This is a genomic window from Flavobacterium sp. P1_E4 (assembly GCF_056405915.1).
The window spans coordinates 1-50193 of sequence record NZ_JBFUBE010000022.1; the positions used below are offsets into that span (position 1 = coordinate 1).

32 protein-coding genes are annotated in these 50193 nt (G+C 33.8%); 14 read left to right on the forward strand and 18 right to left on the reverse strand.

What is annotated here, in order from left to right:
- Positions 1-191: 191 nt before the first annotated feature.
- Positions 192-1709, reverse strand: a complete 1518-nt coding sequence (locus AC1DY0_RS16320) for an amidohydrolase family protein (protein ID WP_477189649.1) — start codon at positions 1707-1709, stop codon at positions 192-194.
- Positions 1710-1814: 105 nt separating this feature from the next.
- Positions 1815-2555 (reverse strand): LytTR family transcriptional regulator DNA-binding domain-containing protein, encoded by a 741-nt coding sequence (locus tag AC1DY0_RS16325; RefSeq protein ID WP_477189650.1) that lies wholly within the window; start codon positions 2553-2555, stop codon positions 1815-1817.
- A 299-nt stretch (positions 2556-2854) separates the two neighbouring features.
- Here AC1DY0_RS16325 and AC1DY0_RS16330 point away from each other — a divergent pair, with 299 nt between their 5' ends.
- On the forward strand, positions 2855-4219 hold the full coding sequence (locus tag AC1DY0_RS16330; protein WP_477189651.1) for a hypothetical protein: 1365 nt from the start codon (positions 2855-2857) through the stop codon (positions 4217-4219).
- A 22-nt stretch (positions 4220-4241) separates the two neighbouring features.
- On the opposite strand, the gene AC1DY0_RS16335 is transcribed toward AC1DY0_RS16330, so the two are convergent.
- Both AC1DY0_RS16335 and AC1DY0_RS16340 read right to left on the reverse strand, forming a co-directional pair.
- Positions 4242-4829, reverse strand: coding sequence for a DUF7010 family protein (locus AC1DY0_RS16335; protein WP_477189652.1), 588 nt, complete (start codon positions 4827-4829; stop codon positions 4242-4244).
- 388 nt (positions 4830-5217) lie between these two features.
- Positions 5218-5973 (reverse strand): NUDIX hydrolase, encoded by a 756-nt coding sequence (locus AC1DY0_RS16340; protein WP_477189653.1) that lies wholly within the window; start codon positions 5971-5973, stop codon positions 5218-5220.
- 310 nt (positions 5974-6283) lie between these two features.
- Here AC1DY0_RS16340 and AC1DY0_RS16345 point away from each other — a divergent pair, with 310 nt between their 5' ends.
- The 6 genes from AC1DY0_RS16345 (at position 6284) to AC1DY0_RS16370 (ending at position 13875) form a co-directional block, all read left to right on the forward strand.
- Complete coding sequence (locus tag AC1DY0_RS16345; RefSeq protein WP_477189654.1) at positions 6284-8614, forward strand: glycoside hydrolase family 3 C-terminal domain-containing protein; 2331 nt, start codon at positions 6284-6286, stop codon at positions 8612-8614.
- A 94-nt stretch (positions 8615-8708) separates the two neighbouring features.
- The gene (locus tag AC1DY0_RS16350; protein WP_477189655.1) at positions 8709-9851 is read left to right on the forward strand and encodes an acyltransferase family protein; all 1143 of its coding nucleotides are present in this window, start codon (positions 8709-8711) and stop codon (positions 9849-9851) included.
- Positions 9852-10106: 255 nt separating this feature from the next.
- The gene (locus AC1DY0_RS16355; RefSeq protein WP_477189656.1) at positions 10107-10967 is read left to right on the forward strand and encodes a helix-turn-helix domain-containing protein; all 861 of its coding nucleotides are present in this window, start codon (positions 10107-10109) and stop codon (positions 10965-10967) included.
- Between the two features lie 127 nt (positions 10968-11094).
- A complete protein-coding gene (locus AC1DY0_RS16360; protein ID WP_477189657.1) occupies positions 11095-12237 on the forward strand; it encodes an aldo/keto reductase in 1143 nt (380 codons plus the stop codon).
- 42 nt (positions 12238-12279) lie between these two features.
- Entirely contained in the window at positions 12280-13119 is an 840-nt protein-coding gene (locus AC1DY0_RS16365) for an SDR family NAD(P)-dependent oxidoreductase (RefSeq protein ID WP_477189658.1), read from the forward strand.
- Positions 13120-13266: 147 nt separating this feature from the next.
- Entirely contained in the window at positions 13267-13875 is a 609-nt protein-coding gene (locus AC1DY0_RS16370) for an NAD(P)H-dependent oxidoreductase (RefSeq protein ID WP_477189659.1), read from the forward strand.
- Between the two features lie 218 nt (positions 13876-14093).
- On the opposite strand, the gene AC1DY0_RS16375 is transcribed toward AC1DY0_RS16370, so the two are convergent.
- The 11 genes from AC1DY0_RS16375 to AC1DY0_RS16425 form a co-directional block, all read right to left on the reverse strand.
- Positions 14094-15029, reverse strand: coding sequence for a sialate O-acetylesterase (locus AC1DY0_RS16375; protein ID WP_477189660.1), 936 nt, complete (start codon positions 15027-15029; stop codon positions 14094-14096).
- Positions 15030-15045: 16 nt separating this feature from the next.
- Complete coding sequence (gene bglX / locus AC1DY0_RS16380; RefSeq protein WP_477189661.1) at positions 15046-17262, reverse strand: beta-glucosidase BglX; 2217 nt, start codon at positions 17260-17262, stop codon at positions 15046-15048.
- A gap of 10 nt (positions 17263-17272) precedes the next feature.
- A complete protein-coding gene (locus AC1DY0_RS16385) occupies positions 17273-19012 on the reverse strand; it encodes a cellulase family glycosylhydrolase (protein WP_477189662.1) in 1740 nt (579 codons plus the stop codon).
- Positions 19013-19187: 175 nt separating this feature from the next.
- Positions 19188-21110, reverse strand: a complete 1923-nt coding sequence (locus AC1DY0_RS16390) for a cellulase family glycosylhydrolase (protein ID WP_477189663.1) — start codon at positions 21108-21110, stop codon at positions 19188-19190.
- A gap of 218 nt (positions 21111-21328) precedes the next feature.
- Positions 21329-22786 carry a glycoside hydrolase family 30 protein gene (locus AC1DY0_RS16395; RefSeq protein ID WP_477189664.1) on the reverse strand — a complete coding sequence of 486 codons (1458 nt, stop codon included), beginning with the start codon at positions 22784-22786 and terminating at the stop codon, positions 21329-21331.
- 41 nt (positions 22787-22827) lie between these two features.
- Positions 22828-24291: a glycoside hydrolase family 30 protein gene (locus tag AC1DY0_RS16400; protein ID WP_477189665.1), complete on the reverse strand. Its 1464-nt coding sequence runs from the start codon at positions 24289-24291 to the stop codon at positions 22828-22830.
- 3 nt (positions 24292-24294) lie between these two features.
- Entirely contained in the window at positions 24295-25140 is an 846-nt protein-coding gene (locus AC1DY0_RS16405) for an endonuclease/exonuclease/phosphatase family protein (RefSeq protein ID WP_477189666.1), read from the reverse strand.
- Positions 25141-25271: 131 nt separating this feature from the next.
- The gene (locus tag AC1DY0_RS16410) at positions 25272-26336 is read right to left on the reverse strand and encodes a glycoside hydrolase family 16 protein (RefSeq protein ID WP_477189667.1); all 1065 of its coding nucleotides are present in this window, start codon (positions 26334-26336) and stop codon (positions 25272-25274) included.
- 128 nt (positions 26337-26464) lie between these two features.
- Positions 26465-27334: a hypothetical protein gene (locus AC1DY0_RS16415; protein WP_477189668.1), complete on the reverse strand. Its 870-nt coding sequence runs from the start codon at positions 27332-27334 to the stop codon at positions 26465-26467.
- A 20-nt stretch (positions 27335-27354) separates the two neighbouring features.
- Positions 27355-28878: a RagB/SusD family nutrient uptake outer membrane protein gene (locus AC1DY0_RS16420; protein WP_477189669.1), complete on the reverse strand. Its 1524-nt coding sequence runs from the start codon at positions 28876-28878 to the stop codon at positions 27355-27357.
- Positions 28879-28892: 14 nt separating this feature from the next.
- Positions 28893-32012, reverse strand: coding sequence for a SusC/RagA family TonB-linked outer membrane protein (locus AC1DY0_RS16425; protein ID WP_477189670.1), 3120 nt, complete (start codon positions 32010-32012; stop codon positions 28893-28895).
- 379 nt (positions 32013-32391) lie between these two features.
- Between AC1DY0_RS16425 and AC1DY0_RS16430 the strand changes: the two genes are divergently transcribed.
- On the forward strand, positions 32392-35262 hold the full coding sequence (locus AC1DY0_RS16430) for a triple tyrosine motif-containing protein (RefSeq protein ID WP_477189671.1): 2871 nt from the start codon (positions 32392-32394) through the stop codon (positions 35260-35262).
- 48 nt (positions 35263-35310) lie between these two features.
- Here AC1DY0_RS16430 and AC1DY0_RS16435 read toward each other — a convergent pair whose 3' ends face one another.
- Positions 35311-36597, reverse strand: coding sequence for a UDP-N-acetylmuramoyl-tripeptide--D-alanyl-D-alanine ligase (locus AC1DY0_RS16435; protein ID WP_477189672.1), 1287 nt, complete (start codon positions 36595-36597; stop codon positions 35311-35313).
- Positions 36598-36662: 65 nt separating this feature from the next.
- Positions 36663-38363 (reverse strand): gliding motility lipoprotein GldJ, encoded by a 1701-nt coding sequence (gldJ, locus tag AC1DY0_RS16440; RefSeq protein WP_477189673.1) that lies wholly within the window; start codon positions 38361-38363, stop codon positions 36663-36665.
- A gap of 218 nt (positions 38364-38581) precedes the next feature.
- Here gldJ and porU point away from each other — a divergent pair, with 218 nt between their 5' ends.
- The 6 genes from porU (at position 38582) to AC1DY0_RS16470 (ending at position 48955) form a co-directional block, all read left to right on the forward strand.
- Positions 38582-42409: a type IX secretion system sortase PorU gene (gene porU / locus AC1DY0_RS16445; protein ID WP_477189674.1), complete on the forward strand. Its 3828-nt coding sequence runs from the start codon at positions 38582-38584 to the stop codon at positions 42407-42409.
- A 42-nt stretch (positions 42410-42451) separates the two neighbouring features.
- Complete coding sequence (porV, locus tag AC1DY0_RS16450; RefSeq protein WP_477189675.1) at positions 42452-43615, forward strand: type IX secretion system outer membrane channel protein PorV; 1164 nt, start codon at positions 42452-42454, stop codon at positions 43613-43615.
- 121 nt (positions 43616-43736) lie between these two features.
- A complete protein-coding gene (gene cdd, locus AC1DY0_RS16455; protein WP_477189676.1) occupies positions 43737-44219 on the forward strand; it encodes a cytidine deaminase in 483 nt (160 codons plus the stop codon).
- A gap of 162 nt (positions 44220-44381) precedes the next feature.
- A complete protein-coding gene (pdhA, locus tag AC1DY0_RS16460) occupies positions 44382-45380 on the forward strand; it encodes a pyruvate dehydrogenase (acetyl-transferring) E1 component subunit alpha (protein ID WP_100433208.1) in 999 nt (332 codons plus the stop codon).
- A gap of 6 nt (positions 45381-45386) precedes the next feature.
- Positions 45387-47021 (forward strand): dihydrolipoamide acetyltransferase family protein, encoded by a 1635-nt coding sequence (locus AC1DY0_RS16465; protein ID WP_477189677.1) that lies wholly within the window; start codon positions 45387-45389, stop codon positions 47019-47021.
- Positions 47022-47107: 86 nt separating this feature from the next.
- Positions 47108-48955, forward strand: coding sequence for a hydrolase/aminopeptidase (locus AC1DY0_RS16470; protein WP_477189678.1), 1848 nt, complete (start codon positions 47108-47110; stop codon positions 48953-48955).
- Between the two features lie 414 nt (positions 48956-49369).
- Here AC1DY0_RS16470 and AC1DY0_RS16475 read toward each other — a convergent pair whose 3' ends face one another.
- A complete protein-coding gene (locus AC1DY0_RS16475; protein ID WP_477189679.1) occupies positions 49370-49774 on the reverse strand; it encodes a secretion protein in 405 nt (134 codons plus the stop codon).
- Positions 49775-50193: the final 419 nt, after the last annotated feature.

The window sequence follows — 50193 nt, forward strand, 5'->3', positions numbered from 1 at the left end:
TCTGTGTGTGTTAGTAGCGGAAATCACTTCAAAGTGATCTACTAAAAAATCAGGTAGCATAAATTTTAAAAGGTCTATAGGAGTCATCTCTAATTCTTAGATTACAAAGCTCTTATTTTATTTTGACATTTCCTCCCCAGGTTTTGTTCTTGATCCGATTCAAGCTCTTAAAAGCTTCATTTTTTTTAAAATTATAAATATTCATCAATTTTTATATTTCTGTTTTCATTATTTGCATCTTCTATGGCTTTTAAAATAGCTTTAATTTGAATTTTATCAATCATATGCTTATCAAAAAATACATATTCAATAGTCTTTGTGTTTTTAATATCTTCCAACGGATTTTTTGTCAGTAGTACTAAATCTGAAGTATATCCTATTTTTATTTTTCCAGTATACTTTTTCATCCAATTACTAGGCGCAACAGTTGCTGAATACAGTGCTTGGGAATTAGTCATTCCAGATATAGATAATGATTCTAATTCATTATGAAGTGAAAATCCAGGAACAACAGTTGCTACATTAGCATCTGTTCCAGCCATAATTACAACTTTATTATCAACCAATGCTTTTGTCATAATATGAATAGCTTTTGTATAAGTATTCCAATAGGTTAATGATAATTTTCTTGCTTCAGGTTCATCTTCTCCTTCATATTCATATCCATTTTTACCGGGCAGCCAGCCCAGTTTGTAAAGTGGAGTTCCTTCAATAATTTTTGGGTTGGCATATTTTAGTGGTATTTTTTTAAGCTTAGTCCTTAAGTCAAATCTTTGGTCCAAAAAACTTTCACATAGCCAAATAGTTGAAGTAACGCTAATGTTATTCTCTTTCAATTTTTTTGCGATTAGGTCTGAACGTGCTTTTAAAAATTCGAGATATTCTTCAGGGTTTTTAGAAATTGACTTTCCGAAATCATCCATGGTTTTTATAGTAATCTCTTCAATGTGAGCAATCTCTTTTTGACCGGATTTATAAAAAGTTTCTAAATTGACTAAAGGAATATGTCCAATAACAGGAATATTGTTCTCTTTCGCAACCTCTATTGTTGTTTTAAATATTTCCGGATTAACAAAACCGTACATTTTAACTGCATCATAGCCTTGTTCTTTTATCCATTTTATCTCTTTTTGAGCATCATTTTTATTTGAATAATTAATTGACTGCCTTGTCCAACTATAATAATAGCCAGTTAACCCACTTTCACTATATATTGGTGGAGATGCAACAAACATTCTTGGACCAATGCCTTTTTTCTGTATTGATTTTCTCCATTCTAAAGTGACAGGTTTTCCAGCCATTTCTCTGATATAAGTAACACCATTAACTAAATATAAAAACAAATCATTTTTACTTTCCTTTAAATGAACGTGACTGTCTACAAGTCCTGGAATCAGGAATTTGTTTGTACCATTAATGATAACCACTGTGCTATCCAGTAGTAGATTTTTGCCTAATTGAATTATCACGCCATCTTTAATAATTACATCTTGATTTTTTATAAAATAACTACAATCTTCTGAAAGTATGTTGATGTTTTTTATTTGAATTGTTTTTGGTGGTTTAATAATTGAGGAAATATTTATAACCTTAGTAGATTTACCTAAAACGATATTTAATTCATTATCTGCCCATATAAAAACACTTACAAGAACCACTAAAAACGTCACGACTACATATAGCAATCTCCTAAACCATACTTTTTTCATAAATTATTTAATTTTGATTTAAGAGCCAAAAATAAACTCAAAAACACCCTGATTTAGCATGTAATGAGAGTATAGGTATGAAATATGTCGTTTTAGGTACGAAAATTATAAAGACAATAAATACTCCTTGTAATTTTTAGAAACAGGTAGTTCAATTTGAGTAAGAGAAATGGTATCCTGATTTTTCCAAGCCTTAAAATGTGATGGATTTATTAAATGGGAACGATGAATTTGAACTAAAAAGTCAAAATCATTCTGAACTTTTTTAAGTGTACTTCGTATTAATTTTGTTTTTAGCTGGCTCCCATCTATAAAGAAAATCTCGACATAATTTTGTGAATTTGAAACACACACCAAATCACATTTCCTTATTTTTAAAATATCTAATTTATTTTCTCCTCTAATAGCTATGTAATCTTCTTTTACAGGAATTAATGTAATCGAATATTCTCTGGCCAACATTATTATCGGAGTAGAAATCAAAGCCGATTTAAGAATTATTATTCGTGAAAAATCAAAAAAGGTATACCCTCCATTCAGAATAGGGCATTTGTAATAAATATATGTACTTACCAAAAAAAGCAAGTGAAAGAACATAAGGCTAACTATTTCAAAACCAATATTCCATTTTGCTATTTTTTTATAAATACTTTTTTGAATTATAGCAAGTAATCCATAGCATAAAAATGCAATTAGACTAAATCCTATGCTTATAAGAAGCCACTTTTTAAAGGTTATTGTTCCGTCGTCAAATGGTCTTATAAAAAAGGCAAAAATGAAAAGCCAAATACTGATGAAGATTCCAATCAGTAAATGATGTTTAATCGAAGGGTTTAATTTTTTCATTTAATAAAAAATGACTAGTATATTGAGATACTCCTTTTTTAAATTCGTCTAAACTTACAATATATACTTGGTCTTTGCTAGTCTGTATTTGAATTTGGTGCCTTCTATGTAAAATAAATTAATCGTGAAGTGAGCAAAGTTTTACACAAGATTCATAAAGTTTAATAATTAATTGACAAACATTACGTTTTTTCATTACGCTTTGCGGTTAACACTTGCTCCTAATTTATTTTTAATCTAATTTTATTTTTTTAGTTGCTTATATAAACGTGTCATTTATTACCGAAAACAAAAACACAATGAAAATCAAAATCTTAACACTCCTTCTTTGTGGAATAACCAGTTTGTCTTTTGCCCAAAAGACAATGTTTAATATAAAATATTCTGAGCAGTTAGCGGTTTTCGTTTTTATTCAAAATTTGTCTGAAAACTATCCTGACAATGTTTTCAAAACTGAATTTCAGAAATCAAAATATAACATTGATGAGTTTCAAAAAATAATCACAGAATTTGACAAACTATCATTGGAGTACAGCTATAAATTTGATGAGTTTCCTGAAGGCTCCAAAAAACCAATGCAGTCCATCGATTTTTTGAAGAAAAATCTAATCGAAACTGAAAATTTAAGAGATTTTAAACTACGCTCCATTGGAATTGTCACGAACGAAACTTTGAATAATCTTACCAGAATCATTTCCATTTTTACTCCAATATATAAGGAACTGATATATGATCCTAACAAAGAAAAGTTTGAAAAACAAATTGTAGAAATCAACAAATATTCAAATGAAAATAATATCGAAAATTATTTTGAAACAGGGTTAGTTTTTTACAACTCAAGTTGGGATACCTCAATTCCTTTTGAGATTGCATTTTATCCATTACCAAATTCTAAAGGCTTTACAGCCCAATCTTTTTATAATAATTTTATCAGTGCCATTCAAACGGATCTAAAAAGTTATAAAGACCTCTTTAGTGTAATGTTACATGAAACATTTCATATCATTTATTATGAGCAATCACTAGAGATTAAAACAGAAATTGATAAGGACTTCAAAGAAAACAAGTCAAAATATAGCAATTATGCTTACCTATTGTTGAATGAAGTTCTGGCCACTTCATTAGCTAATGGTTATGTGTTTGAAAAATTAGATGGGAAAATTGACACTCGCGATTGGTACAGCCAAAAATATATTAATCTTATGGCAAAAGAAATCTATCCAATGCTTAACGAATACATTTCTCAAAAAAAAACAATAGATAAAGATTTTATTGATCGCTATATTAATATTTATGAAGTAAAATTCCCAAATTGGATCAATGAACCAGACAACTTAATGGCTTACAGATATGTTATTTCTGAAAACAAGAACGATTTTGATGTCATTAAAAAAAAATACCGTTATCGTTCCAGAACAGAATATGAAACTGAAATTACAAAAAGTACGATTGAAAAAATGCAAAAAACAAACTTAACAAAAGTTATAATTGTATCAAAAAACAACAACGAGAACCTTAAATTGATAAAAAACAGTTTCAAAGAACTAAAAAACTGGAAATTTAATGCTGATAAAGAATTTGATCATAAATTTTTATTAGAAGACAAAAGTCAATTACTTATAATAAATCAAAAAAAATCGACATTAGAATCATTACTCAATTAGATAGAAAAATAGTTGTTTTTAATTACTTATTTTTATTATTGCGAGCATTGAGATACACAAAGAATCCAAATAGAATTTCAATTCCTCCCCCTGTCAAAGCGGATATATAACATTTTGCTTTTAATGAAAATAATATATAACCTGCAATCCCCAAAACTCCACCTAAAACCCAAAATAATCGGTTTCCAAATATTGTGTTGAAAGTTAAATATCTACCTCCAATTATCATTAGCATACCTGGAAAAAACCATTCTATCCGTTGAAGGGAAAGTCCGTAAGCAAGAGGTATACACATAAGCATATAGAATGTTCCTTCCATAGCAAGACTCGCCAATGGATTATTTTTACTATGAGCTCCACTAACTCCAATCATTTTATTAAAAATTGTGCTTATGGGATGAATAAGAACTCCACCTATCAGAAGCGCCCAAACAGCTTGTCTAGATGAATAATTAAAAGCAACAAGACTTGAAGTTAACCATATAAGTCCGGAAACCACTATACCAGTAACACCATACATATGATTATCTCTCATTTCTGTTTGTGCTAGTTTTACGGTATCAATATTTCCTATCTGCGTAGTATCCGTTTGTGCATCTTGAGTTTTCATTACTTTGTAAAATTTAATTAATGTTCTTTTTGCATGATTTGTTATGCTTGCCGTTAACTTATTTACAGCAACCCTAAAACAACTCCAATCTACCTGATTTTGGTTAACTTTAAATCATAAACCGCTATGTATCAACTAGGCTAATATAACATTATTTTTATTACAATTAATAAACTTCTATTGTTTAATCTTAAAGTTGTTATAAAAACAGGATTGCATGAGGGATGGAAATGGCATCTCCCGATTTAGAAAAACAAGGCTTTTTTGCCGTAGTTTTTCTAAATCGGGAATATAATGGACAGCCCGACCTTGTTGCCCAAAATTGATGTTATGAAATCAAAATGTGGTGCAACGAGGTCATGCCCAAATTAAAATTATGGAGTTTTTTTTACCAACCCTGAGTCAGACCATTCTTTAAGACTTCTTCGTATTTGTCTTTGTCAAAACTGTAGAGATTCGGGGCTTTGTGTGCTACGTTGCTTTTCTTCTCGTCCAGTTTGGTGAGTATACCAATAGAGGTTATTTTTCGAAGAAAATTTCGGCGGTCAAGTGTTCTTCCCAATATGGTTTCGTATAATTTTTGAAGCTCGGGTATGGTGAATTTCTCTGGAAGAAGATTGAAACCTACGGGCATTAAATTTAATTCTGTTCTTAGCGTTTCTAGGGCTTTATCTAAAATTTCCCTATGATCCAAAATCAATTTCGGAACTTCATGATGATCTACCCATTCTACTATTTCACCAGGATTATCGGCTTGTGGAATTGCTTTTGAAAAATTGACCAACGCATAATAGCCTATGGTCACGAACCTACTCTTATACCATTTTTCCTCCTCGAGCGGAATTCCAAAATAAGATAAAGAATCACTGCTAAAATGGTCCTGATTTCTCTTGACTCTACCAAAAGTTGAAAATTGTCTAAGAAAAATACCTTTAAGACCTGTCCTTGACTGCAAAATACTGACAGCCGCTGTGTCTATATCTTCATCAATCGAAACGAATCCACCGGGCAAAGACCAACTGTCATCATAACCTGTTTTAATCAACAAAACCTTGAGTTGATTGTCATCAAAACCAAAGATTACACAATCAATGGACAATCCGGGCTGATACTCTTTACTGTTTTTAAGATGTGTTTTTAACATGACTTTGTAGTATCGTTATTCTTCTAAATTATTGTGACGCAATTTAGTTCATTTTTGACACAGCAAATAAACTAAATAAATCTTTACGACTGAAACTTATTTTGGTAACAAAATATTATCTCAAAATTGATGATGGATTTCAAAAATGGATTTCAAAAAAAATAAAAATTATCAAAAAACACTGATGATTTAATACAAATTAATATTCAAATTCATTTTTTTTTATAAAAATGTTTTTTGTATTAAAATTAAATGTACATTGCGTCATATTAACACATAGCATTTTATTAAAAACCAACTACTTATAATTATGAAAAATACATTTTTGCTTATTATGGGAATTTTTATTTCTATGACAGCATACGCACAAACCACAGATTATAGAGAAAAAGCTAAAAAATTGGTTTCACAGATGACACTGGAAGAAAAAGCATCTTTATGTTCTGGTGAAACAGCATGGTCAACACAAGCAATTCCAAGATTGGGAATTCCTTCTATATTTATGACAGACGGCCCTCACGGTTTGCGTAAGGCTGTTGGTTTCGATTTTACCAATAGTGTTCCAGCAACTTGCTTTCCTACTGCCTCTGCTTTGGCTTCCTCATGGAATACAGCTTTGGCTCAAAAAATGGGTGAAGCATTAGCTATCGAATCGCAAGCTAATGATGTTCAGATATTGTTGGGTCCTGGGGTTAATATGAAAAGATCCCCATTGGGTGGTCGTAATTTTGAATACTTTTCGGAAGATCCGATTTTAGCAGGTAAAATTGCAACAGCATTTATAAACGGTGTGCAAAGTCAAGGTGTAGGGACTTCGATGAAACATTTTGCAGCCAACAATCAAGAGTCTGAAAGAATGTCCAACAGCTCTAATGTTGATGAACGTACCTTAAACGAAATCTACTTTCCTGCTTTTGAAATGGCAGTAAAAGAAGCGCAACCTTGGACAGTGATGTGCTCCTATAATAAATTAAATGGCGTTTATGCCTCTGAAAACAAATATTTATTGGATGATGTCTTAAAGAAAAAATGGGGTTTCAAAGGATTTGTAGTTTCCGATTGGGGAGCAGTAAATGACAGACCGTTAGGAGTTCAAGCGGGTCTAAATTTGGAAATGCCTTCAAGTGGTGGTTTTAATAACCAAAAAATTGTCGAAGCAGTAAAAAGTGGTTCTTTGGCGGAAGCCACATTAGACGAAATCGTAATTGAAACTCTTGCCGTAACGCTTAAAGCAAAAGACAGCCACAAGACTGGAATTGTTGTAGACAAACCAAAACACAATGCATTGGCCAGACAAGTAAGTGGAGAATGTATTGTTTTATTGAAAAATGACAACGTTATTTTACCGTTATCAGCTTCAACAAAGAAAATTGCAATTATTGGTGCCTTTGCAAAAACACCTCGTTACCAAGGTGCAGGAAGTTCTCAGGTTAAACCAACACAAGTAGAAAATGCTTTCGACGAATTGCAAAAACTGTCTAAAGGAACTTCGTTAACCTTTGCATCAGGATACACAACTGATGGAGCTACAAGTGATGCTCTGATTGCCGAAGCGGTGAAAAATGCAAAGGATGCCGAAACCGTTTTGGTTTTTGCAGGTTTACCAGATATTTATGAATCTGAAGGTTATGACAGAGCAAATATGGATATGCCGGAAGGTCATAATAAATTGATTGAAGCCGTGGCTAAAGCCAACAAAAATGTAGTGGTGATTTTAATGAATGGAGCGGCAGTTTCTATGCCTTGGAAAAAGAATGTTTCGGGAATTGTAGAAGCTTATTTGGGTGGTCAAGCCGGTGGTGGAGCTATAGCTGATGTGCTGACTGGAAAAGTAAACCCTTCTGGGAAATTATCTGAAACCTTCCCGATGCGTTTAGAAGATACCCCTACTGCAATTGATTTCCCTTCAAGAGATGGCAATGCCAATTATGGAGAAGGTATATACATTGGATACCGTTATTATGACAAAAAGAAAATTGAACCTAATTTCCCTTTCGGATACGGATTGAGCTATACTACTTTTAGCTATTCTGATATTCAAAGCAATACTGCCTCTGCAAAAGATACAGATGACATTATCATTTCATTGAAAGTTAAAAACACTGGTAAAGTCGCCGGTAAAGAAGTAGTAGAATTATATGTGCATGAACAAGCAACAGAAACTTCAAGACCTGAAAATGAATTGAAACATTTTGAAAAAATAGCACTGAATCCTGGTGAAGAGAAAACAGTTAGCTTTCACTTAACGTCTCGTGATTTTGCTTATTACAGTATAGCTTCACACGATTGGGCTATAAAATCAGGTAAATTTGACATTCGCGTGGGAGCTTCTTCAAGAGATTTGCCTTTGCAACAAACTATCGATATTCAATCTACTAAAACTAATAAGATAGTTTTCACCCGTAACTCTTTGTTCAAAGAATTTAAAAATGCTCCTAATAGTGAAGCGATATACGGGCAGCTTACCCAAAGTTTTACTGGTGGCAATAAAAAAGCAGTAACCGAAGAAGAGAAAAAAGCTGAAGCCTTTTTGCAAGCGATGCTAGGTGACATGCCAATCAGTAAATTTATATTGCTTTCTGGTGGAAAATTCACGGAAGAAAACCTACAGGCAGTTTTAAAAAGTGCCAATACATATTAAAAAAAAACACTTTATAATTGGTTATTAATAGTTGTTTATCTTTGAGGCTGTCTCTGTCGGACAGCCTCATTTTAAAAAAAATAATTGTATCCTTATGGAAAAAACTACTTCTTTAACTTCTAAAAAGCATTATCCAATACTTGACGGTTTACGCGGTGTTGCAGCAATCATGGTGGTTGCTTTTCATATTCTTGAGACCCATTCAACTAGTCATCTGGATCAGATTATAAACCACGGTTATCTTGCAGTTGACTTTTTTTTCTTGCTTTCAGGGTTTGTTATTAGCTATGCTTATGATGATCGCTGGAGCAAAATGAGTGTTACCGATTTTTTTAAAATTCGCCTTGTCAGACTACAACCGATGGTGGTTATGGGAATGATTATTGGAGCCAGTTGTTTTTATTTTCAGGATTCTGTAGTTTGGCCAACAATTCATGAAGTTCCGGTATGGAAAACATTGATTGTTATGCTTGTCGGATTTACATTGATTCCATTATTACCGTCTATGGACATAAGAGGTTGGCAAGAAATGCACCCGCTAAATGGTCCTGGCTGGTCTTTGTTCTTTGAGTATGTAGGTAATATTCTTTATGCATTATTCGTAAGAAAGTTTTCGAATACAGCACTTGCTATATTAGTATTTCTATCAGGTTGCCTTTTAATCCATCTTGGTCTAACAAGTCCAAACGGTGATGTGATTGGAGGTTGGTCGATAGATGCTACACAGCTTCACATTGGTTTTTCACGTTTACTTTTTCCTTTCTTTGGAGGATTATTATTGCACCGAATAGTAAAACTAACGGCAATCAATAATGGTTTCTTTTGGGCTAGTTTATTAACGATTGTTGTATTGGGAATGCCTAGAATTGGCGGAAGCGAACATTTATGGATGAATGGTTTATATGATTCTTTGAGCATTATTATCATTTTTCCATTAATTGTATTCATAGGAGCAAGTGGTGAAGTGACGGGTAAATATTCTACTAAAATCTGCAAATTTTTAGGTGACATATCTTATCCTATTTACATAACACACTATCCTCTTATCTATATTTATACGGCTTGGGTTGCTGGTAACAAACCTTCGTTTCAACAAGCATTACCTTTCGCTTTATTAACATTAATAGGAGCTATTCTTCTTGCTTATGCTTGTTTAAAATTATATGATGAACCAGTACGACTTTGGTTAAAACAAAAAATGCTAACGTATAAATCAGTATTAATTACTGCCAAATAATTATATACCATTGGCAAAAAAGTTCTTTATAAATACTATGTTATCTCCCCGATACTACCTTCGAAAGAAGAAAAAATATTGAACTTTTTAATCGCCAATGGTAATTTTTACAAAAAAAAGCGATACAATTCTTTCGAATTGTATCGCTTTTGTGTTTAACTCAAACTAGAGATAAAAAAAAACAATAAGTAATTTGTTTCCTTTTTTATAGTAGAATGTTTCATATATATATTCACTTGTTTATAACTTTGTAAAATGAAAATATTTAAAGATTTCAAAACGTTCAATGAATATATAGGTTTACCAAATCCTTTGGACAATGATATTGACGTTGGTTATTATGACCCACCCAATATGCTTTTGAAGTCAGAACCTGTAATGGTTGACTTTTACAGGGTTTCATTTAAAACCAATTTTGTTGACAAAACTACACCCAATGCAAAACCTGTGAATGCGGTTTTTTTCAACAGTCCTGAAATGATTGGTGGATGGGATATAGAACCTACTTACAAGGGAATGTATGTGCAATTGTCAAAAAAAATTATAGACGAAAATCGGTTTTTATTCAAAAATTATCTTGATTATGGTCTGCATGAACCTTTATTTCTAACAGACAACGAAATTGTAGAAATCACTACTCTTTTTGAACTGATGATTAAGTATTACGACAAAGAAAGACAAAACTTTGTGGTATTACTTTCCTATGTTAATGTATTGATTTCGTTGGTAGAATCGTTTTACAAAAGACAATTTTCTACTGACCCAAAAGAATATAATCGTATCGTAACCGATTTTCAGCAAAGTGTCAAAGATTATTACAATCAGCCTGTTTCCCAGCTTCCAAATGTTCAATATTTTGCAGATAAATTAGGGCTAACACCAAACTATTTAGGCGACATTGTAAAACACTTTACCAATAAATCTGCACTCGAAAACATTCACGATTTTGTAATTAAAAGAGCGAAAGAATTATTAGTAGATGACAAAAAACTAAATACCTCAGAAGTAGCTTATGAATTAGGTTTTGAGTATCCAAATTACTTTTCAAAATTCTTCAAAAAACAAGTTAATCTCACACCAAAAGAATACCGATTACAAGTAATCGGTAAAAATTAATACAATCGAAACGTCTTTTATCAAGGCGTTTTTTTGTAATCAGTAATTTGTTTCTTTTTTTGTAGTAGTCTGTTTCCGTGGGTCTATTTTTCAGAAAATACCTTTGTATAAATTTAAATATTACAAGATGGAAGACAATAAAAACACAAACAACGGCGAAAATTTCCGTAGAAAATTTCTTCAGCAAAGCGTAATCGCAGGAGCAGGATTGATGCTTACACCTAGTCTGATGTCTGCATCGACAAAAGATTTAGCAAGTAATGAAATCAACAACGATAAAGAAAATAAAATGACGACAAGGAATCTTGGAAAGTTAAAAGTTTCTGCATTGGGAGCGGGTTGTATGAGCATCAGTGCAAATTATGGTGCGCCTGCAAAAATTGAAGAAGGCATCAAAACTATCCGAAAAGCGTATGAAAGTGGCGTTACATTTTTTGATACTGCAGAAGTTTACGGTCCTTATACCAATGAGAAATTGGTGGGCGAAGCATTAAAACCATTCAGAGATAAAGTAGTGATTGCTACCAAATTTGGGTTTGAAATTGGCGCGCCCAATATCACTTTAAACAGCAGACCCGAACATATTAAAAAAGTGGTTGAAGAATCTTTGAAGCGTCTTCAAACCGACCACATTGACCTTTTGTACCAACACCGAGTTGACCCAAATGTTCCGATTGAAGATGTGGCAGGTGCAGTAAAAGATTTGATACAGCAAGGAAAAGTGTTGCATTTAGGTTTATCAGAAGCCAATACGACCACTATCCGCAAAGCACATTCCGTACAGCCCGTTTCCGCTATCCAGACAGAATATTCTTTTATGGAAAGAAGCGTAGAAAAAAATGGCGTTTTGGATTTATGCGAAGAATTGGGAATTGGTTTTGTGCCTTGGGGACCGCTCGGAATGGGATATTTGACAGGGAAACTAAATGCACAAACTCCTTTTGACAGTAAACTGGATTTACGCTCTGCCTTCGAAAGATTTACTCCGGAAAATTTAGCTGCCAATATGCCGATTGTAAATCTGCTGAACCGTTTTGCATCAAATAAAAATGCAACCGCATCACAAATTGCATTGGCTTGGTTAATGGCAAAAAAACCTTTCATCGTTTCTATCACTGGAACCAGAAATATTCCTCATTTGAATGAAAATTTAGGGGCTTATGATCTTCAATTATCTGCATCAGAATTTCAGGAATTGGAAACAGAATTTGCTAAATTAAAAGTATATGGTGGAAGAATGAACGCTATGCAAATGACTTTCTGCCAATAATTTGAGTACAATAGCTTTCTATTAATTTAATAAAATAAGACAATGACAAATAATAAAGTTTGGTTAATAACCGGAGCAAGCAGCGGAATAGGATTAGAAATTACGAAAGCTGTTCTTGCTGCAGGCAACAAAGTAATTGCAACGGGTAGAAATGCCGATAAGGTAGCAAAAGCACTTGGAGAGTCTACTGATAACTTATTGGTAGTACAAATGGATGTTACCAATCCGGAAGAAATAAACAAAGGTATTGTTGCTGCAATAGAAAAATTTGGAACCATCGATGTGTTGGTAAACAATGCAGGAAGTTTTTATGCAGGATATTTTGAAGAATTGAGCCAGACCCAAATGGAGCGTCAATTTGCAGTCAATGCATTTGGTCCGATGAATGTTACCAGAGCCGTTTTGCCTATTTTTAGAAAAAATAAGTCTGGACATATCATCACGATTTCATCTACTGCCGGACTGGTTGGTTACGAACTTTGCACAGCTTATGCAGGTTCTAAGTTTGCATTAGAAGGTTGGATGGAATCATTGCAATTGGAAGTTTCACAATTTGGAATCAATACCACCATTGTAAATCCTGGATTTTTCAGAACCAATTTATTAGAACCATCTTCAACCATTTGGAATGAACTACAAGTTGCAGATTATGCAGAGCGCATTGCTATACTTCGTCCAGGGTGGCAGGCTATGAGCGGTACTCAAGGTGGCGACCCTTCAAAATTAGCAGCGGGTTTGCTTACCATTGCAAATGAAACTATACCTCCAAAACGCTGGATTGCCGGAGCAGATGCCATAGCAGAAACAGAAAGAAAAATAAAAGAATTGCAGGATGAGGTAAATGCCTATAGGGAATTATCTTCTTCTTTAAATTTTGATTAAAATTAATATCCAGACAAACTATCAGAACGCCTTCAAAAGAGGCGTTTTTTTGTAATCAGTAATTTGTTTCTTTTTCTGTAGTTGTTTGTTTCCTGCCATCATTTCATCAAGGTTTAATTTTGTCCCATAATTTAAAATAAATTTAAAATGGCAGAATCAAAAAAAGTATTGCTAATCAATACACATTTAACTTATCCAAATTGGTCAGAAGGAACATTAAATAATTCATTCATACAAAAAGCTAAAGACTTTTTTGAATCTAAAAATTTTGAAGTTTTAGAAACAAAAGTTGAAGAAGGCTACAATCCAGAAGAAGAAGTAGAAAAGCACTTACAGGCAGATATTGTAATTTTACAAACACCTGTAAATTGGTTTGGCGCACCGTGGATTTACAAAAAATATGTAGACGAAGTGTTCAACAGTGCATTTGCTAGTAAATCGTTATTAACCGGAGACGGAAGAACGAATGAAAACCCAACAAAACAATACGGAACAGGTGGACTAATGCAAGGTAGAAAATTTATGATTTGTGCCACTTGGAACGCACCAGCCGAAGCATTTGATAATCCTAATCAAAAATTATTTGCAGGCAAAGGTTTAACAGATATTTTCTTGCACATTACTAGTAACTATCGCTTTTCTGGCTACGAAATTATAGATAGTTACAACTGCTTTGACATTTATAGATTTGGCGATATGGCTAAAGACCTTGAAAATTACCCAAATCATTTAGAAAACTACCTACTGCAAAAATAAGCATTGCCCTTAAAGAGAAAAAAATATCGAACTTTTTATAAACGCCAATCGTAATTTTACAAAAAAAGCGATACAATTCTTCCGAATCGTATCGCTTTTGTGTTTAAGAAAGTCGCGCTATTTTACTAATTCAAAACTGTCTCTCAAACGGATTTATAGGAAAGCAAATTCTAAATATATTATTGTAAAAAATAATTAATTATGTCTTTGACACTCTTTCAATTCAAAGATTCATCTTTTGTCCTATTTCTATTCTTATTATTCAGAAGAAAAACTGCTTTTGCAAATTCTTGTCCTAAATCAATATACCCATCGCTTTTATAATGGTATTTGTCTGTATATTTATAAGTGCTTGTAGTTCTTACAATGCTTACATTGGGTTCGGTTGCAGCAAATTTTTCTTGTCCATATTGTACTAATTCGCCAAAAGGCCAAATTTTTCCATCAACATCATCACCAGAATCAGATATTTTACCAATAGCAATAGGCAAATCATTATTTCTAAAAGTCGCTCGCATGAGTTCCATCAACCTTTTTAAATTCGCATAATATTGGTTGGCAACTTGTTCTGTTTTATCCGAATCGCTTTCTCCTTGCATCCAAATAATACCACTTGGAATCAAAACATCTTCAACTCCATCACCGTTTATGTCTTGCACAGCCATTGCATTATTGACTGTTTTTAGAAAATAATCGTATTGATTGATCCCTTTTCCTCCTTTGAAATCAGGTTCCCAAGCACCAAAATAAGCTGTTCCACTACTATCAATTGAAGATCCATTTCTGGCGTATTTTATAATGGCGAGTTTTTGTTTTGGATATAATTCTTCTAGTTTTTTGGCAAATGAAAGTTCAACACCAAATCGATCTGAAAGTGTATTGCTCTTTCCATCTGATGCAAAACCAGTTCCGTTTCCGGGCTGAAGCACATCCCACTTTCCTAATCCTCCGCTTTTATCATTATCCCCAACAGGGTTTCCTTGATAAATAAAAACCTTTTTACTTTTTTTATTTAACGAATCCGGAAGCTCCTTTACATACCCACAGCCTTGCATATTCGACTGACCGCCCAAATAAAATACTCTGATAGTATCTTTTTTTGCCTGCGCTAAAATCAGAAAGGGTATTAAAAGAAACACTATAATATATTTCATTTATTTTTTTTATTTTTTAATTCACCAATTCAAAACTGTCTCTCAAACGGATATCCGCTGATGACGAACCAATCATCAAATCAAAATCACCGGGCTCTGAACCAAATTCTAATGCATTGTTATAAAATGATATTTTTTGATTGTCGATCGTAAACTGAATTGTTTTGGTTTCCCCGCGATTCAATGTGATTTTTTGAAAATCTTTCAACTCAATTATAGGACGCACCACCGAACCCACTTTATCTCTCAAATACAATTGAACCACTTCTTCTCCTTTTACACTTCCCGTATTTTTTATGTTTACCGAAACCGTAATCGTCTCATTATTTTTCATTGCTTTTTGAGACAATTTCAAATCCGAGTATTCAAAAGTGGTATAACTTAATCCGTACCCAAATGGAAATTTTGGAGTTGTTGGCAAATCGATGTAAGCTGATTTATAATTTTTATCTTCATTGACAGAAGGTCTTCCGGTACTAAAATGATTGTAATAAATTGGAATTTGTCCTTCAGTTCTCGGGAATGACATTGGTAATTTTCCAGACGGATTGTAATCCCCAAAAAGCACATCGGCAATAGCATTTCCAGCTTCTGAACCCAACCACCAAGTATAGACAATAGTTGGCATATTATCAGCAATCCAGTCAATCACAAGAGGTCTTCCTGCATTAATCAAAATAACGATAGGCTTCCCAGTTTTTTGAAGTTCTTTGATTAATTCTTCTTGAACTCCAGGCAAGTGTAAGTTACTTTTACTCTTCGCCTCTCCGCTTTTATTGAAGTTTTCTCCAATACTCAAAATGATAACCTCAGCTTGGCTTGCAACCTTCAAAGCATCTGCAAAACCTTCCTTGCTTTTGTCTTCCACGCCACATCCTTTGGCATACAAAATTTTGGTTCTTTTCCCTACTTTATTTTCCAATCCTTCCCATTGGGAAACGATATAAGTTGAATCGACATCTTTTAAATCAATTGACCAAAATCCATGATTATCTCTTTTTGGTTTTACCATTGGTCCAATAAAAGCAATCGTTTTTAAGCCTTTAGAAAGTGGCAAAACATCTCTTTCATTTTTCAAAAGAACAATACTTTTCGCTGCCATTTCTCTTGCAGCTTTTGTATGTTCAGGATTGTTCATTTCTTTTTGTTCTCTTTCCGGGTTGCAAAATTTATAAGGATCATCAAAAAGTCCCAACTCAAATTTCTTGCGCAAAATTCTTTTTACTGCATCATCTATCAAGGCAACAGGAACTTTATTTTCTTTTACCAATTGCTCCAGATTATAACGATATGCATTGCTCTCCATATCCATATCACTCCCTGCAGTTATCGATGCAAGAGCGGCTTCTTTGTTGTCTTTTACATAACCGTGATTCACCATTTCTCCTATCGAACCCCAATCGGAAACTACAAAACCTTGAAAATTCCATTTTCCTTTCAAGATATCTCTTAGCAAATAATTATTGGCACTCGCCGGTATTCCGTTAAGATCGTTGAATGAATTCATGAAAGTGGCAGCACCTGCATCCAAAGCTGCTTTGAAAGGAGGCAAATAAGTCTCCCAAAGCATTCTGTTACTCATATCAACCGAGTTGTAATCGCGTCCTCCAACGGCAGCTCCATAAGCTGCAAAATGTTTAACACAAGCCATAACCGAATTCACATCTCCTAAGTTTCCTTGAAATCCTTTCACTCTGGCATAAGCAATTTTGGAACCCAAATAGGTATCTTCCCCAGCTCCTTCCATCACTCTACCCCAGCGCGGATCACGGGAAATATCAACCATCGGTGCAAATGTCCAGTGAATTCCTGAGGCAGCCGCTTCAGTCGCAGCTACTCTAGCCGCAAGTTCTATCGCCGTCAAATCCCAACTCGCAGCTTCAGCCAACGGAATCGGGAAAGTAGTTTTGTAGCCATGAATCACATCCAGTCCAAATAACAACGGAATTTTTAATCGGGATTGCATTGCCAAATCTTGGTACTGACGTGTGTATTTTGTACCCATAATATTCAGCATCGAACCAATTAACCCTTTCTTAATTTCGCTTTGTTTATTCGTATTAATGGTAATTGGTCCCGTAGCAGTATTGTCTCCTGTATATTGGTTGAGCTGCCCTATTTTCTCTTCGAGTGTCATTTGCTTTAACAAACCTTCCACTTTCTGGTCTACCGTTTGCTGCGAAAAGACAAAAAACGATGCGAATAGAAATGCCAGTGTTATTGATTTTTTCATTTTTTAAATTTTATTTAGCTATTTTAAACTCTAAAAAATTAAGGTTAAAATTTCCTTCTTCAAAATGAACACGAATTTTATTCATTCCTTGTTTAAAAGCTACATTTTTTAGCACAATTGTTTTCCAAACTGTTTCACCTCCAGTAACAGGAAGTTCCGTTATTTCCGAAATTTTCTTTCCATCTTGTTCCAGATACAATTTCCCTCCAGCTTTTTCGCTCGAATATCGAACTCCAACATCAAAAGCACTTTGTTTTTTTGCATCGATTGTAAATTGTAACCATTCTCCCTCTTCAATAAAGGAAACCTGAAAACCGTTGGTTATTTTATCCGTACAGGCCACAATATCAACACCATCATTTCTCATTTTGCCTCCTTTATTCCATTGGGTAAATTTAGTTCCATCATAATTTGCCACGTCCTTATCGGAGTAAGCAAAACCGTTTTGTCCCAAATCAAATTCGGTTGCAAACACTTTTCCTGGAGCCACATGATTTTTATACTTTTTGGTATCGTTGGTCTGCACTTGTCTGAACATTGCATCAATCACATCGTATCTGATGGTCAGGTGCTCCATTTTATAGTTCTCGGCTGTTTGCAACAATACTTTTTTGGCAAAATCAGAATTGGGTTTTTCCCCTCCATTTTTCCAATAATCCAATAATTTATCGTAGTTCGGTGCTTTTGTTACCGAAGTAACACCAGCTAAATTTTCAATTTTTTTCATTGGCCAAAAAGCCCAACCAATATTATTGGATTCCATCAATGAGATGGCTTCCTCAAACCACACATTAGAGTTCTCACCACTTTCACCTAACCAAATCGGCACATTATTTTGAGTTCTGTAATTCAACATCGTTTGGATGGATGCCGTGTCATTTTGATTCCAGTATTTATGAAAACTCATAGCCATATTCTCATCCCAAAGCGGGAACATCCCATTGTAATTATTACCCCAACAATTCCCTTCAATGATAATCATGTGATGAGAATCAATTGCTCGTATTGCTTTTGTAAGTCTGACCTGCAAGGCTTTTAAAGGAGCATTTAAAGTTTCATCGCAACCATTCTGATTCGTTCCCGCGAAATTCCAATTGGGTTCATTGATAATATCATACCCTCCAATCCATGGACTGTCTTTATAGCGTTGCGCTAATTTTTCCCAAAGCGCAACCATTTTGTCCTGATTTGCAGCACTCTCCCAAAGCGATGGTTTTGAATCATCATAGTCGGATATTGCAGCATCTTTCCCTTGGCCTCCGGGAGTAGCATGCAAGTCAAGAATTAAGTATATTTTATTGGCAGCACACCAGTTTAATAAATCATCTGTCATTTTAAAACCTTCCTCAAGCCAAGTAATTTGACCGTCTTTTTCGGTTTCAATCGCTGGTGTGTATAAATTATAATGCATCGGCAATCGAATGGAATTAAATCCCCATGCCGCCAGAGAGTCAATATCTCTCTTTGTGATTCCGTTTGCTTTGTATGCTTTATAGAATTCTTCGGTACCCTTTGCACCAATTAAATCTGTAATTTTTTGTTTGATTTTATATTGAGGTCCGGCAAAAGCACCCGTTTGAATCATGTAACCTTCCTGAACCATCCAGCCTCCAACACCCAAACCACGCAAAACGATATTTTTACCGTTTCCATCGACTATTTTTTGCCCATCTCTATGCAAAAAGCCTTGTGAATAGCAACTACAAACAGAAAGAAGCAAAGGAATAAGTAATGAAAATTTTTTTTTCATAATAAAAAGTTTATCATTTATATTATCTAATTTTAAATAAAAATCTATTGTCTCTACTTAGGATTTTACGCTTTATATGTTCATTATAGTCTTTATGATAAAATATTAATAAACCAAAAAACAGCAGCATCATATTGTTGAGAACGACTAAAAATTATTATTTAAAATCTTTTTATCAATTTTTCTTAATTACGATAGCAGATTTAACTTCGAGGTTATTGTCCAAGCGTAAAATATAAACTCCATCAGGCAAATTATTAGTATCTAATGAATTTGTTGCTTCATTTGAGTCGATTCTTGCCATTGAATATTGTTTTCCTGTAATATCAAAAATTTGAGCAGTGTATTTGGTAAAACCTCCTGGAACGCTAAAATTCAATTTATCAGAAACCGGATTTGGATAAACAGCAAACTCACTATCTTTTATTTGACTCTTTTCAATCGAAAATTTCGCAGTAGCTGAATTCCAATTAAAAGATTCCCAACCAGATACAATTTCTCTATTACAATTCATCCCTGAAACAGCTCCGCCTTCTGAACTAATAAATTTTCCATTGAATCCTTTTAAAGCTATTTGTTGTCCAATATTAATCCACTCGAATGATTCCCATCCATTCACAGCAGTACTGTTGGACGTAATAGGTGAAATTCCGTTTTGTGAATTAAAAAATTTTCCGTTGCTGTCTTTCAATGCAATTTTATTGTCTCCCGCATTAACAACAGTAAATTTCTCCCAACCTTGAGCTGTAGTTCTATCTGCAGTTACCACTCCTACACTATTGTTTGATGAAACATATTTACCACTATTCTGGAGTGATATAACGCTTCCAATAGGTGCAATAGGTCTGAGCCTGTCTTGTAACGAACTTACCAAACTACAATTGGATAATAAGGATGCGTTACAAATTTCATTAGTTGCCGTTACAGCATCAGCTATACTAGGTTTGGCACTTCCAAATTTTAAATAATTACAAAGTGCATCCCATTTTGGGGTACCTGGAAAGGAGTAAATAGATCGATCTGTGTATTGCCTTTTCCAAGCCCAAAATGCCCATCCAACGTTGGCTGCATCATAATCAATTCTAGCATCACGAATCCAATCCAATGTATTCTCTCCGAATTCTCCTGTCCATACTGGAATATTCAATGCTGCACCTTGTCCTTTTATTAAATTCAAATCAGGGTTAGGATCTGACTGACCTTGAGGTCCATAATAGTGATTTTCGAATACTAGATTAGAGTCCCATCGTTGCAACATGTCATAAAAATCACTACCATAATAATTTCCTTGTGCAAAAATGAGATGATTTGAATCGACCTCTCTAATTCTTGCAGTCATTACTTTATAAGAAGCCATTAAGTTACTTTTTTGACCATTTCCATTGTCCAAAAGAGGTTCGTTAAGCAAATCATAACCCGCAATCCATTCATTACCAACAAAATTTTTATAGTGATTAGCTACATGATTCCAAATACTCGCAGCTATGTTAACATTATTCCAGTTGTTCCAAAAATTAGGTGTTCCTCCGTTTGGATTGTCACAAGTGTAGCTCGTACTTTGATAGCCTGGGGCTGTATGCAAACAAAGTATTACGTGAATATTATTATTTTTGGCCCAAGTTACAGCTTTATCTAGCCAAATGAACCCATCATTTGTAAGAGTTCCTGTATTTTGATTCCAAAACATATTGTATGCAAAAGGGATTCTAATAACATTATAGCCTAGTGCTTTTGCTTGAGCAAAATCACTATTTGTAATATATGAATTTCTCCAATTATTTTCAAAACTTACCGTTTTCCCTTCATCATTTCCAAATAAATCTTTAAATAATCCTCTAATTTGAGTAGGTGATTTTTCTCTTACACTACCTCCAGGTTCAATATTCATCATATATCCCTCCCAAACAAGCCAATTCCCAAAATTTACACCTCTTAAGGTTATAGGGTTTCCGTCCTTAAGTATTTTGGCTCCTGTATTTGAAACAGTTAACCTCTGGGAGTTTACTTGCAAACAAAGAAATAAGAGCATCATGCTAATAATACTTTGTTGAAGTTTAAGTTTTTTGGTTCTTATGTTTTTTGGTTTATTGTTCTTCATGATTTTTTGGTTAGTTAATATTAGATAGAGATTATACACCAGAATTTATATCAAAAAAAAATCACTTTTTCACCAGACATCAGTTAATCCAATAATAAAAATAATTAGTGTTAATGAAAATCATTTTAAGGAGCGATCCTAAAAGGTTTTATTGACCTTTTAGGTTGTACTTTGTAATTAGTTTTATACTTAAATTGACAAAAGATTAATCTAATAACTTAATACACCAAAGTCTGAATTGCATTGGGTAAAATAGTAATCTCGGTAGCTTGAGTTCCTACACACAAATTATATATTACCGTAGCATCACTTTGGTTCATAACAACAGTTACCATTTTCCCATCTTTATTCAAAAAAGAAGTGCTCAACAAGCTGCTTCTACTTACAGCAGTGCTAACTCTTTTAGCTTCGGGACGAATAAATTTTGAAAAATGTCCTATATAATAATACGAAGGAGTATAAATTAACTCTCCCGTTTTGGTATCAGCATGAATCGGTGCAAGACAAAAATTCCCCACATGATTAGGCCCTCCATTTTCATCCAAAAGAATATTCCAATCCGTCCACCCCACAGTTCCGTTATTAAAATCATGAATCATAGAAGTTCCATAACGCTCACCATTAGTCCACAATTGATAATTTTTGGCCTCAAACTTCTCTACGCAACCTTCAGTAAACATTAAATTTTTATCAGGGTATGCCTCATGAACTCTAGCTACATTATCAAACATCGGATCTCCACCAGCCCAAGTTTCATACCAATGGAATCCCATTCCCCAAGCATATTTAGAAGCTTCAGGATCAGAGAAAATAACATTGGCTCTTTGTACCATCAAATCACGATTGTGATCCCAAACAATAATTTTTTTATCTCCCAACCCTTCTTTTTTCATAGTTGGTCCAAGATAATTTTTCAAGAAATCTCTTTCTGCTTCAGCAGTATATACACAAGATTCCCAGGTTTGTACTGCCATTGGTTCGTTCTCCACACTGATTCCCCAAATTGGAATTCCTTCTTTCTCATATGCTTTTACAAACTTGGTATAATAAGTTGCCCAAGGTTGAAAAAACTCAGGTAATAATGTTCCGCCTTTCAACATGTCTTTATTACTTTTCATAAAAGATGGAGGACTCCATGGACTGGCAAAAAGTGTAATTTTTCCACCCGCTGTTGCTGTCGCTTTCTTTATCAAAGGGATTTTAAATTGTCTATCATGTTCAATAGTAAAGGTTTTCAATGCCTTATCACCTTCATCTATATACGTATAACTCGCCGAACTAAAATCGGAACTGTGAATTGTGGTACGCATCAAAGTATATCCAATTCCTTTTTCTTTGTTATAATAAGCATCCAATAATTCTTGCTGTTTTTCATTGGACAATTTTGCAAAAACTTCGGCACTGGCGTCTGTTATTGCTCCTCCAATTCCTAGAAAAGACTGAAAAGTTTTATCTGGATTAACAAAAACACAAATCTGTCTTTCGTTTGGTTGTAACAGTTCTGAAAATGTAAGATTATCTGTTTTCGACAATCTCAAATTAGTACTTTCAGCAGTCGTGTACACCGCAACTGTTTTTCCTTTCGTTGAAAAAGGATGTGCTTGTGATTTATTCTTTTGTTGTCCAAAAACAAAAAAGCTGGCGAGTACTAATGCTGTGGTGGTTATTTTTTTCATAATCTATAGTATGGTGGTTTCTTCTTTTTTTGGTTGTAACATTACCAAGTATAGGTTCCTACTGCTCCAGCATCTAAAGAGGTAGTAATCCATTTTCCTTTATATTTAATATTGAATAATGCAGCAGTATCACTATCATTTACAACTAACAAAACTTTTTTTCCTGCCGGAGTTTTGAAAGCTACATTATGTAGACTACCACTTATATTACTTGAAATTCTAATTGAACCTGCCGGAATAAATTTGGATGCATGCGCCGCTACATAATAACCAACATTTCGGACCACTGATTCCGTGCTGCTTACCGTTATCGCTCCTTTACAAGTTGTGCATCCTCCATCAGTATGTGGTCCAAAAGAACCATCATTGGCAAGATTCCATTGCAAAGCATTTTTACTCCAATTACGCATTGAACCAATGATTACATTTTTAAATTGCCATCTTAAATCACCATCAAATGCCCCAGTAGATGAAGTATACTGTTCCGTAAAATAAACATCTTTATCAGGATAAACATTATGAACTGTAGAAAGCGCACTAATATCTCCACCATACAAATGAAAAGCAGAACCAGTTACAAAAGGGTAAGCTGCAGCATCTTTTAGGATAGTAATTGGATATTGGGGATTATCACAATTATGATCGTAAGTAATGATTTTTGTAGTAATATTAGCCGTTTTAAATGCAGGCCCTAAATTATTTTTTATAAAATCAGCTTGTTGCAATGCAGTCATCACCATACTCGGATTATTACCCCCGTGCAAAGGTTCGTTTTGAGGAGTAATTGCATCGATTACAATTCCTTCAGCTTTCATTTTTTGAATATATTTTACAAAATATTGTGCATAAGCCTCATAATACTGAGGTTGCAAACTTCCTCCCATAAAATTATCATTATCTTTCATCCAAACTGGCGCAGACCAAGGAGAACCCATTATCTTGATCTTAGGATTAATTGCCAAAATTTCTTTCAATAATGGAATAACATCACCCATATCAGGAGTCAAGCTAAAGTTGGTTAAGTTAATGTCTGTTTGTCCTGTAGGCATATCATTATAAGTAAATGGAATAGCGTTCAAATCAGAAGCTCCAATACTAATTCTCAGGTAACTCAACCCAACTGAAGTATCTCCAGAACCAAACAATTCTTGTAATAAGTCTTTCTTTTTTTGGGTGGTCAATTGATTGATTACTTGTGCACTTCCACCAGTCAATGTAAATCCAAAACCATCAACGGTTTGATAAGTTTGAGTTTCATCAACTTCTATGTTTGGATAAATATTCACTCCATTTCCAAAAGCCAAAATGCCCGTTTGTTTTTTTAAAAGCGCTTTTTGATCTCCTTTTGTTAACCAAAAATCAACTTCATTTTTTACAACGGGAGGTGTTGGAGTTGGAGTTGGAGTTGGTGAATCCCCTCCCTCATTGGAGGATGAACAACTGATGTGTATGGATGAAAAAGCGATTAAGAAAAATAGCTTTGCTAATTGATGTATTTTTTTCATTATTTATTTGTAATTAATTTCGATAAAAACAGGGAAATGATCCGATGGGTATTTCAAATCTTTGGCATCTGATAAAACAGCATATTTATTAACTGTAATGGAGTTGCCTTTTGATAAAAAAATGTAATCGATCAAATGTGTTGATGCCTCATTATATTTAAAATTGTTAAAAGTTCCATAAGGACCAAAAGGTTTTTCTTTCGAAATTGTTCTGGCGTCATTCATTTTATTTTTTAATGCAATTATCCGGTCGGTTTCAGGTTCTGAATTAAAATCACCCATCAAAATAACTGAATATTTACTGCTATTTAATTTTTCTATTCTTGAAAGTATCAGCTCCAATCCTTTTGTTCTTGCCTCTTCACCTAAATGATCCAAATGGGTATTAAAAACCCAAATCAACTTATTATTTTGCTTATTCTTCAAAAGTGCATAAGTACAAACTCTGTTGTAGGCAGCATCCCAGCCTTTTGAAACAGTTTCGGGTGTTGTTGACAACCAAAAGGTATTTGATTCCATTACCTTAAATTTTTCTTTGGCATAGAAAATATTCGATGACTCTCCTTTTCCTATTCCGTCTCTTCCAATCCCTACATAATTGTATTGAGGAAGTGCAGTTGCAATATCCAATACTTGATTGGGTTTTGCTTCTTGAACCCCAAAAAAATCGGGAGCGTAAAATTGAATCTGTGCATTAAAAAAATCTTTTCTGTGTGTCCAGTCGTTTTCCCCATCCGATTCGATATCTAGTCGGATATTGTAAGTCATCACTTTTAAGGTTTGGGCCTTGGACAAAATACCCATCAGAATAAAAATGATTGAAATTGCTGTTTTTTTGAAAAGATTCATTTTTTCTTTTTTATTGGTTTCTATAAGTCAAAATACCAGTTAATTCTTCATTAGAGCTTCTATCCAACTTGATAAAAATAGAAGCCGCTAATGAAGACCAAACTCAAACTACTTAACTTAACCAAAACATTTTAATTATATACTCTAATATAATCCACCTCCAAAGTTGAGGAAGTAAAATTTGGATCTACGGGGCCTCCCCAATTACCACCCATTGCAAAATTGATAATCAAGTAAAACTTCTTATTGAAAGGGAAAGTGGAGTTATTTACAAAACTGTAATACAATTTGTCATCCACATAAAACTTTATATAACTTGCTGTCCAATCTGCTGTATAAATATGAAATTCAGTATTGTCATTAGGCACGTTTATAGTTCCTGTATCTGGAGTACTTCCTGAACGTCCAGGAGAATGCAATGATGAATGATTAACATTCAACTCTTTTCCAACAGATTCTAAAATATCTACTTCGCCACATGCAGGCCATCCAACAGTACCAATATTACTACCCAGCATCCATACTGCAGGCCATGTCCCAACTCCAGTAGGCACTTTTGCCCTGATTACTATTTTGCCATAAGTAAACTCAAATTTTCCATTGGATTCTAATCTACCAGAAGTGAAGTCTCCTTTTCCATATTTTTCCCTGATCGCTTTTATTTTCAAAACACCACCTTCAACTACTGTGTTTTCTGGGCGATTGGTATAAGATTGTAGTTCGTTGTTAACATAACCCGGATCCCAAATTTGGAAAGTCCATTTGGAAGCATCTGGGGCACCATTTGTATTAAATTCATCAGACCATATTAATTTTGGCTGAACCAAAACAGTAATTGAGAGTGTTTTGCTAACAAATTGACCCGCATTATAAGCAGACACATATATCACATAAGTATTAGAACCCGATGTAGTATAGGTGTATGAAAAGCTTCCATTTGTCAATTCTTTTGTCTCTCCATTACCAAGGACTATTTTATATGATGTTGCATTTGTTGCCGATAATTTAAAATTTACGATACCACTTCCGTCTCCATTTGGATTTTGAGCATTTGTCCCAACTATTTCAGAAGAAACTTTTAGATTTGTAGGTGCTTGATTTACGACAGGCTCTTCTGAATTTGACCCACTACAGGAAATTAAAAAAAAGTAATTCAGTACAATCAATAAATTAATTCTGGAGAGATATTTTTTCATTTATGTTTTTTTAAATACAAACTTATTGTGTCATTTTTTTAAAAATGGCCCATAATCAATAGAGAATGGGCCATTCTACCAACTCAAACCTAACTTAAGCTTAACTTATTTTTCATGAGAAAAATCATTTACAATGATGGTCTCATTTCTATATTTTGAATTTTGATACCAGCCTTCATGTCTTCTCCTCCACCTCGGATTACTAAATAGGCAACTCCTGTTTTTGTAGCTGTGAATATTCCTAAATTATTTTCTGGTTTACAGCCAACAACTGAAATCTTACCAGAAAAAGGGGCAGTTGCACAGCCATCCCATGTACTTAAGGCTCTCAATTTCCCACCTTCGGAATAGTCTGTCCCTGGTACTGGAACTGAGTAGCCACAATACACTTCAAACCAAGTATTACTACAGCCTGTTGTAGATGAAGTAACCATATCAATCACGTATTTTTTACCTGCTACAACATTAACAGCTTGATACATTCCTTGTCCGGCCCATCCACTTGCAGTTAAGAGAGCATATCCATTTGCAAAAACGAGACTGGCATTCGAAGCAGGATTTGCTATTGTCCATTGTTCCCAATCTGCTGCGTCTGCTAGTTTACCTCCTTTAAGAAGATTTCCAGCCACTGGATCTGGTGTAGCTATAACAATATTTTGAGTAGTAGTATTAACGATACCCCCTCTTCCAATAGCACCATGAGTAATGACATAAGTACCCACATCAGGAAGAAAAATGCTTTCAGTCATTTTACCAATATACATTCCTGCACCATCACCTAAATCCCATTTTGAACCCAATGCGTCTTTTGTTTGAGCAACCAATGTAAATCTATTAGCTGAACCCTCTACAGGTTGTATTGTAAATGCAGGATCTACATTTTCATCCGACAATCCATTATCTACGATATCTTCAGATTGACAACTTCCTAATGAACTTAATGTTATAATAGCCAACATTAAATAAATACATCTATTTAAAACTATTTTTATATTCATAATATGTTTTTTTTAAAATATTAATAATTAGGATTTTGAACCAATTTTGTATTTTTTAATTCACCAAAAGGAATTGGGAAAATTTCATTTTTTCCAGCGATAAATCCTCTACTAGCAAGTACTGAAGCAGCTTTACCTGTTCTAACCAAATCATACCAACGGTGACCCTCACCTGCTAATTCCAATCTTCTTTCATTCATAATTGCTGCTTGTGAAACAGGCACAGACGGCAATCCTACTCTAGTTCTTACTGCATCTAAAAGTGCTTGAGCTCTAGCTCCAGTTCCTCCTAAAGCTTCTGCCTCCATCAAGTAAGTATCAGCCAAACGAATTGCATAAGTGTCTTGTTTGTAATTTAAAGGCTGAGCTCCAGTACCTGTTGTTACATCTGACTGTCTTGGTAAAAATTTATTTAGAAAATAACCTGTATCCTGATATCCTGCAATGTAAGCATGAGTTGGAGGATCTTGCGCCTGAGCTTCAGCTTCATAAGGTAGTACATCAAAAACAGTAGCGTTAAAACGAGGGTCTGTTTTAATAAGATTATACAAATCGACCGTAACTGGATTAAAACTCCATCCAGAAGGTAAATCTGGTGCTCCTGTCATTCTGTTATATCCTCTAGGCCCTACCATTACATTCACAGTATTTCCTTCATCTCTTCCAGATCCCCAAAATCCCCAGTCCGAATTTCCTTCACTTGTGTGTGAAATTTCTAGGATAGACTCAGTATTGTATTTATTACTTACAACCCATAAGTCACTGAATTTTGCTAATAATTTATAGCCATATGGACTAGTAGCACCTGGTGTAGGTCCGTTAACTAATGCTAACTGGGCAGCAGCTTCAGTATATTTTTTCTCATACAATAATACTTTGCCTAATAAAGCTGTGGCAGCACCTTTTGACAAACGACCAGCCTCTGCAGCAGGAATTGTTATTGGTAAATGTGGAATAGCTTCAGTCAAATCTTTCTCAATTTGAGCATAAACATCTGATGGTGGAGCTTGAACAACTGAATAAATCTCTGAAGTAGTAAGAGGAGTTAATATCAACGGTACGTTTCCAAACATTCTCACCAAATCAAAATAATAGTACGCACGTAATCCTTTCAATTCCGAATTATATCTTGATTTTACAGCTTCATCCATAGGAATACTTGGTAATTTTACTAGCAAGATATTGACATTAAAAACGCCTTGGTATGGAACACTCCAAAAACTACCAGGAATAGTATTTGCATCCAAAGTATATTTAGAGAAAGCTTGTATTCCTGCACCATCTGTAGCTGATCCACCTCCTGCATAATGATCATCAGAACCAGCATTCAACATCGTTATATAATTTTCAAAACCTCCAGAATTTTTTCTGATAGGATCATACGCGCTAACAAGGGCTGCATAAGCATCCTCTGGAGTTTTATAGTAATCGTCTACAGATACACTCCCTGATTTATCTACATTCAAAAAGTCATCAGAACAGGAAACCATTGTAAGTACAATTGCAGTAGCAATTAATATATACTTATTTCTATTTATTTTCATAATTATATTTTTTATTAAAACTGTAAATTAGCACCAAAGATGAAACCTTTAGCTTGAGGATAAAGTCCTTTGTCAACACCAGAAATATCACCACCAATTTCTGGGTCATATCCTGTGTATTTCGTAAAAGTCAATAAGTTTTGACCCGTAACATACATTCTTATTTTTGTAGCTCCAATTTTACTAATCGCATTTTGTGGCAATGAATATCCTAAAGTCATTAATTTTAGACGTACATAATCACCATTTTCTAAATAGAAATCAGAGGATTTTTCAAAATTCCCATTAGTATCACTGATAGTTAATCGAGGATAATCATTAGATGTTCCTTCTCCTGTCCAACGTCCTAAAGCATCTGTTTGATAATTTGCATTTCCTACATCTAAACGACGTAGTCCTTGGAAAATCTTATACTTCGAAGCTCCTTGAAAAAACACTTGAAAATCAAACCCTTTATAATCCAGATTAAGTGTTAAACCATAATTATAAGCTGGCAAAGAATTTCCAAGAAAAGTTTTATCATCATCATTTATTTTACCATCATGATTATTATCTACCCAACGGAAATCCCCTGGTTTAGCTCCTGGTTGAATTGGAGTTCCAGCTGAACCTGTATATGCATTTACTTCTTCCTGTGTCTGGAAAATACCTGCTGTTTGATACCCGTAGAATGAATTGTAAGCTTGTCCAACAGCAGTTCTTGTAATATCACCCATTGATTGAAAAGTAGCAGTTCCATTTGATATAAAAGCTTTTCCATTACCTAGGAAAGTGACTTCATTTTCAAGATAGGACACGTTCCCATTTGCAGAAAAATTAAATTCTCCAAATTTATGATGGTATCCCAATTCTAATTCAATCCCTTTGTTTACCATATCAGCAACATTCCCAACAGGGTTTTTTATTGCTCCTACGTATCCTGGAATCTCAACTACTTGCAATATATCCGAAGTCTTTTTATTATAAAGACTTAAACTCAAATTAAAATCATTAAACATTGTAGCATCAAATCCTATATCAGCAGACGCTGTCGACTCCCATTTCAAGTCAGGATTTGCTGGTGAATCTGGACCATAACCAGAAACAATACTACCTGGATTACCTATATTATAATTACTACCTCCAATAATATTAGAATCATATCTATTTGATTCAATAGCATCACTACCATTTATCCCATAGTTTGCACGTAGTTTCAAGTTATTAACAATTGAATTGTCTTTCCAAAATTCTTCTTTAGACACTACCCAACCTCCTGATACAGAAGGAAAATTACCATACTTGTTGTTTCCCCCAAAATTAGTAGAGCCGTCACGACGAATTACTCCTGTAAGTAAATATTTTTCTTTATAATTATAATTCATACGAGCAAAATATGATACTACACGGTGAGGATCATTTGAATAGGCCGATCCAGTTTTTTTACTTGCTGGAATATCCCAGTTAAAAGATGCATCTTGAAAATTGTTTACCGGCAATCCTTGATAAGTTACTGTAGTACCTATGGTATTATTATCTTCATATACACCTTGTCCTAATAATACAACAAAGTTATGGTCATTCAACTGTTTTGTATAGGTAAGAGTATTTTCTACATTCCAACCAAAACTTCTATTGTTTGTACGGTATAAACTATTCTCTGTTACGTTATTATTAGAATTCAAGAACGCTTTTGGAGTAAAAGTTTCTTCTCCCCAAGTAGACAATTTACCACCAAATGAAGCTTTAAACACCAAATCATTAATAGGCTTAATTTGCACATAGGCATTCCCAAGCAAATTATCAGACCATTTATAATTCCCCAATCTAGTTTGGATGTAAGCTAAAGGATTCGTTATTTCTTGCCCAACTACACTTGAAATTCCATAAGGATTACCATTGGCATCTCTTACTACAGGATTAGTACTATATGGTGAAGTATTAGCTACTGCTGGATCTGTAACTACTGCTGGAGTTGTTGGATCTAAATTGATAGCAGAACTCAATGGCCCTCCAAACTCACTATTCGTATTACCAATTCCTTGAGATTTATCATGAGCATAACCAACAGATTCTCCAATTGTAAAGATTTTTGATATTTTATGAGTAGAGTTCAAGCGCATATTCAATTTTTTGTAATTTGAAATATCCGTTGCAACAATTCCCTCTTGATCTTGATAACCAATAGAACTATAAAAGCTTGAAACTTCATTTCCTCCACTAAAACTGATCTCATGAGAAGTACGCACAGAACCTTTATTGAAAATAGTAGATTGCCAATCCGTTCCTGTTCCCAAAGCAGCTGGGTTTTGGTAGATTAAACCTCCTCCACCTGCAACAGATTTCTCATTCATAATTGTTGCATACTGAGTTGCATTCAATAAGTCTAATTTTTTTGCTGGAGAAAAAGCACCAGCAAAACCAGTATAAGATACATTAATTTTGCCCTGTTTCCCTTTCTTCGTTGTGATTAAAACAACACCTGAAGCAGAACGAGAACCATAAATTGCCAATGAAGCTGCATCTTTAAGAACCTCAAGAGATTCAATATCCGATTGATTGATTGAACCAATACCTCCATTATCAACAATAACACCATCAACAACCCAAAGAGGATTATTCCCTCCTTTGTCACTATTAAAAGTAGTTATTCCCCTAACTCTAATTGTTGATGCCGCACCAGGTTCTCCAGAATTAGCAATAACAGTAACCCCCGAAACCCTTCCTTGTAAAACTTGTCCAATACCTGTGTTTGGGTTATCTGTCAAAGCTTTCGCTTTAAGACTAGATATGGAACCCGTTACATTAGATCTTTTTTGGGTACCATACCCTACAACTACAACCTCATTTAAGTCTTGTGTTGCAGAATACATTTTTACTTGAAAATCTGTACGCCCACCAATAGACTCCTGAACCGTTTTATACCCTATAAAACTGATTGTCAAAATTCCATCTTTTGGAGCCTTAATTTGAAACTTACCATCAAAGTCTGTCGCAACTGATGACGATGTCCCCTTTAATACAATGGTTGCCCCTGGAATTGGCAAACCTTTTTCATCAATTATTTTTCCGCTTATGGAAGCTTCCTGTGCATGCCCATAAACTGAGAATAAGATTGACGAAATACAAAAAATAAATGTTTTTAATAATTTCATTTTTCTGATTATTTTGGTTAATTAATTAGTTATTTAATGCAATAGTAAGGCTTAAATTTCTACATTGATAATTAAAAACTACTACAAAAACACATCAACAACGTTGTAGTGATATTACAAAAACACATCAAATAAAAATCAAATAACTAATAATCAATTATTTAAAACCAAAAAATTATTACTTAAAAAAATATTAATTAAAAAAAACCACTACAATTGTGATAAATTAAATACTTTAGCTTAAAATCTATTAAAAACCATTCAAAATCAACCCCAAAAGATTCTTTACAGATAATTTAAAGTGTATTCAAAAAAATTACACCCATCTATAAAACGATACATTTACATTCAATCAATGAAGCACATCAAATACTAAATCATGAAATTAACTAGCTTTTTTCTACTGCTTTTTTTAATCAACATATCTTACACCTCTTTAGGACAAGTAAAAAAAATCGGTTTACCGCATATTAAAAATTTCAGTAGAACAGAATACAAAGGAGGTACACAAAACTGGGACATCAATCAAGATAAAAATGGAAATTTATATTTTGGCAATAATGATGGGCTCTTACAATTTGACGGTTCAACTTGGAAAAAATATAAAGCCAAAAACTCAGATGCCGTTAAATGCTTGAAAGTGGATCCATCTGGAAAAATATACGTGGGTTGCTATAATGAGTTTGGTTATTTTAAAGCCAATTCAAAAGGAAAACTTGAATACTTTTCATTATCCGATTTATTAAATAAAAAGACCCTTAATAGAATTGACTTTATTTGGAAAATCCATCTTTATAAGGATGAAGTTATTTTCCAATCATTTGATGGGATTTTTATTTATAAGAATAATAAAATTAAGATCATAAACGCCCCCAAAAGATTTCAATTTTCATTTATTTCTAATTCGAGATTGTACATACAGGACATTTTTTCGGGAATTATGGAATATCAAAATGGAAAGCTCGCTTATCTTAAAGGATCAAATGCTTTGAACAATTCCGAAGTTTGGGGTTTCATTGAGTTAGAAAAAAATAAAATATTGGCAGCAACTCTAGATAGAGGATTATTTATACTAGCCAACAATCAGGTAACACCCTGGAGTACAGAGGCAAATGTATTTATCAAAAAAAATGGCTCCTTGGGGTGTATTCTTTATAAGAACAAATATGTTGTAATCAATTCAGTACTTGACGGAATTATAGTTTGTGACTTAAAAGGAAACATTATACAACACATCAATCGCAGTAAAGGCCTCCAAAACAATACTGTTCTTAGTTCATTTATTGACAACAGTAATAATTTATGGCTGGGATTGGATAATGGTATAACCTATGTAAACGAAAATTCATTTTTGACCTATTTTGGTTTTAGTTATAATTTAGGCACAGTATATTCTTCTGTTGTACACAAAGGCAATTTGTATGTTGCCACAAATCAAGGGGTTTTTTACCACCCGTGGAATACAAATTTCAAAGAAGGCTCATTCAAACTTGTAGAAGGAACAACCGCACAAGCTTGGAACATACAAATAATAAACAGAGAACTAATATGCGCCAGTAACAAAGGCGCGTTGGTTTTACAAGATGGCAAAATGATAAAAAATTTAGACCCCAATGGATATTTTAGCTTTAAATCAATACCTAAACATCCCAATTTTTTTATTGGCGCAAATTATAACGGATTCTCAATTTTCGAAAAGACTAATACAGGATTAAAATTCAGAAATAAAATTGTTGGCATTAATAAATCTTCCAATGCATTTGAAATAGACAATGATTATTTATGGCTAAAGAAGGACGAATTTATTTACCAAATAGTTCTTAATAACAATCTGAGAAAAACAAACTCAGTTAAAACGTTTACCCAATTTTCAGAACAAAATCCAGGTATTGGAAGCTTACAAAAAATAAATAATAAAATTTATTTTCAATCAAACAATATATTTTACACTTACTCAACAGCACAAGGTACATTTATAGAAGCCCCAGCTATAACCAACATGTTCAAATCAATTCCAAAAATAAAGGAACTTGTTGAGGACACTAATGGAAACCTATGGTACAACTTCAATGGATCTATGGGGGCACTAATGAAAGTCAGTAACAAATACAAACATGTCGTTGCCCCTTTATCAAACTTAACAGGGAATCTAGTGACAAATTATCTATCGATTAATACTATTGATTCCAAAAATTCTTTTATAGGTTTAACTGATGGACTTGCACATTATGATCCTACTATAGACAATAAATCTGCATTAAAACCGAAAGCCCTCATAAGAAGCTTTTCCTTCCCAGGAGACACTATACATCTAGGAAATGGTCAAAATAAAGATGAAGAATATAAATTACCATATTCATCAAATCAAGTAAAATTCACATTTTCTTCCCCTTCATATGAAAATCTTGAAAATCTTGAATTTTCATACCAGCTGGAAGGTTTTGAAGAAAATTGGAGCGCATGGTCCAACAGTGCCATAAAGGAATACACCAATCTAAAAGAGGGTAATTACAAAATGAAAGTAAGAGTCCGAAACAGTTCTGGGATCGAATCAGACGAAAGCTCAATTGCTTTCAGGGTTTATCCTCCATGGTACAGACACTCATTAGCCTATTTATTTTATTTATTAATAGCTGCTGGATGTGTTTATTACATTCGTCTACGAATCAGGATAAAAATAAGAAAGAATAAGCATTTTGAAACACTGGAACAACGAAGGTTGTATTTGGAAAAAGAAACTAAAATCAAACAGGAACAATATGAGCTTGAAAAAGAGATCGAAAAATTAGAAAATGAAAAATTGCAAATAAAAATCCTTTCTAAGGATAAAGAGCTAGTAAACAACACCTTGCAAGTTGTTAAAAAAAATAAGATATTAAATGGAATCATTCATAAATTAAAAGACATCAACACAAATTCATTTGACGAAACAACTAAAGCTCAATTCACTAAATTAAACAGAAGTATTACCAAAGAAGTCAATACTGACAAAAGCTGGAAGGATCTTGAGAAACATCTCAAAAACGTACATTTTGATTTCCTTAAAAAATTAAAAGAAAAACACCCTACAATTTCTCCTCGAGAAATGGATTTGGCAACTTATTTATTAATGAATATGTCTACCAAAGAAATTGCAGAATTTATGAATATATCAACAGGTGGTGTCGAATTAGCAAGATATCGACTAAGAAAGAAACTAGAGTTAAACCAAAAAGAAAATTTAATTGGCTACTTAATGAGTATTAAATAAAAAAGCTCCTTCAAATAATTCTGAAGGAGCTTTTTAAATATTAAAAAATTATTTTACAAACTCTAAGGTTCGTTCCAAAGCCATTCCTCTAGAACCTTTAATGAGTATCATGTTATTTTCAAACTTTTTATTTTCAATTGAATCTGAAAAAGCATCAAAGTTTTCAAAGAAAAAGAAGTTTGATTTATTTATTTTATTCTGATAAAAATCTTTACCAATAAAATAACAAACAATATCATTTTGATTCATTAATAAATCAACAACGCCTTTATGTTCTAATAAACTCTCATCACCTAATTCAAACATGTCACCTAGAAAAACAATTTTATTTTCTTTGGCTAAAAGTATGAAATTCTCAATAGCAACTTTCATACTACTAGGATTTGCATTATAAGCATCCAAAATAATTTCATTTGTTCCTTTAGACATTAATTGCGACCTATTATTTTCGGGAACATAACTTTCAAGCGCTTGTTTAATATCATTTTCCTCTACACCAAAATAAGTTCCAATGGCAATTGCCGCATTAATGTTATTTGCATTATACAAACCAATTAAATGAGTTGTAACGATGTTTTGGGAATAAGTCACAGAAACAAAAGGATTAGCCTCTACGCGAGTTATATCCACGTTAGCAATGTCTTTATTCACCCCAAAAGAATACGACTGTATAGCTTTAGTTTTTTCAACCTGAATAGGGTCTTCAAGATTAACAAATGCTAGTTTGTCATTATTTGAAAGATAGTGATACATTTCACTTTTACCTTTAATAACACCTTCAATACCTCCAAAACCTTCAAGATGTGCTTTCCCAAAATTGGTAATGTATCCGTAATCAGGTTGTGCTATATCACACAGAAATTCTATTTCTTTTTGGTGATTAGCTCCCATTTCAACAATTCCCATCTCAGTTTGGTCATTAAAGGACAATAACGTCAAGGGCACTCCAATATGATTATTTAAATTCCCAATAGTCGCTTTAGTCTTGAATTTTTTTGAAAGCACAACATTAATCAACTCCTTAGTTGTTGTTTTACCATTACTTCCAGTAAGAGCAATTATTGGCAGTTTCAAATGATTTCTATGAAATTTAGCTAATTCCTGCAAAGCAATTAAACTATTTTCAACCAAAATGGTTCTCTCGTCGATATAATAGTTTTTATCGTCTATTATTACATATGATGCCCCTTTATCAAGTGCTTCCTTGGCAAAAGTATTGGCATCAAAATTATCCCCTTTTATTGCTACAAAAAATGAGTTGGACCCTATTTTCCGAGTGTCAATTGAAACAGAATCACATTTCAAAAACAAACTATGAATGTATTTAATATCCATATAAATATAGTTTAAAAAATAAAAGCCCTAATGAAAGGGCTTTTATTGTATTGTATATAAAAAAATTAATTTCTAGGTGATCTTTTTGTATTTGATTTTGAACCTACTCTAGACATAGCACATCTAAATCCGATGTAATCTGTTGCCATATCTTGAGGAAAGAATCTTCTTTGTGCAGGATCCAACCAATAAGCTCTGTCTCTCCAAGATCCTCCTTTGTAAACGCGAACTGCATCATTTATCAAAGTAGTTCTTTTACTAGACTTGTCATACTTTCTTTCCATGTTTCCTAAACTGTCAATTTTTACATTGTGTTTAGGAGCGTTGTACATGATCTCTTTGTCTGAAGTTTTTCCTTTATCAGCATCAGCACCACCAAACTTATAATACTTACTAGATTGTTTATCTCCATCTCTGTAATTAATATTGTCGCTTGTACTGAAATTTTGTCTCAAATAAGTTTCATTCTCATCAACAGGAACTTGAGCAATTTCACCAGCCAAGTATCTAGGCACTAATTTACCATTACTTAATGTATCAAAAACAACATTTTTATTAGTGATTATTTCAATTTTTCCATCTTTACCGATTTTATTTTTGGTATAAACGTTACCTCTGAAATAGTTAAAATCATTTGTCTCAACATCAACGATTGGTCTGTAAACATCGGCTACCCATTCAGATACGTTACCTGCCATATCATATAGTCCAAAATCATTTGCCGGATAGCTTTTTACAGCATTTGTAATATCAGCTCCGTCATCAGACCAACCTGCGATTCCACCGTAATCTCCATTACCTTGTTTAAAGTTAGCTAATTGGAAACCTTTGTTTGATCTTTTTCCAGAACGAGTGTAGGTACCAGACCAAGGATATTTCTTTTGTCCTTTATAGATATTGTATTCTCTTTGACCTACATCAGCTGCTGCTGCATATTCCCACTCCGATTCGGTTGGCAATCTGTATTCAGGCAATAAAATCCCTGATGATCTTTGAGCATATACATTTTTCTCTTCAACCACATTACCATTTTTGTCTGGTTTTGGTCCTTTTTTAGACGCTCCTTTTCCTTTCAAAAGAATTTCTTCGTTTCCTCCGTAAGTCATGGTAGGTGCAGCTAAATAAGTTTCAGAGTTGAAATTACTTTCAGCAGAAACATCTAATGTCTTAGCATCTTTCTTTAAATATCCATTTTTTTCTAAAACAGCTTCGTTTACACGATCAGTTCTCCACTTACTAAATTCAACTGCTTGAACCCAATTTACTCCTACAACAGGGTAATTAGCATAAGCAGGATGTCTTAAATAGTTATTGGTCATTGTTTCGTTGTAACCCAATCTGTTTCTCCAAACAAGAGTATCTGGTGAAGCACCTTCATAAATATTTTTATAATTTTCTTCTGTTGGAGGGTAAACTTTTTTCAACCATTCAAGGTATTCAAGATACATTAAGTTGGTAACTTCTGTTTCGTCCATATAAAAAGACATAACATGTTGTTGATTTGGAACATTATTCCAATCATGCATTACATCATCTTGAACTAATCCTCTTGTAAAAGTTCCTCCTTCTACAAATACCAATCCTGGTCCAGTTTCCTGTGTCTTATGGGCAGATCCTTTTGTAAAACCGCCTTTAGAACTGCTTACATTCCAACCTGTACCTCTCGAGGCACTGTCAGATTTAGATTTTTTGCTACAACTAGCTAGCCCTAATATTAATGCCAGGGATAGCATCATCTTTAAGGGGATAGTTTTATTTACTTTCATAGTTTCTAGTAGGTGATTATTAAAATTTAGGTTGCGCAATGTAATAATTAAACATTAAATCACAAAACCCTTTTCAACTTTATTTTTTATTAAAATTTTAACACATGTAATAAAAACGCAAAAATATATTTTTTATTACACAAAACAACGAAAATGACATTTAATATTTTTTTTTTACTTTTAACAATTATTTACAATACACTACGTCATCAATCTCAATGAAAAACCTCTTATTTTGTTTTATTCTTTTACTCCCAATTATAACTTTTGCTCAAATAAAAGGAGATATAAATATTGATTGGATAGAAAACAATACTACAGCTCCCAATACTAAATTCCAAACACCTATTTTCAAAGGAAACAGTTATTTTTATGACGGATACAATCAATCTATTTATTACAATTTAAACTTAAAAACCGCCACAGAATTAGACGAAAAAAGTATTCAGATTTCTAATGTGATTTATGAATCCATATCGGCATCAGCACTTGTAAATTTAAACATTACTACTATTCCTTCCTCTATAACAACCACCCTTTATACAACAAAATCCAGAAACACTATTCAAAACTTTCTCAGAATATCCCCAATAATCAAAGAGCCTTCTGGCTTCAAAAAAATTAAATCCTTTTCATATACCATAAATAACGGATCTTCAAGAAAAACCATTTCAACCAAAAATAAAGCAAGTATTACTAATTCCGTTTTGGCTTCAGGGGACTGGTATCGCTTTTACATCGAAAAATCAGGGATCTATAAAATTTCCTTGAAATTTTTACAGGAACTAGGGATGAATTTAAATGGAATTGACCCAAAAAGAATTAAGATATACGGTAATGGTGGTAAAATGTTACCTTTAGCAAATGACACTTTCTATCCGACAGATTTAACCGAAAATGCAATTCAAATCCAAGGCGAAAACGATGGTGTTTTCAACGATGATGATTACATATTGTTCTATGGTGAGGGAATTTACAATTGGAATACCGAAAGTCAAACCTATCTGAATTTATACGATTCAAAATCCTACTATTACATAACGATTGAAGGAGACTACGGAAAGAGGATATTAAATATGACTCAGCCTACTACTGCAAGTACTTTAAATATTTCAACATATGACGATTATCAATTTCATGAAGTCGACTTAACAAATATTGCTCAAGTTGGCAGGCAATGGGTTGGTGAATCATTTGAAATTAATCAAGATCAAGAATTTGTATTTGATTTTCCAAATATTGACTCATCAATACCCGTTAAATTAAATACCTCATTAGCATCCGCTGCCTACACACCTACTTCCTTTAAAATTACAGCCAACGGGCTTGATATTGGCAATGTTTCATTTTCTGCATTAAACACCAATTCAGATATACAATATTTCAATGGCTCACTCCCTAGCAATACCACATTTACTGGCAGTTCGAATATAAAAATTAAATTATCATATAACAACAATGGAGTTCCTGGATCTAAAGGCTTCCTAGACTATATTCAGTTAAAAGCAAAAAGTAAATTACTAGGATTCGGAAAACAATTTCATTTTCAATACGACTTAGCGAATTCAAGCCTTGGAGTTATATCTTATGATTTTTCAAATGCTGCTACTATTTCTCAAATTTGGGATGTAACCGATATTTACAATGTATCTAAAATAGAGAACAACAACCAAAATGCATTTTCATTCAAAGCTAATCTTGGAGAACTTAGAGGATATATTGCTATTGACCCAAACAACTATTACTCTCCATTAAAAGAAAGTAAATCAAAAATAGCCAATTCAAATATAAAGGGAACGATTTTTAAAAATACTCAAGGTCAATTTCAAGATATTGACTACCTAATTATTTCTCCAGAAACTTTAAGATCCCAAGCAGAGAAGTTAGCTAATTTTCATAGAGTAAATTCTAATTTAAATGTAAAAGTTATTACTCTTGAATCAATCTATCAAGAATTTTCCTCAGGAAAACAAGATATTGCTGCAATAAGAAACTGCATTAAATATATTTACAATAATGCTTCATCGACAGACAAAAGAGTTCAGTATGTCAATCTTTTTGGTGATGCATCATTCGACTATAAAAAAAGAATAACCAACAACACCAATATTGTACCTATATATGAATCATTAACCAGCAATACAACTGGCGAAGCATCATTTGCATCAGATGATTTTTATTGTCTAATGGATGATTCCGAAGGAAATATCACTACATTTTATGGAGGAGTAGACATCGCTGTTGGCAGAATGTTAGTCAGCAGTACCACACAAGCGGACGAGATGGTTAATAAAGTTATAGAATATTATGACAAAAGAAGTTATGGAAGCTGGAGAAACAACTATGTCACACTTTCCGATGACTCTGACAAACCTACTGATGTAACTTTGCAATCAAGACAAAATACTCTTGCCGACGAAATTACCGTTCAAAAACCTTTTTTGAATGTATCAAAAATATTTTTAGACTCTTACACACAAGAAGCTTCCGCTGGAGGAGAAAGATACCCTAAAGCAAAATCTGAATTTTATAACGAATTTGAAAAAGGAGCATTAGTATTTAACTATCTCGGCCATGGCGGAGAAGATGGCTTGGCTAGCGAAAGACTTTGGGACAAAGCAGACAGCCAAAGCCTAAGTAATCAATACAAATACCCATTATTTATTACGATTACTTGTGAGTTTTCTCGTTTTGACAATCCCACAAGACCTACAGCTGGAGAATACATTTATTGGAATTCAAAAGGTGGAGCCATTTCTTTAGTATCGACAATTCGTTCAATTGGACAATTTAGTGCCGAAAATTTCAATGATGTTTTTGCAAAAAATCTTTTATCCTACGGTTCCAATCAGTACGCTTCCATAGCCGAAGCCTTAAGAGTTTCTAAAAATGAAAATCCAAATACTGCAACAAACGTAGTTCTTTATCTTGGTGATCCAGCAATATTCCTAGCTATACCCAAGCCAAAAGTTGTTTTAACCAAAGTGAACGATGTACCCGTAAATCAACCGCTCCCAGATTTCAAATCATTAGCCAAAATGAAAATATCAGGAGAAATAACAGACGAGAACAATCTTCCTTTAACCAATTATAATGGTGTTTTATCAACTATTTTATTTGATAAAAAAACAACAACAAGCACTTTAAATAATGATGGCTATAGTCCTGTAATGAATTTTACAACTTTAGGAGAAGCAATTTTTAGAGGAAATTCATCCGTTACGAATGGTCAATTTGAATGTAGTTTTATAGTACCCAAAGACATTCGTATTCCGTTGGACACCGGAAAGCTAAGTTTTTATGCCAAACAAAATGAATTACCTCAAGATGTTACTGGTTACGACACCACAATTAAAGTAGGAGGTGTAAATGAAAATGCAGTTGCGGACAATAATAGTCCAAAAGTGAAGTTATATATGAATGACGAAACTTTTGTTTCGGGAGGAATAAGCAATGATTCCCCAATATTTATTGCTTATATGGAAGATGAAAGCGGCATCAATACGGCTGGAGGAATCGGTCATGATATTGTAGCCGTCTTAGATGGAGATGTAAGCAATCCATTTATTTTGAATGATTATTATCAAACTGAGCTGGATAATTTCACAAAAGGGAATTTGCACTTTCCCTTCCGAAATTTAAAAGCTGGTTTACATACCATTACTTTTACAGTTTGGGACGTTTATAATAATGCTACAACAATGGAAATGCAATTTCTAGTAGTTGGAGATGAATCAATTAAACTTACAAATGTATTAAACTATCCTAATCCATGTGTAAATTACACTGAGTTTTGGTTTAGTCATAATAAACCCAATGAACCTTTAGAAGTTCAGGTTCAGGTATTGACAATAACAGGAAAAGTGGTTTGGACGAAAAATCAAACCATCACAACTTCAGGTTTTTTATCTCGAGAAATATCATGGGATACTCGGGATGATTTTGGAAATAAAATTGGTAAAGGAGTTTATGTTTACAAATTAACAGTAAAAGCAACCCTCTCCAATAAGAAGATTGAAAAGTATGAAAAACTTGTAATTCTTTAATAATATAGTATATTTACCCCATTTAATTTTTTATTTCAAATAATGAAAAGAGCTACTTTACTGATTATATTTTTATATAATTTTAATTTTGTTCATGCACAGGAAAGCGTGATTACAACAGCCGTACCTTTTCTTTTAGTAGCAGCAGATGCAAGATCTGCTGGTATGGGAGATAATGGCGTTGCATCATCGACAGATGGCTTTTCACAACAATGGAACCCTTCAAAATATGCATTTGCTACCGACCAACAAGGTTTTTCATTGAGCTACACTCCTTATTTAACGGATTTGGTAAACGACATATCATTAGCACAATTAACTTATTACAATAAATACAGTGAAAAAAGTGCATTTGCTGCCAGTTTCCGTTATTTTGGTTTAGGCGATATTGAACTTAGGCAAGATTTCGACAGCCAAGTTATGACAGTATCTCCAAATGAATTTGCATTTGACCTATCCTATTCCCTAAAATTAAGTGAGAAATTTTCAATGGCAGTTGCGGGTCGTTTCATAAATTCAAACCTAAAAGTAGCTACCGACAATAATGATGCTTCCTCTTCAAGTAGTTTTGCAGTAGATGTAGCCGGCTTTTATCAATCCGAAGAAATTGCATATAGCGATTTTAACGGTAGATGGAGAGCTGGGTTTAACTTTCAGAATATGGGACCAAAAATGAGCTATGATAACGATGATTTAAATGCTAATTTTCTACCCGCCAACATGAAACTGGGAGGTGGATTTGACTTTATTTTGGACGAATACAATAAAATTGCCGTTAATCTGGAAATAAGTAAATTAATGGTTCCAACCCCGCAAGACTCCGATTTAAACGGCGATGGAGTAATTACTAATGAAGAAATCCAGCAAAACAGCGACAACTATCAATCCATTGGTTGGTTCCCAGGAATATTTCAATCATTTACCGATGCGCCTGGTGGATTCAGTGAAGAACTAAAAGAGATAACATACTCTTTAGGATCAGAATATGTATACCAAGATTCATTTTCGTTCCGTGCAGGATATTTCCACGAAAGTCCAGATAAAGGAGCAAGAGAATTTTTCTCACTAGGGGCAGGTTTTAAATACAGTTCTGTAAAAATTGATGTTTCCTACTTATTCTCAACTTCTAAGGTACAAAATCCACTTGAAAATACTTTACGATTCTCTTTGACATTCGATTTTGGAGAGAAATATGAAACTTTTTAATCTCAATTATACTTTTTTTATACAAAACAAAAATCCAAACTTCAATCTTTTGAAATTGGATTTTTTTGTTTTTAATTTAAGTACATTTTCAAAATATTAAATTAAAAAACAGCTTTTACTAATGAAAGAAATAATAATAACTTCGAAAATTAATATTTTTGAAACCATTCAAGACTTACCTTTAATTGAACAAAATTTAATGTTAAAAGCTATAGAAGTTAGGAAAAATGCTTATGCACCCTATTCAAAATTTAGAGTTGGAACAGCTATTCTTTTGGACAATGGTGAGATTATAGTTGGTTCCAATCAAGAAAACGCGGCATATCCTTCAGGGCTTTGCGCAGAACGGGTAGCAATTTTTTATGCAGGAGCTACTTATCCTGAAGCAACTATTTTGAAAATGGCAATTACCGCTGCCTCTGAAAACAACAAAACAACAATTCCCGTTCCACCATGTGGAGCTTGCAGGCAAGCTATCGCAGAATATGAAATACGTCAGAAGACATCCATAAAAATATATTATATGGGCGAAACTGGTGAAATTCATCAATCGGATTCTCTAAAAAATTTACTTCCATTTATGTTTGATAACAAATTACTTTAAAAAAAGACTAAAATTTAGCTTTTAAATTTTAGTTCTTAGTAGGAATGTCTTATTTTTGCATCCCGATCCCTTCGGGGCGCAAATTTGTGGTGAGGAAACTATTTTGCGTTACTAGGTCATAATTGATAATACAATAACACTTAAGCAAAAGAATTATTTCAGATGAAAGAAGTTACAAAAGAAGTTTATTTAAAGTGGTATGAAGACATGTTACTTTGGAGAAAGTTTGAAGACAAACTTGCGGCATTATACATTCAACAAAAAGTTAGAGGTTTTCTACACTTATATAATGGTCAAGAAGCAGTATTAGCAGGAGCTTTACATGCTATGGATTTGACAAAAGACAAAATGATTACTGCCTATAGAAATCACGTTCAGCCGATTGGTATGGGTGTAGATCCTAGACGCGTAATGGCGGAACTTTTAGGAAAAGCAACTGGAACATCAAAAGGAATGGGTGGATCAATGCATATTTTCTCAAAAGAACACCGTTTTTACGGAGGACATGGAATTGTAGGTGGTCAAATCCCATTGGGAGCTGGTTTAGCATTTGGAGACAAATACAATGGAACTGGTGGAGTTACTATGACTTACTTTGGAGATGGAGCTGCACGTCAAGGTTCATTGCACGAAGCTTTCAATATGGCAATGTTATGGAAACTTCCTGTAGTTTTCATAGTAGAAAATAATGGATATGCAATGGGAACTTCTGTTGAAAGAACAGCAAACCATACTGATATTTGGAAACTAGGTTTAGGATACGAAATGCCATGCGGACCAGTTGATGGAATGAATCCTGTAAAAGTTGCTGAAGCAATGACCGAAGCAATAGACAGAGCAAGACGTGGTGACGGACCTACTTTTCTTGAAATGAAAACGTATCGTTACAGAGGACACTCAATGTCTGATGCACAATTGTACCGCTCAAAAGAAGAGGTTGAAGAATACAAAAAGATAGATCCAATCACCCAAGTTTTGGATGTAATTTTAGATCAAAAATACGCAACAGAAGAAGAAATCGAAGTAATTGATCAAAGAGTAAAAGATAAAGTTGAAGAATGTGTTCAATTTGCTGAAGAATCTCCTTACCCTGAAATCCAACAATTATACGACGTAGTGTACGACCAAGAAAACTATCCATTCACACCTCATAAATTATAATCAATTATGGCAACAATTGTAACAATGCCTCGCTTGAGCGATACTATGACAGAAGGAACGGTAGCAGCTTGGCTTAAAAAAGTAGGGGACAAAATAAGCGAAGGCGATATCTTAGCTGAAATTGAGACCGACAAAGCAACAATGGAATTTGAATCCTTCAACGAAGGAACACTTTTATATATTGGAATCCCAGAAGGAGAAACTGCACCAGTAGATTCTTTATTGGCAATAATCGGAAACGAAGGTGAAGATGTTTCTGCTCTGATAGCAGGAGGCTCATCAGCACCTGCCGCAGTTGAATCTGCACCAGTTGCTACTGAAGCAAAAGCTTCTGATGCAACAGTAGCAGCAACTCCTGCAGCAGAATTACCAAAAGGAGTTATCGTAGTAACGATGCCTCGTTTGAGTGACACCATGACTGAAGGAACAGTTGCATCTTGGTTGAAAAAAGTAGGTGATAAAGTTGTTGAAGGCGACATCCTTGCTGAAATCGAAACAGATAAAGCAACAATGGAATTCGAATCTTTCAATGAAGGAACTTTATTATTCATCGGAATTCAAGAAGGCAATACAGCTCCAGTTGATAGTCTTTTAGCTATCATAGGACCTGCAGGAACAGATATTAGCGGAATCGCTGAAAACTATAAAGTAGGTGGAGCTGCTCCAACTGCTGCTGCAAAAGAAGAAGTTAAAGTTGCTTCATCTGATAAAACTGCTGAAGTAATAGAAACTGTTAGTGACGGAAAAAGAATTTTAGCATCACCACTAGCTAAGAAAATAGCAAGCGATAAAGGAATTCAATTAACACAAGTAAAAGGAACAGGTGAAAACGGTCGTATCGTAAAAAGCGATATCGAAAACTTTACTCCTGCAACTGCTACTGCTCCAAGTGCTACTGCATCAAAAGCACCAGAAGCTGCAAAAACGGAAGCTCCAAAAGTATTCGTCCCAGCTGGTGAAGTTTTTACTGAAGAAATCAAAAATTCGCAAATGCGTAAAATCATTGCGAAACGTTTAGCTGAGTCATTGTTTACTGCACCTCATTACAACCTTGTAATAGAAGTGACAATGGATGATGCAATGCAATCGAGAGCAATTATCAATAGCATTCCAGATACCAAAGTATCTTTCAACGATATGGTAATCAAAGCTTGTGCATTAGCCTTGAAAAAACATCCAAAAATCAACTCTCAATGGAAAGAAGATGCTATCATCATCAATCACCATGTAAATATTGGTGTAGCTGTAGCTGTTGAAGACGGATTGGTTGTCCCTGTGTTAAGATTTACTGATGCAATGAGCTTATCTCAAATTGGAGCAAGTGTTAGAGATCTTGCTGGTAGAGCAAAAAACAAAAAACTTGGACCTGCAGAAATGGAAGGAAGTACTTTTACAGTTTCCAACCTTGGAATGTTCGGTATTACTGAATTTAACTCTATCATCAACCAACCAAACTCTGCTATCCTATCAGTAGGGGCTATTGTAGAAAAACCAGTAGTAAAAAATGGTCAGATTGTAGTTGGAAATACTATGATGCTTTCATTGGCTTGCGATCACCGTACAATTGACGGTGCAACTGGAGCACAGTTTTTACAAACATTGAAACAATACATCGAAAATCCGGTAACTATGCTTGCATAAATCAGTATTTTTACAATAATAAAAAACCCGTTTTGAAATTTTCAGAACGGGTTTTTCTTTTTAACTTAGTCACAAATAAAATTCTTATGAAGAAAATAGTTCTATTGTTAAGCATTATTGCTTTTACGGCTTGCCAAAAAAAAGAAAGCACAACTAAACATGAAATTGTAAAAGATTCTCATTCCTTTTCAAATCCAAATGAAGCGATTGTAAAGCATTTAGACTTGGATATCAAAGTCAATTTTGACAATCAAACTATTTCCGGAAAAGCTTCATGGCTGATTGAAAATACTTCTAAAGGAAATGAAATCATCTTTGATGAAAACACATTAAACATTACCAAAGTTACTTTGGGCGATGACGAAAAAGAAACCAAATTTGAATTGGGGAAAGAAGTTGAATTTCATGGAAAACCACTTCATATATCAATCGAGCCAAATACAACTAAAGTCAATATTTATTACAGCACTACAAAAGAATCTATAGCCCTACAATGGCTAAAACCCGAACAAACTGCCGACAAAAAAAAACCATTCGTGTTTTCACAAGGAGAAAGCATCTGGTCACGCACTTGGATTCCGTGCCAGGATTCACCAGGAGTTCGCTTTACATATAATGCCAAAGTTACTGTCCCAAAAGATTTAATGGCTGTTATGAGTGCGGTAAATCCACAACAAAAAAACGAAACTGGCATTTACACTTTTAAGCAAGAAAAGGCCATACCTTCTTATTTAATGGCAATTGCTGTTGGTGATATCGAATTTAAGCCAATTGACAATCGTACTGGCGTCTATGCTGAACACACAGTAATTAATAAAGCGAAATGGGAATTTGAAAATTTAGGTAAAATGGTATATGCCGCCGAAAAACTTTTTGGCCCATACCAATGGGGACGTTATGATGTCATTGTTTTACCACCGAGTTTCCCATATGGCGGGATGGAAAATCCAAATCTTACTTTCCTTACACCAACAGTTTTAGCTGGCGACCGTTCGTTAACAAGTTTACTGGCTCACGAGTTAGGACATAGTTGGAGTGGTAATTTAGTAACTAATGCTACTTGGGATGACATTTGGCTCAATGAAGGATTCACGACCTATGTAGAACATCGTATCGGAGAAGAAGTATTTGGCATTAAAGAAGCTAAAATGCAAGATGTCTTAAGCCGAAAAACATTAAAGACCAATTTGGATGAAATAGGAAAAGACAGTCCTGATTCCCGACTAAAAGTAGACACTTCAGGAAGAAACCCAGATGATGGACTAAGTGAAATTCCCTATGAGAAAGGATATGCTTTTTTACAAACTGTTGAAGCCGCAGTTGGTCGTAAAAAATTTGACGAATTCCTTACTAATTATTTCAAAGCTCATGCTTTCCAATCGATTACTACAGAAGATTTTGTTGAGTATTTTAATAAAAACCTAATCAATGGGAACAAAGCATTAGCCGATAAAATAAAACTTGATGAATGGATCTATAAACCAGGAATTCCAAGTAATATTATCACACCTGTTTCAGAAGATTTCAATTCTATTGATGATATCCAAAAAACATGGAAAGAAACTGGAGTTAAAGGATTGAGTCAAAAGATAAAATCAACCAACGAAAAACAGCATTTTATTGATTATTTACCAAATGATCTAACTACTGAAGAAATGACGGAAATAGATAAAGAATTTAATTTTACCAATGGTGGAAATTTCGTTGTTCGACGCCAATGGTTTATCCAAGCAATACAGCATCAGTACAAAGATGCTTATCCGGCAATTGAACTATTCTTGACATCCTATAGCCGAACAGGCTCCCTATTACCTCTCTACAAAGAAATGATCAAAACACCAGATGGAAAATCTTGGGCAAAACAAATCTATTCCAAAGCAAAAACTGGCTATCATGCTACTACAATTCAATCTATAGAGCCTTTATTGAAATAAATTAAAAACTATAATTAAAGAGTTTAATAAATTTCATTTATATAGATTATCTGATTCATCCGCATAATCCTAACTTTTGAACTTGATCCAATAAATCGCCACCGAATTAAGTTTTGGTGGCTTTTTTATTAAAAAGAAATAATAAAACTTAAAAATTATGGCATGTCCCTACGGGTCGGGCTGTCCATTGTATTCCCGATTAACAAAAACTACGGCAAAAAGCCTTGTTTTTCTAAATTGGGAGATGCCATTCCCATCCCTCATGCAAGGACGTTTTCAGAACAACATTTTTGGTCATTATTGATTAAGTTGATATTTGGCATCATAAACAAAAAATAGCCCCAAAGAGGAGCTGTTTTCATACTTTCGAAGTAAGTTGTATTTTTCAAAAACAATCCAATTAAACTAATTAATTTAATTTACCGTTGCCACATTTTGGTTCTTCATTTTAAGATTCCCCTTGTAGACCTCGGCCACGGATTTTCTAGACAATGTAGATACCTCATTAGTGATCACAATCTCGTGGGTCACTTTCTTTAGATTGGTTTCCACCTCCAAGAAGTAAACCCCCTTTGGAAACTCCTCAAGGCTGTAGGTTTTCAAAATACCCCCCTTGCCGGTGGCTGTCTCAGAATAGATTACATTGTGAAATTTATCGTAGATCGTCACATTGGCCTTTTGTATCTCATTAACCGAAAAACTAATTTCTTTACCAGTTCCTTTTTTTACGTTAAGTAAAAAATCGCCGTCGATTGCATAGGTACTTATTGTAGTCATCGCTACCAAAACTACCAGACTAAGTTTTAAAATCGCTTTCATAATACTGTTGTTTTAAATTAGTAATAATTTCTATTGCTAAAGTAGTATCATAATTTTGTTCAAAACGCAACTGTATTTTCCGATGTAGCTGCTATTTTAACCTTACGCAAACGATGTATTAAACATTAGGACAATACAGCACCTATTCAGGGTAATTGGCCATAGCTTTAAGATGGATCAAGAACAAAACCTGGGGAGGAAATGTCAAAATAAAATAAGAGCTTTGTAATCTAAGAATTAGAGATGACTCCTATAGACCTTTTAAAATTTATGCTACCTGATTTTTTAGTAGATCACTTTGAAGTGATTTCCGCTACTAACACAGAAGAAATATTACACTTGTATTTTGAGGAGAAAATCAAACCTCCACAAGAGTTTAATGCATTTGAACTGGTATCAAAAGGCTTTCAGGATGAGAT

What these genes read in the sequence shown, in the direction of transcription:
- AC1DY0_RS16320 (WP_477189649.1), bottom strand. Translation starts at nt 1,709, where the DNA reads ATGAAAAAAGTATGGTTTAGGAGATTGCTATATGTAGTCGTGACGTTT.
- AC1DY0_RS16325 (WP_477189650.1), bottom strand. Translation starts at nt 2,555, where the DNA reads ATGAAAAAATTAAACCCTTCGATTAAACATCATTTACTGATTGGAATC.
- AC1DY0_RS16330 (WP_477189651.1), top strand. Translation starts at nt 2,855, where the DNA reads ATGAAAATCAAAATCTTAACACTCCTTCTTTGTGGAATAACCAGTTTG.
- AC1DY0_RS16335 (WP_477189652.1), bottom strand. Translation starts at nt 4,829, where the DNA reads ATGAAAACTCAAGATGCACAAACGGATACTACGCAGATAGGAAATATT.
- AC1DY0_RS16340 (WP_477189653.1), bottom strand. Translation starts at nt 5,973, where the DNA reads ATGTTAAAAACACATCTTAAAAACAGTAAAGAGTATCAGCCCGGATTG.
- AC1DY0_RS16345 (WP_477189654.1), top strand. Translation starts at nt 6,284, where the DNA reads ATGAAAAATACATTTTTGCTTATTATGGGAATTTTTATTTCTATGACA.
- AC1DY0_RS16350 (WP_477189655.1), top strand. Translation starts at nt 8,709, where the DNA reads ATGGAAAAAACTACTTCTTTAACTTCTAAAAAGCATTATCCAATACTT.
- AC1DY0_RS16355 (WP_477189656.1), top strand. Translation starts at nt 10,107, where the DNA reads ATGAAAATATTTAAAGATTTCAAAACGTTCAATGAATATATAGGTTTA.
- AC1DY0_RS16360 (WP_477189657.1), top strand. Translation starts at nt 11,095, where the DNA reads ATGGAAGACAATAAAAACACAAACAACGGCGAAAATTTCCGTAGAAAA.
- AC1DY0_RS16365 (WP_477189658.1), top strand. Translation starts at nt 12,280, where the DNA reads ATGACAAATAATAAAGTTTGGTTAATAACCGGAGCAAGCAGCGGAATA.
- AC1DY0_RS16370 (WP_477189659.1), top strand. Translation starts at nt 13,267, where the DNA reads ATGGCAGAATCAAAAAAAGTATTGCTAATCAATACACATTTAACTTAT.
- AC1DY0_RS16375 (WP_477189660.1), bottom strand. Translation starts at nt 15,029, where the DNA reads ATGAAATATATTATAGTGTTTCTTTTAATACCCTTTCTGATTTTAGCG.
- bglX (WP_477189661.1), bottom strand. Translation starts at nt 17,262, where the DNA reads ATGAAAAAATCAATAACACTGGCATTTCTATTCGCATCGTTTTTTGTC.
- AC1DY0_RS16385 (WP_477189662.1), bottom strand. Translation starts at nt 19,012, where the DNA reads ATGAAAAAAAAATTTTCATTACTTATTCCTTTGCTTCTTTCTGTTTGT.
- AC1DY0_RS16390 (WP_477189663.1), bottom strand. Translation starts at nt 21,110, where the DNA reads ATGAAGAACAATAAACCAAAAAACATAAGAACCAAAAAACTTAAACTT.
- AC1DY0_RS16395 (WP_477189664.1), bottom strand. Translation starts at nt 22,786, where the DNA reads ATGAAAAAAATAACCACCACAGCATTAGTACTCGCCAGCTTTTTTGTT.
- AC1DY0_RS16400 (WP_477189665.1), bottom strand. Translation starts at nt 24,291, where the DNA reads ATGAAAAAAATACATCAATTAGCAAAGCTATTTTTCTTAATCGCTTTT.
- AC1DY0_RS16405 (WP_477189666.1), bottom strand. Translation starts at nt 25,140, where the DNA reads ATGAATCTTTTCAAAAAAACAGCAATTTCAATCATTTTTATTCTGATG.
- AC1DY0_RS16410 (WP_477189667.1), bottom strand. Translation starts at nt 26,336, where the DNA reads ATGAAAAAATATCTCTCCAGAATTAATTTATTGATTGTACTGAATTAC.
- AC1DY0_RS16415 (WP_477189668.1), bottom strand. Translation starts at nt 27,334, where the DNA reads ATGAATATAAAAATAGTTTTAAATAGATGTATTTATTTAATGTTGGCT.
- AC1DY0_RS16420 (WP_477189669.1), bottom strand. Translation starts at nt 28,878, where the DNA reads ATGAAAATAAATAGAAATAAGTATATATTAATTGCTACTGCAATTGTA.
- AC1DY0_RS16425 (WP_477189670.1), bottom strand. Translation starts at nt 32,012, where the DNA reads ATGAAATTATTAAAAACATTTATTTTTTGTATTTCGTCAATCTTATTC.
- AC1DY0_RS16430 (WP_477189671.1), top strand. Translation starts at nt 32,392, where the DNA reads ATGAAATTAACTAGCTTTTTTCTACTGCTTTTTTTAATCAACATATCT.
- AC1DY0_RS16435 (WP_477189672.1), bottom strand. Translation starts at nt 36,597, where the DNA reads ATGGATATTAAATACATTCATAGTTTGTTTTTGAAATGTGATTCTGTT.
- gldJ (WP_477189673.1), bottom strand. Translation starts at nt 38,363, where the DNA reads ATGAAAGTAAATAAAACTATCCCCTTAAAGATGATGCTATCCCTGGCA.
- porU (WP_477189674.1), top strand. Translation starts at nt 38,582, where the DNA reads ATGAAAAACCTCTTATTTTGTTTTATTCTTTTACTCCCAATTATAACT.
- porV (WP_477189675.1), top strand. Translation starts at nt 42,452, where the DNA reads ATGAAAAGAGCTACTTTACTGATTATATTTTTATATAATTTTAATTTT.
- cdd (WP_477189676.1), top strand. Translation starts at nt 43,737, where the DNA reads ATGAAAGAAATAATAATAACTTCGAAAATTAATATTTTTGAAACCATT.
- pdhA (WP_100433208.1), top strand. Translation starts at nt 44,382, where the DNA reads ATGAAAGAAGTTACAAAAGAAGTTTATTTAAAGTGGTATGAAGACATG.
- AC1DY0_RS16465 (WP_477189677.1), top strand. Translation starts at nt 45,387, where the DNA reads ATGGCAACAATTGTAACAATGCCTCGCTTGAGCGATACTATGACAGAA.
- AC1DY0_RS16470 (WP_477189678.1), top strand. Translation starts at nt 47,108, where the DNA reads ATGAAGAAAATAGTTCTATTGTTAAGCATTATTGCTTTTACGGCTTGC.
- AC1DY0_RS16475 (WP_477189679.1), bottom strand. Translation starts at nt 49,774, where the DNA reads ATGAAAGCGATTTTAAAACTTAGTCTGGTAGTTTTGGTAGCGATGACT.